Source organism: Corynebacterium sp. Marseille-P4321 (assembly GCF_903645305.1).
In the GTDB taxonomy this organism is placed as follows: Bacteria; Actinomycetota; Actinomycetes; order Mycobacteriales; family Mycobacteriaceae; genus Corynebacterium.
In genome coordinates, this window is sequence record NZ_CAHJXO010000002.1 from 173,014 (window position 1) to 230,539 (window position 57,526).

Genomic DNA, 57,526 nt, shown 5'->3' on the forward strand with positions numbered 1-57,526 from the left:
GGGCACCGTCATATACTTCTGGGGAGGCTGGCCGTTTTTGACGGGGGCGGTCTCCGAAATCCGCTCCCGCAAGCCCGGCATGATGTTGCTCATCGCATTAGCGATCACGGTAGCCTTCCTCGCCTCCTGGGGCGCGACGCTGCGCCTTCTGGACAGCGAGCTGAACTTCTGGTGGGAACTGGCGCTACTGGTTGTCATTATGTTGCTGGGGCACTGGATCGAGATGCGCTCCCTCGCGCAGACCACCTCCGCCTTGGATTCCCTCGCAGCGCTGTTGCCTGACGAGGCCGAAAAGGTCGACGGTAACGATGTTGTCAAGGTCACGCCGGACGAGCTAGAGGTTGGCGATGTAGTGATTGTCAGACCCGGGGCCTCGGTACCTGCGGACGGTAAAATCGTCGACGGCAGCGCGAGCATGGACGAGTCGATGATCACAGGCGAGTCGAAAACAGTGCGCCGAAGCGAAGGCGACCAAGTCGTGGCAGGGACCATTGCGACCGACTCCGGGTTGCGCGTTGAGGTCACCTCTACAGGCGGGGACACCACTTTGGCCGGTATCCAAAAACTGGTGTCGGACGCCCAGGGCTCCTCATCCCGCGCGCAGCGTCTTGCGGATAAGGCTGCTGCCTTGCTGTTCTGGTTCACTCTTGGCGCAGCCATCGTGACCGCCGTGGTGTGGACGCTGCTCGGCGTACCAGAAGATGCGGTCGTGCGAACGATCACGGTGCTCGTCATTGCTTGCCCGCACGCGCTCGGCCTCGCGATCCCGCTTGTCGTCTCCATCGCCACCGAGCGCGCCGCCCGCGGCGGGGTGCTCATCAAGGACAGGCTCGCACTGGAATCAATGCGCAACGTCGACGCTGTGCTTTTCGACAAGACCGGCACCCTCACCAAAGGCGAGCCCACCGTCACCGCGGTCGAGCCGGTTGGCGGGCGCGGCGCAGACGACGTGCTGGTCTTGGCTGCGGCCGCAGAGGCTGACAGCGAGCACCCCTTGGCCCGAGCCATCACCGGAGCTGCTCAGGCCCGTGACCTGTCCGTGCCGGAGGCCACCGATTTCTCCTCGTCCCCGGCGGTGGGTGTGAAGGCGACCGTCGACGGCGAGGTGATTGAGGTCGGTGGTCCGTACCTGCTCGACCAGCATTCCGCCGATGAGCTCCCGGTGGCCGACCAGTGGCGCGAGGAGGGCGCGATCATCCTGCACGTGCTTGCCGACGGCAACGTGATTGGCGCGCTGCGGCTTGCTGACGAGATCCGCCCGGAGTCCCGCGACGCTATCGACGCTTTGCACACTGCCGGCACCCAGGTTGTGATGATTACCGGCGACGCGCAGGCCGTCGCGGACACCGTGGCCAACGAACTGGGCATTGATCGTGTCTTCTCGGGAGTGCGGCCCGAGGACAAGGCCGAGAAGGTGAAGGAACTTCAGGGCGAGGGCCGCAAGGTCGCCATGGTCGGCGACGGCGTCAATGACGCCCCTGCGCTGGCCCAGGCCGATGTCGGCATCGCGATTGGTGCCGGCACCGACGTGGCGATCGGCTCGGCAGAGGTCATCCTGGCGAGTTCCGACCCGCGGTCAGTCCTCTCGGTCATCGAGCTTTCCCGGGCGAGCTACCGAAAGATGAAGCAAAACCTATGGTGGGCGGCCGGCTACAACCTGGTGGCTGTGCCACTGGCCGCTGGCGTCCTCGCTCCGATCGGGGTCGTCATGCCAATGAGCGTTGGCGCGATTTTGATGTCGGCCTCGACCGTCATCGTCGCACTCAATGCGCAGCTGCTCCGTCGTCTCGACCTGAGCCCGGAAAGCAGCACCAACCGGATGCTTGGCCGCTCTGAGTAACCCGGCAGAGCCTGCGGCAGCAGGCTGGGCGGGTGAACCCGGGTACCGTTACCTGCGTGCCTGACAAAAGCGACTTCTACGAAATCGACACCGGTATAGCCGAGGTGCTTCACGAGCCAGACGGCTCCATGGTGCTGCTGGTCAACGGCGTGCCCAGCTCCCACATCGTGCCGGGTGAGCCGGAGCGCCTCGATTTCGAGTACATGCGCTGGATGGCGGACTTCCTCGACGACGCGTACCCGGGCCAGGCGAAGCCGAAGTCTCGGCTGACGCACCTCGGGGGCGGTGCGTGTACGCTCGCGCGTTACTTTGCGCACGCGTGGCCGGGGTCGCGCAGCACGGTCGTGGAGATTGATTCGGAGTTGGCGGTATTGGCGCGCGAGCTTTTCGACGTCCCAAGGTCACCGACCGTAAAGATCCGAGTGGGCGATGCGCGCGAGGTGACCGACGGGTTCAAGCCGGCGACCCGCGACGTGATCATCCGTGACGTGTTTACGTCCGCCACTACCCCGCACAATCTGACGACGGTGGAGTTCTATGGGGCGGCGCGGTCGTCGTTAAGCGAGCGAGGCATTTACGTCGCGAACTGCGGCTCGCACGCCGACCTGAAGGAGGCGAAAGACGAGCTCGCGGGCATGTGTGAGGTGTGGCCGCACGTCGCCGCGATCGCGGACCCGCCGATGCTGAAAGGGCGGCGCTACGGCAACATCGTGCTCATCGGGGCGAACTTGCCGCTTGAGGCCACCCCGGAGCTGACCCGGGCGCTGCTCATGGGCGCGGTGCCGGCGCAGTTCAAGGGTGAGGATTGGTGTCGCAAGCTGGCGTCGCAGGGGCAAGCGCGACGGGATTAGCTACTTCGCGGCGTTGTCCAGCAGGATGAGCAGGTCGCCGATCTGGTAGTTGCCGATGAGCATGTTGCGCAGGTCGTCGACCGGCAGCTCGCCTTCGCCCGCGAGTGTCTTGACCAGGCCGGTGATGTTCTTGGCGTCGGTGGGGTCGAAGCCGGCGGCGCGGGAGGCGTCGATAAGCTGCTGCACCCCGAAGCCACCCGCGGCGAGCGCGAGGATCGCGGCGACCAGCTTCGTGCTGTCCTGCTCGAGGACGGCCAGGCCGTCGTCCTCCGCAACCTGGAAACGTTCGAGCATGCCGCCGCCGGCCTTGAGGTCGCCCGCGGCGAACTGGCCGAGCTGCGCGCCCGTGCCGTTGAACAGGTTCATGTCCACCGGCGTGTTGATGCCTGCGACGCGTCCGGAATCGCTGCGCTGCCAGAAAGAGAGCTTGTCCCAGCCGCCGACGGGGCGCGGGGGCTGGTTCTGGTACGCGGCGAGCCAGAGCGGGTAATCGGTGAACGCGTTGGTGTTGTTCATGTGCTCGTACCAGAAGTAGCGGTACGTGTAGACCATCGGCTTTTTGCCGGTTGCGCGCTGCACCTCGGTAAGGAATGCGGTGGTCCAAGCGGTGAGCGCAGTCGGGCTGAGGCCTTCGTCGACCTCGAGGTCGAGCACAGGCGGCAGATCGATCTCCGGGCCGTCGTTGATCACGGAGGCGAAATAGCGCGCCTGGGCAAGCGGGTCCTCGGCCGGGCGGGCGTAGTGGTAGGCGCCCACCTTCAAGCCGGCGTCGCGGGCAGCTTTGGCGTCCTCGTCGTAGAAGACGTTCTTCCAGCCTTTGCCCTCGGAGGCTTTCACGAACGCGAAGTCTTGGCCGCCGATGGTGCCCACCGATTTCCAGTTGATTGGCGCGCCGCCGGGGCGCTGGTGGCCTGCGACGTCCACGCCGGAGACCAGGCCCGGGATGGACTCGGACTCGGCGGACGGGGCGAAAAGCGCCAGGGACATCGTGAGTGCTGCGGCGATTACGGCCGCGACCATGCTGCGGGTGCGAGAAAGCTGCATGGCGGACACTCTAACGCACTCCAATCACATCTTTCACACATGACACGCGTGTCACATGAGGCTTCCCGCGACGCGGGCACGTTCCACCACCTCAGGGATCGCGGCGAGGAACGCCTCGACGTCCTCCACCGTGTTCGTCCGCCCCAGCGTGACGCGCAGCGCCCCGGCAGCCTCGCGCTCGCTGTAGCCCATCGCCTCAAGCACGTGGCTCACCCGCGTCACACCGGCCGCGCACGCGGAGCCAGCGGAGACCTCGATGCCTTTCGAATCGAGCAGCATGATCATCGCCTCGGCGTTCGCGCCCGGGAACATGAAGTGGGCATGGCCCGCCAAGGCGGGCTCGGAGGTGGTGACGATGGTGTTGGGCACGGTTGCGCGGACGCCGTCGATAAGCATTGTGCGCAGCTTATCGACGACTCCTTGCTCCTCCACCGCCTCCTCCAACGCCACAGCTGCCGCCGCGGCCGAAGCGACATCTACAGTGCCGGAACGGATACCGCGCTCCTGCCCGCCCCCGAAAATCACCGGCTTCGGCGCGGGCGAACGCTTCGCCAACATAAACCCGATGCCGCGCGGGCCGCCGAACTTGTGCGCGCTCGCCGCGAGCGTCGCCGCCCCCAGCACGTGGAAATCCACCGGAACATGCCCCACCGCCTGCACCGCATCGACATGCACCGGCGTGCCCGCGGCCTCAGCGCGGCGCACCACCTCCTCCACCGGCTGGATCGCGCCGGTTTCGTTGTTCGCCCACATCACCGCTGCCACAGCGGCAGGCGTGTCAAGCGCGGACAAATCGGTGACGTGGCCGTCGCGCCCCACCGGCAACCACGCCACGTCGGCGCCGAGGGATCGCACCGACTCGAGCACCGCCGGGTGCTCGATCGGGGTGGATACCACCCGCTCAAGCTCGGACGCGGCGAACAAACCGCGCACCCCGATGTTGTTCGCCTCGGTGCCGGAGCCGGTGAATACCACCTCCACCGGGTCCGCGCCCAACACCGCCGCGATGCGCTCGCGCGCCTCAGCCAACACCGCGTTCGCCCGGCGCCCCGAGGCGTACTGGCTGCCCGCGTTCAGGGCGTGCGCATGCTCCACCCACGTCTCAATGGCGCAGTCGCGCATGGGGGTAGTTGCTGCGTGATCGAGGTAGACCATGCGCCTTAGCGTATCCGGGCGCCACAAATGTGGGCCACAGCGCTATCCCCCACGCGCGCGATCACCACACCCATCTGCTTTGCGCCTTTCAGTTTCAGCTTGCCCCGCAGCTTGTCCGGGTCTACGTCCACCCCGCGCACGAGGATCTCCACGCTGCCCGCGCCGTGGGAAGAAAGCGCCTGCTTCAACCGGCGCAGCGGCACCGCCTCGATGAACTCGAACGCGCCGTAGCCCGGCGGGATCTCGTCGCCGGTGCAAAAGGCGATGTGCTCGTCCAACATGCTCAGCCCGTGCCGCGCCGCCCACTGCCGCACCAGCCCGGCGCGCACCACCGCGCCGTCCGGCTCCACGATGTAGGTGCGCGGGGGCGTAACTTCCACCTCGTCCGGATCGGCGTCGGTCACGCGCTCTTCCACCTCGCGCAGCACCACCGCTTCCCGGCGGGCATCGGAAAGCCCCGGCGAGTACAGGCAGGCCTCCTTTACCCCGCCGTCGAGGGAGACGACGCTGACCAGGCCGTCCCACTTCGAATAGTCGATGCCCGGCGCGCATTTTACCGCCACCTCGCGCCCGCGGGCGGCCTCGATGAGGTCCGGCAACGGCGGGATGAGCTTCGCCGGGTCCGTGATGCGCCTGCCGTCCGCGCGCCGCGCGGGGTCCGCCACGATCACACCGGCGGATGACACAGGTGCGAGCGCGTCCGCCTGCGCAAGCCAGGCACTCGGGCCCAGGTTGTGGCGGGCCATGGCGAGGCGGACCGGGTCGATGTCGCTTCCCAGCCACGCCACGCCCGCGTCTTCGAAGGCCGGGGCTTCGGAGCCGACGGAGCACGTCACGTCGTGCACGAAGGTCGCCCCGGCATCCGCAAGACGCCGCGCGCGCACCTGTGAGACCTGCGCCGGGGTTGCCTGCTGCGCGGCGTCGGCGTCGGTGAGCCAGTGTTGCGGGAACTTGGCGGCGGCAGCTCGTCGAGAAGCGATGAGCACGCTTACCGCCCGGGCGTAGTCGCCGAACTGTCGCTCCAAGATGGCGCGGTCGGCGAACACCGACTTCTTTGTCAGCGCGATCTCCGGCGCGACCTCCGCGATGCGGTCGGAGTGCGCTGCGAGGTAGCGCACCTCATCCAGTGTGTAGCTCATAGCCGGCGCCCAATGCGGTCTTTGGGTTGGAAGGTGAAGAACTCGCGGTAGCGCTCGTCGTCCACCGGGTCGCCGATCACCGGGGTCAGATCCGCGGTCCTGGCGGCGTCCAGCACGTCCTGCACCGAGTCGTACTGGGCCAGGTGCGTAAGCTGCGCCCAGGTCGAAGGGGCGAAGCGGACGAGGCCGTGGCGCCAGCCGTCGAGAAGCAATTGCGGCGGGAACCAGTTCGCGTCGTCCGCCTCCCCGGTCTGCGCGTCCGGCTCCTGGCCCTCCGGGTTCGCGGCGACAAACGTGAAGGTGTCGAACCAGTTGCCGGACTCGGAGCGGCCCACCCAACGTGCGGCGGGTTTGAGCAGGTCGCCGCACACACGAAGGTCGGTGCGGTCGAGCACCTCCGTGAGCGAGAGCTCGTGCGTTTCGAGGCGGAGGCGGTGTACGTGGAACGGGCGGGCGTCGGCAAGCAAATCGCCATGCACATCCACCGCGAGTAGCGTGCCCGTCTCCTCGAACAGCTCGCGAACGGCGGCGAACATCAGCGCGTGCGCCTTGTACTTCGTCACGCCAAGCTGGCGGGCCAGCGAGATGGCGGAACGGCCCGTCCACAGCTCACCGTCGTCCCAGGAGCGGCCCGGAAAATCGCGCGAATCCACCCCGCCGCCCGGAAACACTGTGATCCCGGGGTAGTTCGGCATGGAGAGCACGCGCTCCTGCATCCACACCTCAAGGCCGGTATCGCCGTTGCGCAGCAAGACAACGACGGCAGACAAGCGGGCACCACTGAGCCCACTCATCTCGGCGGCGTCGATGGAATCCGCCAAGTCCGCGGAGGGTGCGCCTGCGTAGCGCCGCTCGCCAGGGTCCTGCTGCGTCGACATGAGTCCTTATGCCCGGTGGGCACCCCCACGGCGCGAACGCGCCCGACGCGCGAAGTAGCGGCCCTCGTCGTTGGTTACCTCAATGGGCTGGTGGTATGCCTTGGAGACGTTCTCGGAGGTCAGGACATCGTCGATAAGCCCCTGCGCCACCACATCCCCCTCATCCAGAAGCATCGCGTGGGTGAAGCCTGGCGGAATCTCCTCGAGGTGGTGCGTGATCATCACAATCGCCGGTGCGTCCGGGTCCATCGCCAAGTCGCCCAGGTACGCCAGCAGGTCCTCCCGCCCCCCGAGGTCCATGCCGGCGGCCGGCTCGTCGAGGATGAGCAGCTCCGGGTTCGTCATCACCGCACGCGCCACGAGCACGCGCTTCTTCTCGCCGTCCGACAGCGTGCCCCACGTGCGGTCGATCAGGTGCATCGCGCCGATCTGCTCAAGCACCTCGAGCGCCTGGTGGTAATCCTGCTCCTCGTACTCCTCGCGCCAGCGGCCCAAGATGGCGTAGCCGGCGGAAACCACGAGGTCGCCCACCGTCTCGTCCTCCGGAACGCGCTGCGCCACCGCAGAGGATGTCACGCCGATCGCCGCGCGCAGGTCGCGCATGTCCGTCTTCCCCACGCGCTCGCCCAGGATGAAGGCGGTGCCGTTGGTGGGAAACTCCTGCGCCGAGGCCATGCGGATCAGCGTGGTTTTGCCCGCGCCGTTGGGGCCGATGACCACCCAGCGCTCGTCCAGCTCCACCTGCCAATCCACGGGGCCCACCAGGGTGTTTCCGCCGCGGATGAATTCCACCCCGCGCATGTCCACCAGCAGGTCGGGGTCGGTGGTCAGCGCTTCGTCCGGTTGTCCGTTTCCGTTATTCACGCCTTCCATATTGTCCTATTTGCGCGCCGGTGTGTGGAAGCGTCGCCGTTTTCGCGTTAGCCGGTGCACCCATCGCGCCTTCGCTACCCTTTATGAGTGTCACGCACCAGTGAAAGGGATGTATAGACGATGGTTGCACGCTTCGGTATCGACGATGTCCGCCCCCAGATCTCCGGACGCACACTTCCGTCGAAAGCGGTGGTGGGCGAGGTGGTGCCGGTCTCCGCGCTCGTGTGGCGCGAGGGCCACGACGCAATCGCCGCCACTCTGGTGCTGGTTGCCCCCTCCGGCGCGCAGTACGCGGTGCCGATGCAGCAGGAGGTCTACCGCCCCGACTACGTCCACGCCGTGTTCGTGCCGGATGAGCAGGGCACGTGGCGTTTCCGGGTGGACGCGTGGAGCGACGTGATGGCCACGTGGCGCAACGCGGTGAGCAAGAAGCTCGCGGCCGGCCAGGGCGAGGCGGAGCTGGCCAACGATATCGCGCACGGCGCCGACCTGTTCGCCGCCGCCATTGCGCAGACCCCGTCGCCGAAGGTGCTGCAGGAGGCAAGGGCAAAGCTTATCGACGAAACGCTGCCGCTGAGCGACCGCATCTCCCCTTGCTTGGCGCAGGAGGTTTCAGACGTGCTCGCGGAGTACCCGCTGCGCGAGCTGATCACCCGCGGGCCCGTGGCGGACATCCTCGTGGAGCGCCGCGAAGCGCTGGTGAACTCCTGGTACGAGCTGTTCCCCCGTTCCACCGGCGGTGTGGACGAAAACGGCGACCCGGTCCACGGCACCTGGGCCACAACTGAGGCGGCGCTGGACCGCGTGGCGGCGATGGGCTTTGACACGGTGTACTTCCCGCCCATCCACCCGGTGGGCGAGGTCAACCGCAAGGGCCGCAACAACACGCTCACCCCCGAAGACGGCGACGTGGGCTCCCCGTGGGCGATCGGCTCCAAGCACGGCGGCCACGACGCGATCGACCCGGCGCTGGGCACCGAGGACGAGTTCTTGGACATGATGGACCACGCCAACGAGCTGGGCCTGGAGATCGCGCTCGACTTCGCGCTGCAGGCCGCGCCCGACCACCCCTGGGCGAAGGCGCACCCGGAGTTTTTCACGGTGCTCGCCGACGGCACCATCGCGTATGCCGAGAACCCGCCGAAGAAGTACCAGGACATCTACCCCATCAACTTCGATAACGCGCCGGAGGCCCTGTACGCCGAGGTGTACCGGGTGGTCATGCACTGGGTGGATCTCGGCGTGACCACATTCCGCGTGGACAACCCGCACACGAAGCCGGTGAACTTCTGGCACTGGCTGATTTCGAAGGTGCACGAGACTGACCCGGACGTGATCTTCCTCGCCGAGGCGTTTACTCGCCCGCCGCGCATGTACGGCCTGTCCAAGGCGGGTTTTTCGCAGTCGTACACCCACTTCACCTGGAAAACCACGAAGGCGGAGCTGACCGATTTCGCGCAGCTGCTTGTCGACGTTGCCGATGTCAGCCGCCCCAACCTGTTTGTGAATACCCCGGACATCCTGCACGCCTCGCTGCAAACCGGCGGCCCGGCGGCGTTCGCGCTGCGCGCCACCCTGGCGGCGACGATGAGCCCGCTGTGGGGTGTGTACTCCGGCTACGAGCTCTACGAGAACCGCCCCGTGGAGGCAGGCAGTGAGGAGTACCACGACAGCGAGAAGTACCAGCTGCGCCCGCGCGACTTTGAAGCAGCGCTCGAGCGCGGCGAGTCGCTTCAGCCCTACATAGCCCTGCTCAACGGTATTCGGCGGGCGAACCCAGCGCTGCAGCAGCTGCGCCAGATCCGCTTCCACGAGATTGCCAACGAGCAGCTCATCGCCTACTCCAAGGTGGACGCCGTCACGGGTAACGCGGTGCTGGTGGTGGTGAACCTGGACCCGTGGAGCACCCAGGAGGGCATGCTGCGCGTGGATGCGGACTCGGTGGGACTGAACTCCGGCGAGTCTTTCGAGGTGCACGACCTGATTACCGGCGAGCGCTACACGTGGGCTACGGACAACTTCGTCTCGCTCACGCCGCAGAAGAATGTCGCGCACATCTTTAGGTTGCCGGATGTTCCGGAGGAACGTCGTGAAGCTCTTGCATACCGCCGCATCTCGGACCACGACTACCGGCCGTAAATCGCTTTAGAATGGACCACCATGAATGACCTGCTGATCCCCGACGCCGACCGCCAGCGCCTGATCGAGTGCAAACACCATGCGCCGCACGACTTCTACGGCTGGCACGCAGCCACCAACGGCTCCGTGGTGCGCACCAGGTTCCTGGGTGCTGAGCGCGTCGAGCTACTCATCCACAACGACACGGTGGAGATGGAAGACACCGGCGACGACATCTGGGCCGTCGCTTTGGAGGACGAGCACACGCCGGACTACCGCTTCCGCGTGACCTACCCGGGCGCGGAGCCGCAGATCGTCGCTGACGCGTACAACTTCCTGCCCACCCTCGGCTCGCTCGACCTGCACCTTATCGGCGAGGGGCGCCACGAGCGTCTCTGGGAAGTCCTCGGCGCGAACCCGCGGACGTACGAGACCACGCTCGGCGAGGTCTCCGGCACCGCGTTCGCCGTGTGGGCCCCGAACGCGCAGGGCGTGGCCGTGGTGGGCGACTTCTGCGGCTGGAACTCGAACCAGTACCCGATGCGCTCGCTCGGCTCCACCGGCGTGTGGGAGTTGTTCATTCCCGGCCTTGGCGCGGGCACGGAGTACAAGTACGCCATCCAGGCTGCTGACGGCTACCGCATCGACAAGGCGGACCCCTTGGCCAAACGCACGCTGTGCCCGCCGGAGACCGTCTCCGTCGTCGCGGGCGAGAGCGGATTCCAGTGGAGCGACGACGAATGGATGACCGCCCGCCAGGGCAAGGACGCCACCAACACCCCGATGAGTGTGTACGAGTGCCACATCGGGTCGTGGAAGCGGCAATCGTCGTATAGCACCCTGCGCGAAGAACTCGTGCCGTACCTGGTGGAAAACGGCTACACGCACGTGGAGTTCCTGCCTGTGGCTGAGCACCCCTTCGGCGGGTCCTGGGGCTACCAGGTCACGGGCTACTACGCGCCGACGGCCCGCTGGGGCACCCCGGACGAGTTCCGCGCGCTGGTCAACGCGCTGCACGCCGAGGGCATCGGCGTGATCGTGGATTGGGTGCCCGCCCACTTCCCCAAGGACGACTGGGCGCTCGCCCGCTTCGACGGCACCGCGCTCTACGAGCACCCGGACTGGCGTCGCGGCGAGCAGAAGGACTGGGGCACCTACGTCTTCGACTTCGGGCGCCGCGAGGTGCGCAACTTCCTGGTGGCCAACGCGCTGTACTGGTGCGAAGAGTTCCACCTTGACGGGCTGCGCGTGGACGCGGTGGCCTCGATGCTCTACCTCGACTACTCGCGCGAGCCCGGCGAGTGGCTGCCGAACCAGTTCGGTGGCCGCGAGCACTGGGAGGCCGTACAGTTCTTGCAGGAGATGAACGCCACGGTGCAGCGCACGCACCCGGGTGTGGTGACGATTGCGGAGGAATCCACCGCCTGGCCCGGCGTGACCGCCCCCACCGACGCGGACGGCCTCGGCTTCTCGCTGAAGTGGAACATGGGCTGGATGAACGACACGCTCGAGTACTTCTCCCTCGACCCCATCCACCGCTCCTACCACCACAACGAGATCACGTTCTCGCTGGTCTACGCGTTCTCCGAGCGTTACGTCCTGCCGTTTAGCCACGACGAGGTAGTGCACGGCAAGGGCTCGCTGTGGGACCGTATGCCGGGCGACGATTGGAATAAGGCCGCGGGACTGCGCGCGCTGTATGGCTACATGTTCTCCCACCCCGGCAAGCAGCTGATGTTCATGGGCTGCGAGTGGGGCCAGACCACCGAGTGGGATGAGGCGAACTCGGTGAACTGGGACGACTTCGAAGGCTGGGCCAGCGAGTACCACGCCGGCATCCAGCGCTTGGTGCGGGATCTGAACTTCGTCTACCGCGACACTCCCGCGCTGTACTCGCAGGACAACACCCCGATGGGCTTCCAGTGGATCAAGGGCGACGACGCGGAGCACAACATCCTCGCCTACGTGCGTTGGGGCTCCGACGGCACGCCGGTGCTCGCCGTGGTGAACCTTTCCGGCGCGTCGCAGCCCGCGTACCGCCTGGGGCTTCCGGAGGCCGGTGAGTGGGACATGATCATCAACACCGACGACGCCGTCTACGGCGGCGCCGACAACGACCTGCTCGCCACGGTGTCCTCCGAGCCCGTGGAGTGGGACCGCTTTGAGCAGTCCGTCCAACTGCACGTGCCCGCGATGAGCGTGCAGTGGTACAAGCTGCGCCGCTAAGCCGCTAGAACAGCGCGTTCGCGAGCTTCGTGCGCGCGGCGATCACGCGCGAGTCGGACGGCTCGAACATCTCGAAGAGTTCGAACAATCGCTCCTTGGCCCGCGGCTCGTCGCGCACGAGCGCGAGGAGGCGGTCGAAGGCTCGCTCGGGCGCGCCGGCAACAATCTCGGCGTCGGCGGCAAGCAATTGCTTATCGACGTCCTCCGGTTCCTCCTGCGCCTGCGAAATCGGATCCGTCTCCCTGGTATTCGGATCGAGGCGCTGGATCACCTTCACCGTCGCCTTCGCCTGCTTGATCTCCGCGTTGGCGGGGTCGTCGGCGAGGATCGCGTCGTAGATCGCGGTGGCGGCGTCGAAATCGCCCGCGTTGAGCGCAGCCGTGGCATCGGAAAGGCGGGGGTCTTCCTGCGGTTGCGCGGGCTCGTCGTCAAGCCCCTGCAACTGCGGGCCGATCTGCGTAACGAGCGCTGCGACCCACTGCTCCAGCGCGTCCTCGGGCTGGCCGCCCTCGAAGCTGGTCACTGGGCGCCCGGCGGCGAGCGCGACGACCGTGGGCAGGATCTTCACGCCGAACAGCTGCGCCACCTGCGGTGTCGCGTCCGCGTCCACGTAGGCGACCGCGAACTGCTTCTGCCCCGCCGCGACCCGCTCAAGCGCGTTTTTCAGCGCCACCGAGTCCGGCGCGCGGTCGCTGCCGATAAGCAACACCACCGGCACCTGCTGCGAGCGCTCGAGCGCAAACGCCTCCACCGTCTTCTCATCCACTGTGACAAACGGCTGGAAGTCGCTCTGGGCCGCCTGCGCTTGTGCTTCACGACGTTGGGCGAGCGCGCCCAGATCCACCGCGCCTGATGTGAACCCTGGTGTAAATTCCGCCATTAATCCTCCAAGTGCTTGTTTAGGGATGCGACCTTCTGGTGCAGCATGTCCGTATACCCGGGCCGGATGTCCGCCTTGACCACCAGCGAGACCCGCGGCGAAACCTCCGCGACCGCCTCAGTGGCACGCTTGATCACGTCCATCACCTCGTCCCACTCACCCTCAACGGTGGTGAACATCGCCGTCGTCTCGTTCGGCAGGCCGGACTCCCGCACGACCCTCACGGCGCGGGCGACCGCCTCCGACATCTCGGCGCGCGAGTTTTCCGTCACCGTGGGCGCCACAGAGAAAGCTGCAATCATGCGCTCCACCCTACCGGCGTTGCCAACAGTGCTTGTGCCAGTGCCTGCGGTCGTCTGTGCCGCGGCCAGTGTCGCGCGGCCACGCCACTACGTGCGCCACCCCGGGCGGGATGTTCTGGTTGCAGCCCGGGCAGATGTAGAACTTCGTCGCGGCCGCCGAGCCAATCTGGCGCACCTTGTACACCTCGCCGTGCGTCCAGCTCGGGCCCTCGACCTCCTGGGTGCCGATGAACGTCGAGCCGTCACGCGGAAGCACGTACGACGGTGTGCCTCGCTGACGTCGGTTCTTGCGCGGCATCAGAACAACCGAAGCTCGTCCGATTCGATGCCACGCAGCTCGTCGTAATCGAGCGTCAGGCAACGAAACCCCCTATCCGCGGCCAACGTGCGCGCCTGCGGCTTGATCTCCTGCGCTGCAAACACGCCACGCACAGGCTTGAGCAACTCGTCGCGGTTAAGCAGCTCGACGTAGCGGGTGAGCTGTTCAACGCCGTCGATGCCGCCGCGACGCTTCACCTCCACCGCCACAGTCTCCCCATCGGAATCGCGGGCCAGGATATCCACCGGGCCGATCGCCGTCGGGTACTCGCGGCGCACAAGCGTGTAGCCAGCGCCGAGGGTATCGATGTGCTCGGCCAACAACTCCTGCAAATGCGCCTCCACGCCGTCCTTGACCAGCCCAGGGTCTTGGCCCAGCTCGAAGGATTCGTCGAAAAGCAATTGCTCAATCGTGATGCGCAACTGCTCGCCCTTGGGGTTCTCTACGATCCACAGCTCCTCGCCCGTGTCCTCCCCGTCGACATCGACCACCTTCTCGCACTTCAGCGTGCACGGCGGGGTCATCCAGTTCAGAGGCTTGTAGGCGCGGTCGTCGGCGTGGACGGAGACAGAGCCGTCGGCCTTCAGCAAAATCAACCGCAAAGCGAGCGGCAGGTGCGCATCGAGGCGGCCAACATAATCCACAGAACAACGAGCGATGACAAGACGCATGCCTGCCAGGGTACAACCCGCACCCGCCCGGCTAACGCTGCGTGTCCCTGTTCGCGCGCTGCGCCAGCTGGCGGATATCAACCCGCTCCTGGCGCTCGTTCGGCGCGGACTCGATCCAAGAGATCAGGCCCATCTCCGTGTGGCGGTCCGCCGCCACCTCGAAATCCCCGCCCGGCCCAGAAAACTGAAGGACGTGGCCGATACCAGGCATGAACTCGCGTTCACCCTCGGCCACGTCCCGGAAACCCTCGAACTGCACACCCCGGCGGTCCAGCACCGAATCGTAGGTAAAAGACAGGGAGCGAAGCTTGAAAAACTGCAGCTCATCCCCGTCGTAGCGCATCACGCCATGGCGCCAGCCGTGCACCCCGTCAGCGGGCAGCTCACGCACCATCGCGCGGGCGCCGGAGTTGCGGACGTAGAGGAAACGCCACGTGGCGGCGGCGAGCAGGAACACAACCGCGATCACGACGACGGCGCCGAGAACCTTCATCTACTACCCCACTCTCGCGGTTGAATATTGTGCTCATTCTAACGCCCGCTCGGGCGCAACTGAACCGCCTCCAACCTTCGGACACCCCCCGGTTTAGCGCAAAAATGCGAAACCCCACCAGCAACAATGTTGCGGGTGGGGTTGGGCGGTCGGCGCTGCGCCTTCCGCGGGCTAGCGGCTCTGGCGGCGCACCGCAGCGAGCTCCGCCTCGGAGCGCGCCTTGGCGGTCTTGTCATCGTCGCTGAGGTGGGACTCCGCCTCGGCGGTGTCCACCTCGTCCGCGAAGATGGCGTAGTCCGCCAACACGGTGACCTTGTTGCCAACAACGGAGAGGAACCCACCCTGGACGGCTGCGACGATGCGCTCGCCGTCCACAGGGTTAATGGTCACAACACCGTTGTCTTTGAGCTGGCCCAAGAGCGGCTCGTGGCCCGGAAGGATGCCGATCTCACCCTCCGTGGTCTGGGCGGTGACAATGCGGGCAGGGCCCTGCCACAGCATGCGGTCCACCGCGACCAGCTGAGCGGTAAGTTCAGCCATGATTCCTCCTAGGCTTCCTGCAGCTTCTTGTAGGCAGCCTCGACGTCATCCAGACCGCCGAGGTTGTTGAAGGCCTGCTCCGGGTAGTGGTCGAACTCGCCGTTGCAGAGCTTGTCGAACGCGTCGATGGTCTCCTCCAGCGGCACGTAGGAACCCTCGTCGCCGGTGAACTTCTTCGCCACGAAGAAGTTCTGGCCCAGGAAGCGCTGGATCTTACGTGCGCGCTGCACGGTGATCTTGTCTTCCTCAGACAGCTCGTCCATACCGAGGATGGCGATGATGTCCTGCAGCTCCTTGTTTTTCTGCAGAACACCGATGACCTTCTGAGCAACGCCGTAGTGGCGCTCGCCCACGATGCCCGGCTCCAGGATGCGCGAGGTCGAGGTCAGCGGATCCACGGCCGGGTAGATACCCTTCGAGGCGATGGAACGCGAAAGCTCGGTGGTCGCATCCAGGTGGGCGAAGGTGGTCGCCGGGGCCGGGTCGGTGTAGTCGTCCGCCGGCACGTAGACGGCCTGCAGCGAGGTAATCGAACGGCCCTGGGTCGAGGTAATGCGCTCCTGGAGCACACCCATCTCGTCCGCCAGCGTCGGCTGGTAACCCACGGCGGAAGGCATGCGGCCCAGAAGGGTCGACACCTCGGAACCGGCCTGGGTGAAACGGAAGATGTTGTCGATGAACAGCAGCACGTCCTGGTTCTGCACATCGCGGAAGTACTCCGCCATGGTCAGGCCGGACAGGGCCACGCGCATACGAACCCCCGGCGGCTCGTCCATCTGGCCGAACACAAGGGCGGTATCGGGAAGCACGCCCATGTCATCCATCTCGAGGAACAGGTCGGTGCCCTCACGGGTGCGCTCGCCGACGCCGGCGAACACAGAGGTACCGGAGAACTCGCGGGCAATACGGGTAATCATCTCCTGGATGAGCACCGTCTTGCCCACACCTGCACCACCGAACAGGCCGATCTTGCCACCCTTCACGTACGGGGTGAGCAGGTCGATGACCTTAATACCGGTCTCCAGGATCTCGGTCTTACCCTCGAGGTCCTTGAACGCCGGCGGCTCGCGGTGGATGCCCCAGCGCTCGCCGTCCTGGCCCACCGACGGGTCGTCCAGGCACTGGCCGAGCGCGTTGAACACGTGGCCCTTGACCTGGTCGCCCACCGGCACGGAGATCGGGTTACCGGTGTCGGCAACCTTAGCGCCACGCACGAGACCGTCGGTCGGTGCCATGGCGATGGTGCGGATGAGGTTGTCGCCCAAGAACTGGGCAACCTCGAGGATGATGGTCCTCGACATTTCGCCGAGGTCGATGTCGACCTCGAGAGCGTTGTACAGAGCAGGCAGTTCGCCGCGCGGGAACTCCACGTCGACGACTGCACCGATGACGCGCACGACACGGCCGTTCTCGGAACCGCGCGGGTTCTGAGTGTTCTCGGCGCGAACCTGGGTGTCCGCGGCGCCAGTCTCGACCTGGCCCTCGCCCACCGGCTCGTCGTTGCGCTCATCAAAATTCTGAGCAGTAGTCATGATTTAGTCACTTTCTCCACTACCGGACAGCGCACCAGCGCCGCCGATAATCTCGGTGATTTCCTGGGTGATCTTTGCCTGACGGGCCTGGTTGGCTTCGCGGGACAGGTCGTTAGCCAGCTCGGTGGCGTTATCCGTCGCGTTCTTCATCGCGGTACGGCGCGAAGCGGACTCCGCGGCCGCAGCCTCGAGGAAGATCGAGAACAGCAGCCTCGACACGTAGACGGGCATGAGCTCGTCCATAAGCGTGTCCGGGTCCGGCTCGAACGCCATATCGGGGGCGATCTCACCATCGCTGGTGGACAGCATGTCGCGCTGCTCGTACTTGAACTCCTCCAGCACCGGCTCGATCGGCAGCAGCTGCTGCACGCGAGCTTCCTGGGAGAGCATGGAGACGAACTCCGTGTAAACAACGTGGACCACGTCGAAACCGCGGACCGGCTGCCCCTCGGCACCGTTGATGCCCTCGCGCCACTCGGTGGTGCCTTCGGAACTTGCCATGTAGCCGTCGATGATCTGGTGGCGCACGTCGTGCGTCGCCTCCCACGTCGGCTGCTGGGAAAAGCCGGTCCACGCGCCCTCGACATCCATGTCGCGGAACTTGAAGTGGGTCACGCCCTTGTTGCCGGTGACGTAGCGGACCACGTCGTAGCCGGCGTCGCGAAGCATGCGCTCGAGCTGCGCCGCCGTCTTCAGCACGTTGTGGTTGTAACCGCCAGCCATACCGCGGTCAGAGGTGACCACGAGGATCGCCGCGACCTTACCGTTCTCACGCTCCTGGAGCATGGGGTGGGTAAGAGAGCTCGCGGACGCGAGGCGTTCCATGACGTCCTTCAGCTCGTCGGCGTACGGCTTCGCCGCTTCGACGCGCTGCTGGGCCTTGGTGATCTGCGCGGTAGCGATGAGCTCCTGCGCCTTAGTGATCTTCTTCGTGGAGTTGACCGACCTGATGCGGTCGCGCAATTCGCGAAGAGTTGCCATGGCGTTTCCTCCCTTCCTTTATGTAGTAGGTCTAAGCCGCACGTAATCCGTGCTACTTAGAGCAGCTGACGTTAAGCTGGTTACGGCCGACTTCGTCGGAGTCGAGCGGCTCGTGCTCCGCCTCGCGGACGATGCGCTCGCCGGACGACGCCTCGAAGTTGCGTGCCAAGTTCTCGTTGACGCTGAGGATGGCCTGCTGGGACTGCTCGTCCAGCTGCTTGCCACCTGCGATCTGCTCGTAGACCTGCGGGGCGTTCGCGCGGATCGCCTCGTGCAGCTCGGCCTCGTAGCGGCGGACGTCCTCGACGGGAACGACGTCGAAAACGCCATTGTTCGCAGCCCAAATCGAGATGATCTGGTACTCAACGTCCTGCGGAGAGTTCTCCGACTGCTTCAGCAGCTCAACCAGGCGCTGGCCACGCTCGAGCTGCTTCTTCGAAGCTGCATCCAGGTCCGACGCGAAAGCAGCGAAGGCCTCGAGGTCGCGGTATGCGGCCAGGTCGAGACGCAGGTTACCGGCGACCTTCTTCATACCCTTGGTCTGTGCGGCGCCACCGACACGGGACACGGAGATGCCGACGTCGATAGCGGGGCGCACGCCCTGGTTGAACAGGTCGGACTGCAGGAAGACCTGGCCGTCGGTAATCGAGATAACGTTGGTCGGAATGAAGGCACCGACGTCGTTCGCCTTGGTCTCGATGATCGGCAGCGCGGTCAGGGAGCCAGCGCCCAGCTCGTCGTTAAGCTTGGCGGCGCGCTCCAGCAGGCGGGAGTGGAGGTAGAACACGTCACCCGGGTATGCCTCGCGGCCCGGCGGGCGGCGCAGCAGCAGCGAGATGGCACGGTATGCCTCAGCCTGCTTGGTCAGGTCATCGTACACAACCAGGACGTGCTTGCCCTGGTACATCCAGTGCTGGCCCAGAGCCGCACCGGAGAACGGCGCGAGCCACTTGAAGCCAGCAGAGTCGGACGCCGGAGCCGCCACGATGGTGGTGTACTCGAGCGCACCGTTGTCCTCCAGGGTCTGGCGCACACCGGCGATGGTGGAACCCTTCTGGCCCACCGCGACGTAAATGCAGCGCACCTGCTTGGACGGGTCGCCCGTCTCCCAGAAGGACTTCTGGTTCAAGATGGTGTCGATGCAGACCGCGGTCTTACCGGTCTTACGGTCGCCGATGACCAGCTGACGCTGGCCGCGGCCGATCGGGGTCATGGCGTCAATCGCCTTCAGGCCCGTCTGCATCGGCTCCTCGACCGGCTGGCGGTCGAGCACGCCTGCGGCCTGGAGCTCCAGGGCACGCTCTTCGTCGGACTCGATCGGGCCAAGGCCGTCAATCGGCTGACCCAGGGGGTTGATCACGCGGCCGAGGAAGTTCTCGCCGACCGGGATCGAGAGGACCTCGCCCGTTCGCTTGACTTCATCGCCCTCGGTCAGGGTCTCAAAGTTACCCAGCACCACAACACCGATCGAGTCGGTGTCAAGGTTCTGTGCGACGCCAATGACGCCGTTCGGGAACTCGAGCAGCTCGTTCGTCATGCAACCTGGCAGCCCGGAAACCTGGGCAATACCATCTGCAGCCGAAGTCACCACGCCGACCTCCTCACGGGAGGCCTCCGCGGAGTAGCTCGAGGTGTAGTTCGCTATCGCGCTACGGATCTCATCGGAGGAGATCGTCAGCTCCGCCATGTTCTTCCTGCTCTCGGTAGTTTCTTCCAGCATTATCTTGTGTTAGATGGTCGCCTGGGCAGCCATGTCGGTACGCAGACGGGAAAGCTTGCCCCGCGTCGAACCGTCGATGACTTCGTCGCCCACGCGGATCACCATTCCACCGAGGAGGCTGGGGTCAACCTCAGTGTGGATGGCCATCTCGCGACCGTAAATCTGCTCGAGCTTGCCTGCCAGGGCGCTGCGCTGAGCGTCGCTGAGTGCCTCAGCCGACGTCACGCGCGCGACCGTCTTACCGCGCATCTTCGCCGTCGCCGCCGCCAATTCGGCGAGGTCGTCGACGGGGTTGTGCTCGGGACGGCCAATGACCTGCAGAGCCAGAGCCTCGGTGAACATTGTCACCTTGCCGTAAATCACGCTAGCCAACAGTCCGCGCTTCTGCGCCGCGGTAGCCGTGCGGTCGGACAAAAGCTGCGTCAGCTCAGTCTCGCCGTTCAGAAGAACGGAGAGCTGGTACAGCTCATCTTCGACCTGCTCCAGCTGGCCCTGCTCCTGCGCACCCAGTGCCAGTGCTCGGCGGCCGAGGTTGATCAGGCCTGCGCGGAACTCGCGCGGGTTCGACCACTCCTGCTCGCCTGCAGCGGTGAGGATGTTCAAGGTGGGCTCCGCGACCTTGTCGCCGAAGACCTCCTTCAGAATGCCGGCGCGTTGGCCAGCTTCGAGGGAGGTGTCGGCGACGGCTACGCGCAGTGCTCGTTCGGAGTCGAGCTGGTCCACGGTGAGGAACAGCTCGGTGCCGATCTGCGCGGCGGCTGCGACGGAGTTGTCGGCGCCGCGGACCAGCTGCTCGAGCTGCTCCGTGACGTGCGCCTGTGCTTCGCGACTAGCTGCCTTCATCTCGCCTACTTCCTGGTCGCGACGTTGTCGAGCTCAGAGATGAAGTCGTCGATCGTGTTCGAGCGGCGGGTGGCATCCGACAGCTCGGTGCCCAGCAGACGCTCTGCAAGGGTGATCGAGTTCTGGCCCATCTCGTTGCGGAGCTCGGCGACGACCTGCTCGCGGGAGGCCATGAGCTGCTTCTCACCGGACTCGATGATGCGGCGGGCCTCCTCCTCAGCGCGGGCGCGAGACTCGGCTTCAATCTCCTTGCCACGTGCGCGCGCGGCTTCGCGGATCTCGGCGGCCTCGTGGCGCGCCTCGGCGAGTTCGGAGTTGTTCTTCTCCAGGGCAGCCTTGGCTTCCTTCTGGGCGACTTCAGCACGCTCGATGCCGCCCTTGATTCGGTCCTCGCGCTCAGCCAGCACTTCCTGGAACCGCGGAATCACGTACTTCCAGAACAGCAGGCCGACGATGATGAATACGACAAGAGACCAAACCACGTCGTACGTTGCCGGCAGGAGAATCGAGGGTTCAGATTCCCCCGGCAACGTCTCGGCGCCTTCTGCGGCGGCGAGGAATTCGATGACGTTAGTCATTGGTTGCTCCTGATCTAAAAAGGGTTTAACGGGTGAAATACGCGCGTGTTCTTTTTAGAACAGGAAGCCGGCGACGAGGCCGATCAGGGCGAGCGCCTCAACGAAGGCGATACCCAGGAACATGGTGGTGCGCAGCTGGCCAGCCATCTCCGGCTGGCGAGCCATGCCCTCGACGGTCTTGCCGACGAGCATGCCGATGCCGATGCCCGGGCCGATGGTGGCGATGCCGTAGCCGATGGTGCCGAGACCGTTGTAGCGGGTCACGGTCTCTGCTGCCTGAGCAAGAATGATGTCGTTCATGTGAAAGTCGTTCCCTTTCTAGGTGCCCTGCCGCGGGAAGCGACAAAGCGAGTGACAAGTGTTTGGGGTATTCAGTTGGCCGTGTGGTCGCGCTTTGTTAGTGCGCATCCGCGTGCAGCGACAGTTCGATGTACACCGCCGTCAGAAGGGCGAAGATGTACGCCTGCAGGAAGATGATGATCAACTCGTACAGGGTGAACAGAATCGCTGCGAGAAGGGTCAGGCCGCTCACTCCCGTCCATGCGTTCAGCTGCCAGAAGAAGAAGTTCGTGGCGGAGTACAGCAGGACAAGAATGATGTGGCCGGCCAGGAAGTTCGCCATGAGACGAAGTGCCAGGGTGACCGGACGCAGAATAAACGTCGAGAAGAACTCGATCGGCACCACCAGAAGGTGGAGCGCCGGCGGAAGGCCGGGGATGACGGTCGAGTGCTTGAAGTACGCCATGCCGTAGCGCTTGATACCGGCGTAGATCATCGCGATGTAGGCCACAATTGCCAGCACGATCGGCATACCGATACGCGCGTTCGGCGAAATGTTCAGGCCCGGGATGATCGTCGCGACATTCATGAACAAGATGGTGAAGAAGATCGTGCACAGAAGCGGCAGGAACCGCTTGCCTTCCTTCTTCCCCAGCGTGTCCTCGGCGATGTTGACACGGACGAAGTCGACGCCGATCTCGGCGACATTCTGCAGGCCCTTCGGAACCAGCTTCGGGTTCCTAAAGGCGATAACAAAGAGGAGCACCAGGACGGCCGCCATGAACAGGCGGACGATCATGATGCGGTCCAGTGCGAACCATCCGTTGGCGAAGTCTTCGCCTACGAACTGGCCGAACGTGTGCCCCGGGAAAAATTCTGGACCGAGAGAAGGTGCGTGGAACTCACCCTTCATGGCCAAAGTTGTAACGCTCAGCGTTCTCTCCCGTTCTCGGGCCGCACTCAGCTTGGTGGGTGCGGTGCGATGGACGTCTTCAACAGGCTGCCTCCGCGGCGGACTCCGTCGCACATCTGCTTCCGCGAAGACAGGGGACGATGCTCGAGGCCCAGTTTCTCCCCTGCTTAAACAGGAAACTCGGCATCCTCAAACAAACCCAGCGGTTATCCTAACAGGCCAAATGTCAACCGTTGGTTTCGGCCTTGGCCAGTCCCCCCGGTTCCCGCCGGCGCTGGCACATGGGCACGGAATCACCCAGCTTGGACGCATTTCGAGGCTGTTGTTATATCAGTCACAGGGTACGTGTAAACGTACCTTCGCTCCCACCAATTACCCCTTGACGTGGGAAAGCCCGCCCGGAAACAACCAGGCGGGCTTGCGGGGTGCGTGTGCCGCTAGTTCAGGTACGCGGAACGGGTGGTAATCACGCCCCAGGTTTCGGCGCCGAGCGCCACCACCAGCGCCGCAATCGTCGTCAAGCCAAATGCGGTCGAATCGTAGAAGTCAAAGCGGCGGATCCACAGCAAGAACACGACGAGCACGAGCATCTTCACCAGCCATCCGCCGAGCACCACCGCCATCGTGGAGGTGGGGCTGGAGTTCGAGGTGGCCAGCACCGTTGCGGCGGTAGCCAGTACGAAGCCGCCGCCGACGGCGACGCCCATCAGCACCGCCCAAATGCCGGGCAGTTCGCGCGCCGCGCCCCACCCCATGAGCGAGACGATGGTGAGCACCACCAGCGCCGCGCCCGCGATCTTCAGCGCGCGGATGAGCGGTTGGCGCGGGTCGTTCGCTTTGGAAATGTCGTTGACCTTGAGTTCTTCAGTCACGGTGCATCATCCTACTTCAGGGCAGTTGCTTATCGACGCCTACCGGCGCCCCTCGCGCCGGCCCAATCTTGCCCTGCCCCAGCGGGACGAGAGTGGCCACGAACGCCAGGCCTAAGGACAACAACGTGAATGCTGCCGCGTATCGGGCGGGCACTATGGAGAAACTCACCGCCCCGAACGCCACGGCGCTGACCCACATGTAGAGCACGAGCACCGTGCGGCGGTGCGTGTGCCCAAGCCGCAGCAGGCGGTGGTGGATGTGTCCGGCGTCCGCGGTGAACGGGCTTTGCCCCTTCGCGGTGCGGCGCACCACGGCCCACACGAGGTCGAGCACCGGCAGGGCAATCGCGGCGAGCACCACGATGATCGGGCTGATCAAGGCCACCAGGTCCGCTGCGCCGTAGAGGGACATGTTGATCTTGCCGGACGCGGAGATGGACGCCGCCGAGAGCAGCAGACCGATGAGCATCGCGCCGGAATCGCCCATGAAGATGCGCGCCGGCTCGAAGTTGTGCGGCAAAAAGCCCGCGCAGATGCCCACCAGGATCGCACCGATGATTGCCGGCGGGTACGCCGAGACGGCGCCACCTTGGTCGTGCAGCACCGCGAGCGAGTACACCAGGATCGCGCTGCCGGCGATCATGCCCAGTCCCGCGGCGAGTCCGTCGATGCCGTCGACGAAGTTCACCGCGTTGATAAGCAGCACGGTAAACACCGCGCTGAGCACCATCCCCTGGGCCTCGTCGAGGATGAGCGTGGTGCCCTCGCCGAAGGGGACGTAGAAGACGGTGAACACGATGCCGGTGACCGTCATGATGATCGCGGCGATGAACTGTCCGGCGAGTTTGGTGAGGGCGCCGAGCTCGTAGAGGTCGTCGATAAGCCCGACCACCACGATGGCGAAAGCGCCGGCGAGCACCGCAGGCATCTCCGGGGTAACAGGCGCGAACCCGCGCGTGAGCGCGGGCAGCTGGTTGGCCAAGAGATACGCGGCGACGAACCCGGTGAACATGGCCAGCCCGCCGAGCGAGGGCGTGGGCTGGGTGTGCACGTCGCGCTGCCGGATCTCGGCCACCCTGCCGGTGCGCACCAGCAGCGAGCGCACCGGGCCGGTGGCCAGGTACGTAATCGCAGCCGCGACGAGCAGCACAAGCCCAAGCTCGCGCAGCGGCACGCCGGCACCAGACATCTAACGCCTCCGCAGACTCTCCGGGTCAAGTTCCAAGACTTCACCGATGCGCTCTGCGGAGATCGCTCCCTCGCGCAGGATCACCGGCCGCGGGCCGGACAGGTCGATGATGGTCGACGGCGTGCCTACCGCCGCCTCTCCCCCGTCGAGGTAGACGTTCACGGTGTCGCCGAACTGTTCCTTCGCGGCGGCCGCGGTGGTCGCCGGCGGGTTGCCGGAGATGTTCGCGGAGCTCACGGCCATCGGGCCGGTTTCGCGCAGCAGCTCGATAGCAAGCGGCTGGTTCGGCATGCGCAAAAGTACGGTTCCGCGGGTGTCGCCCAGGTTCCAGGGCAGGCTGGGTGCCTCGGGCAGCACGAGCGACAGCCCACCGGGCCAGAACGCCTCGACGAGCGTCTTCGCGGTGGCGGTGAAGTCGCGCACCAGGCCCTGGATGGTCACCCACGAGCCGACGAGCACCGGCACCGGCATGTCCGGCCCGCGGTGCTTCGTGGCCAAGAGGGTGGCTACCGCGTCGTTGTTGAAGGCATCGCAGCCGATGCCGTAGACAGTGTCCGTGGGCAGCACCACGCAGTGGCCAGCGAGCACCTGCTCTTTCGCTGCGCGCAAGCCCGCCTCGCGGCCCGCGGGCTCGAGGCAGTTGTAGATCGCGTCAAACATGGTCTTCAACCCTACTCGCCGTGACAAACCGCGCTCGCCCGGTGAGGTCGGTGCGCGCCTCAATCCCGCCGAACCCGCCGGTTGCGCGCACGGCATTGTGCACGGCGTCTGAGGTGGTGTCGTCGTGCTCGACGCCCAGCGCCCCGCCGGGTTTGAGCAGGCGCCGCGCCACCGGCAGCAGCCCCCGTATGGCGTCCATGCCGTCCGCGCCGGAGAACACCGCCTCCGCCGGGTCGGCGTACACCTCAGCTTCGAGTTCCGGGGTTTCCGGCACGTACGGCGGGTTGGACACCACGAGGTCCACGCGCCCGTCGAGGTCGCTGAGCAGGTTCGGGTCGGTCATGTCGCCGGGCACAATGCTTATCGACGGCGCGAAGCGCGCCACGTTACGCTCCGCATACTCACGGGCTTGCGCGGAGCGCTCCACGGCGTAGACGTCTGCGTTCGGCACGTGGTGGGCGATGTAGATCGCGAGGGCCCCGCTGCCGGTGCCCAGGTCGACGACTGTCGGGTGGTGCGACGCGGAGCCGTCGATAAGCATGCGCACTGCCCAATCGGCGAGCAACTCCGTTTCGGGCCTGGGGATGAACACCCCTGGGCCGACTTCGAGCTCGAGCGGGCCGAACGGCGCGGAGCCCAGGATGTGCTGCAGCGGCTCGCGGGCGGCGCGGCGCGCAACCGCCTCGTCGAACGCTTGGGGAAAACCCTCCGGCACGGCGGCGAAAGTGACCTCCGTCGGCGCGACCTCTAGCAGATGCGCAGCGATGAGGCGCGCGTCGACCTCCGGGGCGGCAACGCCCGCCCGCTTGAGAATCTGCGCGGCGCGGGCGAGGTGCGTGCGCACGCTACTCCGCTTCCAGACGTTCCTGGCGCTCGTGCGTCTGCAGCGCCGAGATGAGCTCGTCCATGTTGCCGTCCAGCACCGAATCCAGGTTGTTCGCCTTGAAGTTGATGCGGTGATCCGAGATGCGGTTCTCCGGCCAGTTATAGGTGCGGATGCGCTCCGAGCGGTCCATGGTGCGCACCTGCGACGCGCGGCCCTCCGCCTCCTCGGCCTCGGCCTTTTCGCGCTCCAGCTGGTCCAGGCGCGCTTGGAGCACCTGCATGGCGCGGGCGCGGTTCTGAATCTGGGAGCGCTCGTTCTGGCAGGTCACCACGATATTCGTGGGCAGGTGGGTGATGCGCACCGCCGAGTCCGTGGTGTTCACGCCCTGGCCGCCCTTACCCGAGGAGCGGTACACGTCGACGCGAATGTCTTTCTCGTCAATGTTCACGCTTTCGAATTCCTCGGCCTCCGGGAAGACGTAGACGCCTGCTGCGGACGTCTGAATACGGCCCTGCGACTCGGTGACGGGGATGCGCTGCACGCGGTGCACGCCACCTTCGAACTTCAGCTTCGACCAGGCGCCGTCGCGCGAGGGGTTCTTCGAGCGCACCGAGACGGTCATGTCTTTAACGCCACCCAAGTCGGTGTCCGCGACGTCCAGGACCTCCCAGGTCAAGCCGTTTTTCTCGCAGAACTTCTGGTACATGCGCGCCAGATCGCCCGCGAACAGCGCGGCCTCCTCGCCGCCGGCGCCGGCCTTGAGCTCCATGATGATGTCGTCGCCGTCGTGCTCGTCGCGCGGCGCGAGCAGGTCGGCGAGCTGCTCCTCCAGGCGGACAATCTCGCCCTCCAGGCGCGACGCCTCCTCAGCGAACTCCTTATCCTCGTCGGCCATCTCGGCGGCCGCCTCGTGATCCTCGCGCGCCTGGTTCAGCTCGTTATTTGCGTTGATGATGGGCTGCAGCTCCGCGTAGCGCTTCGACAGCTTGCGGAACAGCGCCTGATCGCCCACGACTTCCGGGTCGCCCATCTGCGCCTGGATGCCTTCGTATTCGGCCACGTAGTCGTCGACAAGCGAGACCTGCGAATTTTCTGCCATTAGACGTAATCCTCCTCGCCCTTGTCGGCGACCATCGGCGCGGACTGTGCCACACCCATGAGGAACTCGCCGTTCGACTTCGTCTTCTTCAACTGCTTGATCAGCATGTCAATCGCCTGCTGCGGCTCCAGCGCGGAGAGGATGCGGCGCAGCTTGTGCATAATACGCGCCTCCTCCGGACTCATGAGCAGCTCGTCCTTGCGGGTGCCCGACGGGTTGACGTCCACAGCCGGGAACACGCGGCGCTCCGCGATCTTGCGGTCCAGCTTCAGCTCGGCGTTGCCCGTGCCCTTGAACTCCTCGAAGATCACCGTGTCGCCCGCAGAGCCCGTCTCCACCATGGCGGTCGCGATGATGGTCAGCGAACCGCCCTCCTCGATGTTGCGGGCAGCGCCCAAGAAGCGCTTCGGCGGGGAGAGCGCGTTCGAATCCACACCACCGGACAGGATGCGGCCCGACGCCGGTGAGGAGTTGTTGTAGGCGCGGCCCAGGCGGGTGATGGAGTCGAGCAGGACAACGACGTCCTGGCCCATCTCCACCAGGCGCTTCGCGCGCTCGATGGCCAGCTCCGCCACCGCGGTGTGCTCGCTAGGCGGGCGGTCGAACGTGGAGGCAATCACCTCGCCGTTGACGCTGCGCTGCATGTCGGTGACTTCCTCGGGGCGCTCGTCCACCAACACCACCATGAGGTAGCACTCCGGGTTGTTGGTGGCAATCGCGTTCGCGATGTTCTGCAAAATCGTCGTCTTACCGGCCTTCGGCGGGGAGACAATCAGCGCACGCTGGCCTTTACCAATCGGCATGACCAAGTCGATCACGCGGGTGGTGAGGATCTTCGGCTCCGTCTCCAAACGCAGGCGGCGGTTCGGGTAAAGCGGAGTGAGCTTGTGGAACTCCTTGCGGCGCTTCGCGTCCTCCACGCTGTGGCCGTTGACCGAGTCCACGCGCACCAACTGGTTGTAGTTCCGGCGGTTGCGGCCGTTGCCCTGGGAGTGAGTCTGGCCGTTGACCCGCACCTGGCCCACCACGGCGTCGCCGGAGCGCAGGCCGTTTTGGCGCACGAGGTTCTTGTTCACGTGCACATCGGCGGAGCTGGCGCGGTAGCCGGTGGTGCGGATAAAGGCCGCGCCGTTGTCCTGCACGTCTGCGATACCGGCGACTTCCTGCAGCTCTTCCGGGTCGAAGTTTTGGTTGTCGTTGCCGCCCTGGTTTCCGCCCTGGTTGTTGCCGTTCTGGTTATCCCGGTTGTTGCGGTTGCGGTTGCGACGCCCGCGGCGGCCGCGGCGACCCCCGCCCTGATTGTCGTCGCGGTTGTTGCCGTGATTGTTGTCCCGGTTGTCGCCGCCGCGGTTGTTGTCGCCGCGATTGTTGTCGCGGTTGTTGTTATCGCGGTTTTCGCGGTTGTTGTTATCCCGGTTTTCACGGTTGTTGTCGCCGCGGTTTTCGCGGTTGTTGTCGCCGCGGTTTTCGCGGTCACCCCGGTTGCCACCGTTGTTGTCGCCGCCGCGATTGTCGTTTTCCTCGGCGCGGTCATCGGAGTTGCCCTGAGACTGCTGGCCCTGCGGTTCGGCGTCCTGCTGGTTGCGCGAGCGGTTCCGGCGGGCGCGACGCGCGGCGGAGCGGGACTTGCCCTCGTCGTCCCCGTCGCGGTCTTGGGAGTCGTTGCTGCCGCTCTGCGCGTCGATAAGCGTCGGCTCCTGCTTCTGCTCCTGCTTCGTCTCGGCAGCTACTGCCGTCTTGCGTGGCACCTGCCCCGTGCTAATCGCCTGGATGAGCTCGCCCTTGCGCAGGCCGGAGATGCCCTTCAAACCCTGCTCGGCGGCGAGCTTGCGCAGCTCGGGCAGCTTCATCGCTGCGAGGTCGTTGCCTGCCGCGGTGCCGGTATCGGTCACGCGTGTGTCCTTTCGTCGATACGCCATATCCACGCTTATGGTGTGCGCCGCCCAAACATTGGGGCGGGTGGCGTAGCTGTGCAATTTGTCTCGAGGTAAAACTTGCGCACGAGCGCTAATAGAACATCAAGGCTGCCTTCGGCTGCTGCACCGCAGCCACTGCCTTGAGTCTTAATGATGCCGGGTGGGGCCGAAACGATCCGGCAGCGCCCAGCGGAAACCGAACAGGACGCGGCGGCGGGCGGCAAGCGCGCGCCCGAAACGACGCGGCACGTCCAATCCACGTGGAAGTGTAGCGCATGAACGCGCACACAATAATCAGGGCCCGCATCGATGGCCGCGCTACGATAGCCCTCATGCTTTCAACGATGCAGGAAGTGCCGTTTTCTGTCGCCCGCATCCTCGAGTACGGTCGTACGGCCCACGGCACGATGAAGTGCACCACGTGGCGCGCCTCTGAGGCGGAGGAGACCACGTTCGCGGAGATCGGGGCTCGGGCCTCGGCGTTTGCGCATGCGCTGCACGACGACCTTGGCATCGACGGCGACCAGCGCGTGTCCACGCTGTTGTACAACTGCGCCGAGCACGTTGAGGTGATGTTCGCCGTCGCCGCGAAAGGCGCGGTGTTCACGCCCCTGAACGTGCAGCTCATGGTGGATCAGATCACGTACGTGGTGAACCACTCCGAGTCGAAGCTGATCGTGGCGGACCCGCGCCTGGCGGAGAAGCTGGGCAAGATCGTGGCGAACTGCCCGTCTGTGCAGTCGGTAGCGTTTACCGGACCCGGGCCGATTGCGGAGGCGGCATCGCACTTACCGGAGGGCATCAAGGCGTACTCGTACGAGCAGCTTCTCGACGGCCGCGCCACCCGCTACGACTGGCCCGAGCTGCCCGAGAACACAGCTGCCGCGCTGGTGTACTCCACCGCCACCACCGGCGCACCGAAGGGCGTGGCGTACTCGCACCGCGCACTCTGGCTGGAGGCCACCGGGCTGCGCGCCACGGATTCGCTGGCGGTAACCCACGGCGAGACGTTTTTGTGCTGCATCCCCATCTACCACGTGCTGAGCTGGGGCGTGCCGTTCGCGGCGTTCCTCGCGGGGACCCCGCTGGTGCTGCCCGACTCGAACGTTTCGGCCGCTAACCTGGCAAAGCTTATCGCCACCACCCACCCGCGTGTGGCCCACGGCGTGCCCACGCTGTGGATCCAGCTCATGGTGCACTACTTGCACAACCCGCCGGAGCGCATGAGCCTGCAGGAGATCTTCGTCGGTGGCTCCCCCGCCCCGCCTGGATTGATCAAGGTGTGGGAGGAACGCTACGGCGTGGACATCGTGCACGTGTGGGGCATGACGGAGACCACCACGGTAGGCACGGTGGCCAGGCCGCCGTCGGGCGTGTCGGGCGAGGCCCGCTGGGCGTACCGCATCTCGCAGGGCCGTTTCACCCCGGCGCTGGAGTACCGCGTGGTCAACGATGGCAAGGTGATGGCGCCGAACGATCTCACCCAGGGCGAGATTCAGGTGCGCGGCAACATGGTCGCGGCGAGCTACTACCATTCGCCCACTCAGGAGCAGGGCGAGCTGGCCTCCACGTTCCGCGGCGAGGAGGTCGACGACGTGCGCAAGCACTTCACTGCCGACGGCTGGCTGCGCACCGGCGACGTGGGCACCGTGACCAACGCTGGCTTCATGACGCTCTACGACCGGGCGCGCGACGTAATCCGCTCCGGCGGCGAGTGGATCTACTCCGCGCAGGTGGAAAACCTGATCATGGAATCCGACAAGGTGGTCGAGTGCGCGGTGATCGGCATCCCGGACAAGAAGTGGGGTGAGCGCCCGCTCGCGGTGACGAAGCTACTGCCGGGCACCGCCCCGGATGCGCAGACCGCTCGCCAGCTCCGCGCGAGCCTGGCAGAGAACCTGCCCACCTGGATGGCGCCGGAGTACTGGACGTTCGTGGATTCCATCGACAAGACTTCCGTGGGCAAGTTCGACAAGAAAGACCTGCGCAAACACCTCGAGCGCTCCGAGTTCGACATCATCGCTCTCCCCGGCCCGGGCGCGCGTTCGGAGGGCAATCCCACCGCTGAGCAGGTTGAGGCGATGGACCAGTGACGTCGCACCCACTGAAGTAGGGTTGTGACCTGAAACACGACGCGGAAAGGCAAAAATCGCTACGGTGGGGCGCATGGCAAAGAACCCAAGCATTTTCTCCAGTCCATCCCGCTACGTCCAAGGTCAAAACGCGATCGAGCTACTTGGCACCTACCTCAAGCAGCTGGGCGAGAACCCGCTGCTCCTCGCAGACGAAACCGTCTGGGGCCTCGTCGAGGAAAACCTCACCGAAGGTTTCGAAAAAGAGGGCCTGCCGGTGAACCGCATCGAGTTCGATGGCTTTGCCACTGCAAAGCGCGTCGACGACCTTGTGAAGGAAATCAAGGACAACGACTACGACGTGATCGTCGGCATGGGCGGCGGCGCGGCCATCGACTCGTCGAAGGCCGCAGGCTACGAGGCTGACATCAAGTGGGTCTCCGTGCCCACCGCGGCTTCGTCCGACGCGCCGACGTCCACGCTTTCCGTCATCAACACCGAGGAAGGCTCCTTCGACGAGTACCGCTTCTTCCCCCGCAACCCCGACCTGGTGCTCATTGACACCCAGCTTGTGGCTGGCGCCCCGGAGAACTTCCTCATCGCAGGTATCGGTGACGCACTCGCCACCTGGGTTGAGGCGCGCGCCGCGGCGAAGGGCAACGGCACGACGATGAACGGCGGCACCCCCACGCGCGCAGGCGCGGCGCTGGCCGAGCTGTGCTGGAACATCCTGTGGGACAACGCCTTCGCGGCTCTCGACGCGGTGCGCGCCGGCCGCGTCACCCCAGCGCTCGACGCCGTGGTTGAGGCGAACACCCTGCTTTCGGGCTTGGGCTTCGAGTCCGGCGGCCTGGCTGCGGCGCACGCAATTCACGACGGGCTTTCCGCCGCAGAGCAGACCCACGGCCTGCAGCACGGCGAGAAGGTGAACATCGGCACCATCGCCCAGCTAATCATGGAGGGCGCGGACACCGAGGAGCTCGAGGACTTCATCGAGTTCACCACCCGCGTCGGCCTGCCCACCACCCTGACTGAGGTGGGCATCGACCCGGAGGACACCGAGACCCTCGAGGAAATCGCGAAGGCCGCCACCACCGAGGACGAAACGATCCACAACATGCCTTTCCCGGTCACGCCGGAGATGGTTGTCGAAGCCCTCGTGGTGCTAGAAACCACTGCCCGCCGCGTCCGCGAGGAGCGTGGCCTGCCGGCACCGAAGAAGTACGAAGGTAAGTAAGAAAAAACCGCGCGTCGGCGGCGGCGCTGCGTCGCTACTTCGTTGCGCCGCCCGTGCTGCCGCGCCCCTTCCCGCGCAGCCACCGCGCCGCTTCCCGCGCTGCCCCTCCCCGCCGCCAAGGGTGCGCTTTTGAGAGTCCAGAAAATAATTTCGGGAAGACCTCTTTTACCCCTTTACGCTGCGGAAATGTGAGAATCCGCTACGAAATTATTTTCGTCCACTTTTCTCACACACGGGTTAGGCATCAACACACCAGCCGAGCATCTACGCTTCAGTCGCGCATCAACACATCAGGCGAGCATCTACGTTTCAGTCGCGCATCAACACATCAGGCGAGCATCTACGCTTCAGCCGAGCATCAACACATCAGGCGAGCATCTACGCTTCAGCCGAGCATCTACGCTTCAGGTCTATTCACCACCTAACGTGTGTGCCTTACTATCCGCGATGCCCCAAAGGGTGCGGTCTCCCTTACGGCCTTTCTCTCTAAAAGACCTGCCCGCTCACGACGGTGGGGCTGCCGGAGTTGTACCCGGCTCGCCCCTTGTAGCCCTCCGCCCTGGCTCCACGGCATCAATACCCTGAGAAAGGCAGACGAAAATATTTTCGTGGCGGATTTTCGCGTTTTCGCAGCTTAAAGGATTAAATATTCGATTCTGAAACTATTCTCCGGTTTCTTAAATCGGCACATTGCCTCCAGCCGACTCCGCAGCGGCAGCGTTCGCCGCTGCGGAGTCGGCCCCGCTAAGCGCGGGAGATTTCGGCGGTGGCGGGTCCGGCGACCTCGAGTTCGATGACGCGGAGACCGGCGGCGCGGGCTTCGTCGAGAAGCGAAGGCTCTACCTCGCCCGTAGAGAGCACCATCGCGGTGGGGCCAGCGCCGGAAAGGTACGCGGCGTGTCCGCGGTTGCGCAGGCGGTTGACCCACTCGGCGGTCACCGGCAGCACGTCCGCGCGGTACGGCTGGTGCAGGCGGTCGCGCGTGCCCTCAAAGAGCAGCTCCGGGTGGTGCTGCAGCGCCGCCGTCATCACCGCAGTGCGCGAGACGTTGAACCGCGCGTCGGTGTGCGTGACGTGGCTCGGCAGCACCTTGCGCACGGCGTTCGTCGACGCGTGGAAGTCGGGCACGAGGGCGATTGCGCTAATCGACGAGTCCACGGGGATCCGCACCGCCCGATACGACGGCTTCGAACGCCCGTCGACCGGGATGTCGGTCCAGGACACCACTGCCCCGCCGAGCGCGGACGCGCCCGCGTTGTCGGGGTGGCCTTCGAATTCGGAGGAGAGTTGCACCACGGCATCGTCGTCAAGCGGCGAGCCCGCGAGCGCATTCGCCGCGACAACACCCGCCACCGCTGCGGCCGCCGATGAGCCGAGGCCACGGGACTGCGGGATCACGTTGTGGCACACCACTCGCAGGCCCGGAGCTGCGGCGTCCGCTGCCGCAAGACCCAGCTGAATTGCCTTGACCACCAGGTTCGAGCTGTCGCGCGGGAGGTCCTCGGCGCCCTCCCCGATGATCTCCACCTCGAGGCCGGAGGGGGTGACCTCCACCTCGACGGTGTCGTAGATGCTCAGCGCGATGCCGAGGGTGTCGAAGCCGGGGCCCAGGTTCGCCGACGAGCCGGGGACGGTGACGGTGGCTTTCAGGCCCACCTCAAGATCGATAGCCATTATTCTCCTCGCTCCAAAGCTCCTGTGTTAGTCGGCGCCGAGGCGGATCACGGAGTTCACGGCGGAGACCGCCTCGTGCTCCGTCAGTTCCTCCACCAGCTCGCGCAGGTCCCGCTCGAGCGCGGCGTGGGTGACCACGATCAGGTGCGCCTCGTCGCCCGATTCTTCCTGGCGGACGGTGGAGATGGAGACGTTCTTCTCCGCGAAGCGCGACGCCAGGTCCGCCAGCACGCCGGCGCGGTCCCGGATGGTCATGTTGATGTGGTAGCGCGTCGGCACGTCGTCGAACGGCACCACCTTGTAATCCGCGTACGGGTTGTCACCCGGGGCGCGGCCGCCGTGGACCTTGTTGCGGGCGGCGCCCACCAGGTCGCCGAGCACTGCGGAAGCGGTCGGTGCGCCGCCCGCGCCGTTGCCGTAGAACATCAGGCGGCCAGCAGCCTCCGCCTCGACGAAGATGGCGTTGTAGCTCTTATCCACCGTGGCCAACGGGTGCTCGTTCGGCACCAGGGTGGGGTGCACGCGCGCGTTGACGGCGGTGGTGTTGCCGTCCTCGTCCACGAGGCGTTCGCAAATGGCCAGCAGTTTGATGGTCTGGTTTGCCTGCTTCGCGGCCTCGATGTCGTCTGCGGTGACGTTGGTGATGCCCTCGCAGTACACGTCGTCGAAGGTGACGCGGGTGTGGAAGCCCATGGACGCAAGGATGGCGGCCTTGGAGGCGGCGTCGTGGCCCTCCACGTCGGCGGTCGGGTCCGCCTCGGCGTAGCCGAGGCGGGTCGCCTCGGCCAGCGCGTCCTCGTAGCTCGCGCCGGTGGTGGCCATGGCATCCAGGATGAAGTTCGTGGTGCCGTTGACGATGCCGGCGATGCGCTGCACCTGGTCGCCCGCGAGCGAGCGGCGCAGCATGCCCACGACCGGGATCGCGGCGGCGACGGCGGCCTCGTAGTACAGGTCCACGCCGGCGGCGTTGGCTGCGTCTGCGATCTCGGAACCGTGCGCCGCCACCAGCGCCTTGTTCGCGGTCACCACAGACTTACCGGCGTTAAGCGCCTCGAGCACGAGCTCGCGCGGGTAGTCGATGCCGCCGATCAGCTCGACGACGATGTCCACGTCGTCGCGGTGCACGAGGGACAACGCGTCGTCGGTAAGCTCAACGCCCTGGACCTCCGGGGCGTTCTTGTGCTTCTGCACGTCGGAGACCGCGACACCGCGAACCTCGATCGGCCCGCCGATGCGCTGCTCCAGGTTCGGGCCGAATTCCTTGAGCAGGCGCAGCACCTCGGTGCCCACCGTGCCTTTGCCCAGCACCGCAATACCGACGGGGGTGCCGATGCCTTTGCCCGGGTAGTTGCTGTTGACGGTGTCGGCGCTCGTGGGGGTCATGGTGTGTTCGCTCCTGTTGGTGAGTGATATCGCACTAATGCACTGTTCTCAAGCACTTTATAAAGGTGTGCTCAGTCTAACGGTTTAATATTCGCGGGCGAGTATGTCTTCGACGGTTTCACGCCGCACCATCGGCGTGACGCGCCCGCCGCGCACGGACACCACAGGCGGGCGCCCGAACGAGTTGTAATTCGACGCCATCGGGTAGCAGTACGCGCCGGTGGCGGCGAGCGCGATGAGGTCGCCCGGTGCGATGTCGTCAGGCCATCGAGCGTCTTCCACCAGGATGTCGCCGGATTCGCAGTGCGAGCCGACCAGGCGGGTGTCGGTGGCGTTGCCGTCTAGGAAGCGGTTCACCACGCGAGCGTCGTAAAGCGCACCATAAAGCGCGGGGCGCACGTTGTCGCTCATGCCGCCGTCGACCGCGATGTAGCGGCGCGAGGTGGTAAACGAGGTGTCCACGTCCTTGATCACGCCCACGGAGTACAGGGTCACTGCGGCGGGCCCGGCGATGGCGCGGCCCGGCTCCACCACCACGGTGGGTGCTGCGATGCCAAGCTCGTCCGCAACCTCTTGCACGGCGCTGAGCAGGTCTCCGGCCACGGCGGCGACGTCGAGAGGCGCCTCGCCCGGCATGTAGGCAATGCCGTAGCCGCCGCCCAAGTCCAAGTACCCCAGCGCCACGCCGCGCTCGGAGAAGATCCGGGCGTACAGGCCCAGCACGCGCTCGGCCGCCAGCTTGAAGCCCTCCGCGTCGAAGACCTGGGAGCCGACGTGGCAGTGCAGGCCGGTCAGTTCGAGCCACTCGGACTCAATCGCGGCGACCGAGGCGGTGTATGCGTCGCCGGAGGCCAGCGAGAGGCCGAACTTCTGGTCCTCGTGGCTCGTGGCGATGAACTCGTGCGTGTGCGCGTCCACCCCAGGCTTGACGCGCACGAACACGTCCTGGCGCACGCCCGCTTCGCGCGCGACGGTCTCGAGCTGCGCGAGCTCCTGATGGTTGTCGATCACCACGTGGCCCACGTGCGATTCGACGCACAGGCGCAGGAACTCGTCGGACTTGTTGTTGCCGTGCACCGTGATGCGCTCCGGCGGGAAATCCGCGGCGAGCGCGATGCGCAGCTCGTTCTCGCTGGCCACGTCAAGCGCTAGGCCTTCCTCGTCCACCCACTTCGCAATGCGCCGGGTGAGGAACGCCTTGGAGGCGTAGTGCACGTTGGCCGGCGCGCGGAAAGCCTGTGCCATGTCGCGGCAGCGGGAACGGAAATCGTCCTCGTCCACCACCATCACAGGCGTGCCGTATTCCTGCGCGATCTCGGTGAGCGGGACACCAGCGATGGTTACCTCGCCGTCTTCTTCGCGCTTCGCGTTCCTCGGCCACACGTGTGCCGGCAGGTCGTTGAAGTTGCCCTCGTCGGTGCCGTAGGGCGTGGAAATGAAAACAGTCATGCCTTATAACCCGCCTTACATCCGTTCCGGCGCGGAGACGCCGATAAGCCCCAGTGCGTTCGCGATGACCTTGCGGGCGGCCATTGCCAGTGCGAGGCGGCTGACGTGGATCGGCTCTACCTCCTCGCCCGCCTTAGGCAGCACCTGGCACGAGTCGTAGAACTTGTGGAAGGCACTGGCGAGCTCTTCGGTGTAGCGGGCGATGCGGTGCGGCTCGCGCAGCTCGGCGGCGGCCTTCACCACGGACGGGTACTCGCCGATGGTGCGGATCAAGTCGCCTTCCTTGTCGTGGGTGAGCAGCGACAGGTCAACCTGAGCTCCGTCAGCCGAACTCAGGTCGACCCCCGCGTCGGCGGCCTTGCGCTCCAGCGAGCATAGGCGCGCGTGCGCGTACTGGACGTAATAGACGGGGTTGTCGCTGGACTGCTTCGTCCACAGGTCCAGGTCGATGTCCAGGGAGGAATCCACCGACGAGCGCACGAGCGAGTAGCGGGCGCCGTCCACACCGATCGCGTCCACCAGGTCGTCGAGAGTGATCACGGTGCCGGCGCGCTTGGACATCTTCACGGCCTTGCCGTCGCGCACGAGGTTGACCATCTGGCCGATGAGCACCTCCACGGCTTCCGGGTCGTAGCCCAGCGCTTGGGCAGCGGCGCGCAGGCGGGCAATGTAGCCGTGGTGGTCCGCGCCCAGCATGTAGATGGCCAGGTTGTGGCCGCGGTCGAACTTGTCCGCCACGTAGGCGATGTCGCCGGCGATGTAAGCGGCGTCGCCGTCGGACTTGAGCACCACGCGGTCTTTGTCGTCGCCGAAGTCGGTGGAGCGCAGCCACCACGCGCCGTCCGCCTCGTAGAGGTTGCCGTTTTCCTTCAGCGTCTCAATCGCACGGTCCACACCACCTGACTCGAACAGAGAGTTTTCGTGGAAGTACACGTCGAAATCCACGCCGAACTCGTGCAGCGAGTCCTTGATCTGCGCGAACATCATCTCCACGCCCTCAGCGCGGAATGCTTCCTGCACCTGCTCCGGGGTGCCTTCGAGGGCATTGGGGCGCTTTGCGACGACAGCTTGCGCGATTTCGCGGATGTAATCCCCGCCATACCCGTCCTCCGGTGTGGGCTCGCCCTTCGCGGCGGCAACCAGGGAGCGTGCGAAGCGGTCGATCTGGCCGCCGTGGTCGTTGAAGTAGTACTCGCGGGTCACTTCAGCGCCGGAGGCCTCGAGCACGCGGCCCAGCGAATCACCGACGGCGGCCCAACGCGTGCCGCCGAGGTGGATCGGGCCGGTGGGGTTGGCGGAGACGAACTCGAGATTGACCTTTAGCCCGTCGTAAAGCTGCGAATGCCCGAACGCCTCGCCTTCCTCCAGCACCTTCGCCACAAGCTGCCCCTGCGCATCGGCGGCGAGGCGCAGGTTGATAAAGCCGGGGCCTGCGACCCCCGCGGATTCCACCGCGTCGTTTTCGGCCAAAGCATCAGCGAGCCAACCGGCGAGCTCGCGCGGGTTCGTCCCGGCCTTTTTCGCCACCTGCAGCGCGACGTTTGTGGCGTAATCGCCGTGCTCGGGGTTGCGGGGACGCTCGACGGTCACCGTGTCGGGCACCACGGAGGCGTCCAGGTCGTGCGCGGCGAGGACCTCGCGCGCGGTATCAGTCACAATCGTTGCGAGTTCAGCTGGGGTCATGGGCAGCCAGTCTAATTCACCCCTCCCCGCCCGCGTTGTCCCCTCACCCCCGCGAGGAGGATCACACCGAAAAAGATGTGTGATTGTTCGTGCAAGTTATCACGTATCTGGCATATTTAACCGGAGCCTGTTTCCCGGGCGTCTGACCACTCTCTTACGTGAAAGAGCGAGTACATGGAGCAATTCCAATATTTCACCGACGCTGTCGGAGGTAGCGTCGGTCTCTCAGCGCTGGTTTCCACCCTGCCGCTGTTGACCTTCTTCATCATGCTGCTGGGCTTCAAGGCCCGCGCGCACACCTCCGGTCTCGTCGCGCTGATCGTGGCGATCCTCGTGGCCATCTTCGGCTTCAACATGCCGACTGTGATGGCCCTGTCGTCCGCGGTGCGCGGCGGCCTCTACGGCCTCTTCCCCATCGTCTGGGTGATCATGACGGCCATCTGGTTCTACCAGATCACCGTGTCGTCCGGCCGCTTCGAGGACCTGCGCCTGGTCTTCGACAAGATGGGCAACGGCGACGTGCGCATCCAGGCCATGCTCATCGCCTTCTGCTTCGGTGGCCTGCTTGAGGCCCTGGCCGGCTTCGGCGCGCCGGTGGCTATTACCGCCACGATGATCCTCACCCTGGGCATCCCGCCGCTGCGCGCGGCCACCGTGGTGCTTATCGCAAACACCGCCCCGGTGGCGTTCGGTGCCGTGGCCATTCCGATTACCACCGCCGGCGACGTCGGCGGCCGTACCCTTGAGCAGACCGAGAACATCGCGGCGATTGTGGGCCACCAGACCCCGTTCCTCGCGTTCTTCGTGCCGTTCATCATCGCATTGCTTGTCGACGGCTGGCGCGGCGTGCGCGAAACCGCCCCGGCAGCCGCCGTCATCGGCGGCACCTTCGCGGTTGCGCAGTGGTGGACCTCCAACCACTTCGCCTACCAGCTCACCGATGTCGTGGCCTGCATCGTGGCGCTCGGCGCCGCGTTTATCCTGCTGCGTTTCTGGACGCCGAAGGGCGTGCCGGAGCTGCGCGAGCGCCTTGGCCTTGAGGTTGAGGGCCACACGGCTGACGAGATCCACCTGCCGGGCAACCGCGTGTGGATGGCCCTGATGCCCTACGCCGTGGTCGTGCTCATTTTCGGCCTGGCCAACCTGGGTACCGCGATTCCGGAGTGGCTGAAGAGCTTCAAGATCTCCTTCGCCTGGCCGGGCATCGAGACCGGCAAGATTCTCAACCAGCTCGGCGAAGAGGTCAAGACGGACTACTCGTTCGCTTACCTGGCCAACCCGGGCACCCTGCTGGTCATCTCCGGCCTGATCGTGGCGCTGTGCTACATCATTTGGGACGAGAACGGCCGCTACAAGCTCACCTGGGGCCAGGTGGGCAAGGACTTCTTGGACACGCTGTACAAGATGCGCTGGTCCGCCGCGACCATTGCGCTGGTGCTCGCGCTTGCGTACGTGATGAACTTCTCCGGCCAGACCGTGACCATCGGTGAGTTCTTCGCCAACCTCGGCCCGGCGTTCGCCTTCTTCGCCCCGATGCTGGGCTGGGTCGGCGTGGCCGTGACCGGCTCCGATACCTCGGCGAACGCGCTGTTCTCCAACCTGCAGGTCACCGCCGCGAACAACCTGAATCTCAACCCGGACCTCATGCTGGCTGCGAACACCACCGGTGGTGTCGTGGGCAAGATGATCTCCCCGCAGTCGCTCGCCATCGCCGCCACCGCGGTGGACATGGAGGGCCGCGAGTCCGAGATTTTCAAGAAGGTCGTCGGCTGGTCCTTCGGCTTCCTGCTGGTGGTTTGCTGCATCGTCTTCCTGCAGACGAACGTGTTGAGTTTCATGGCGCCGGTCGTGCCCTAAACCACCCGCGAACCACCCCACAAAGGTAGGCTCAAAGCTGTTGGCTTTGGGCCACCATTCATTTTTCCTGTGATTTCCACTCCAACCCATGTTTAGGAGCCCCGAAATATGCGAGTAGCGCTGTTTTCTACTTGTATCGGCGATGCCCTCTTCCCCGACGCGCACAAGGCTTCGGCCATCGTGCTGTCCCGTCTGGGCTACGAGGTTGTTTTCCCCGAGCAACAGACCTGCTGCGGCCAGATGCACATCAACACTGGCTACCAGGAGCAGGCCATGCCGATCATTGAGACGTACGTTGACGCCTTCGCCGACCCGTCCATCGATTACGTTGTCGCCCCGTCCGGCTCTTGCACGGGTGCAGTGCGCGAGCAGCACGTGCGCCTCGCTGAGCGGTTTGGGGACAAGGCGCTTGTCGACGGTGCCCAGATCGCGGCCAACAAGACCTACGACCTGTCGGAGTTCATCGTTGACGTGGCCGGTACCTACGACGTTGGCGCGTTCTTCCCGCACCGCGTGACCTACCACTCTTCGTGCCACTCCCGCCGCTTCATCAAGGTCGGCGACCGCCCGACCGAGCTGCTGCGCCACGTCGCCGGCCTAGAGCTGGTGGACCTGCCGAACGAGGAAGAGTGCTGCGGCTTCGGCGGTACCTTCGCGGTGAAGATGAAGGAAGTCTCCGCTGCGATGGTGTCCGACAAGGTGCGCCACATCAAGGAGACGGACGCGGAGTACGTCACCGCCGGTGACTCCTCCTGCCTGATGAACATCGCGGGCGCGATGCACCGCCAGCGCAACGGCATTCGCGCCGTGCACATGGCGGAGATTCTCGCCTCCACCAAGGAGAACCCGCTCACCCCGCGTTCCGCGGCGTACTCGAAGGAGAAGATGCTGTGAAGGTCGCACTTGGTACCCCCACCATGCCGCCGTTCGCGAACGGTCCGACCCACCTGCGCGGCGAGAAGAAATTCCAGAAGAAGGCGCACGAGGAGCTTGAGAACGTAACCAAGCGCCGCAACCTGCACTACGCCACCACGACGATTCGTGTGAAGCGCCAGAACGTCGTGGACGAGCTGGACGATTGGCAGGATCTGCGCGAGGCGGGCTCCGCCATCAAGCGCGATGTAGCCGCCCGCATGCCGGAGCTGCTGGAGCAGTTCGAGCGCAACGTCACCGCCCGCGGCGGCCACGTGCACTGGGCGCGCGACTCGAAGGAAGCCAACGAGATCATCCAGGAGTTGGTCAAGGCCACTGGCGAAGAGCAAGTGGTGAAGATCAAGTCGATGGCCACCCAGGAGATCGCGCTGAACGAGGAGCTGGACAAGGCCGGCATCTTCGCGCAGGAGACGGACCTGGCGGAGCTCATCGTGCAGCTCGGCGAGGACTTCCCCTCCCACATTCTTGTCCCGGCGATTCACCGCAACCGCGCGGAGATCCGCGACATTTTCGTGGACAAGATGCCGAACACGGACGATACGCTCACCCAGGAGCCGGCCGAGCTGGCCGAGGCTGCGCGCCAGTACCTGCGCGAGCAGTTCATGAAGGCCAAGGTGGCCATCTCCGGCGTGAACTTCGGTGTCGCCGAGACCGGCACCGTGTCCATCGTGGAGTCCGAGGGCAACGGCCGCATGTGCCTGACCCTGCCGGAGACCCTCATCACCGTCATGGGTATCGAGAAGCTTGTGCCGAAGTACGAGGACCTCGGCGTGATGTTCCAGCTTTTGCCGCGCTCCTCCACCGGCGAGCGCATGAACCCGTACACCTCGCTGTGGACGGGCGTGACCGAGGGCGACGGCCCGCAGAACTTCCACATCGTGCTCATCGACAACGGCCGTACCGCGGCGCTGAGCAGCGAGATCGGCCGTGAGGCGCTGAAGTGCATCCGCTGCTCCGCCTGCCTGAACGTCTGCCCGGTCTATGAGCGTGCCGGCGGCCACTCCTACGGCTCCACCTACCCGGGCCCGATCGGCGCGATCCTCACCCCGCAGCTGACCGGCATCGAGGATTCGGACGACCCGAACGGCTCCCTGCCGTACGCGTCCTCCCTGTGCGGCCGCTGCGACGAGGTCTGCCCGGTGAAGATCCCCATCACGGACATCCTGCTCGAGCTGCGCTACCAGAAGGCGAAGAACGAGCCGGCGCGCGCCGAGAAGGCCGCATTCGGCACGATCTCCACCATGTGGGGCAACCCGACGCTGTGGAACCGTGCAGTGCGCATGGTGGCGCTGGGCCGCGTGCTCGGCGGCTTCAACGGCGTCATCGAAAGCGCGCCGTTCCCGGTTTCCGGCTGGACCGAGTTCCGCGACGTAGCCGTGCCGCCGAAGAAGTCCTTCCGCCAGTGGTGGGACTCCGACGAGGCGCAGGAGCTGCTTGCCGACGCTCGCGCGAAGGGCGTTCCGAACCAGCCGCCGGTCACCGACGAGGCCAAGGACGGCGTGCAAAACCACGAGGATGAGCACCTGCACAACGGTGGCCACCACTACTCCCAGGATGCCGACGTCGACTCCACCAAGCTGAGCAACGAGACCGAGGAGGAGGGCAAGTAATGCCGACCCGCAACGAAGATGCCAAGCGCGAGATTCTCAAGCGCATCCGCGACGCGCAGCAGCTTTCCCACGCTCCGGAGTCCGTGGACGTGCCGCGCAACTACCGCACCACCTCCGACGCAACTCCGGAGCAGCTCCACGAGCTGCTGGTGGACCGCCTGATCGACTACAAGGCCCACGTGGTGGAGACCACCGAGGACACCCTCGCAGAGGACCTCGTTGGTGTGCTGAAGGAGCGCGAGTGCAAGGAGGTCGTCTACGCGCCGGGGTTGGACGCCTCGCTTTTCGACGGCTTCGCTGGCAACGCCCGCCCCGACTCCAACGACACCGACCCACGCGAGCTGGGTTCCGTCGACGCTGTGGTGACTGATTCCACCGTCACCTCCGCCCAGACCGGTTCCATCACGCTGGAGGCTGGCGATGTGTGCGGCCGCCGCGCGCTGTCGCTCGTGCCGGACCGCCACGTGTGCATTGTGCGTGCGGACTCCGTGGTGTACGGCGTGCCCGAGCTGATCGCCCGCCTGGACCCGCAGAAGCCGGCCACGATGATCTCCGGCCCGTCCGCCACCTCGGACATCGAGCTGGTTCGCGTGGAGGGCGTGCACGGCCCCCGCGACCTTATCGTGCTGGTTGTGAAGCCCTAAGGCTCACTACTCACCGCGCAACACGAAGCGGCCGGTCCCTTTCGGGGCCGGCCGCTTCGCTGTCATTGTTTCCCGTGTCACGCCTCTCCGTGGCGTGCAGTAGCCATTATGGGGTCCGAAGGTTCAAAATCCATGCGCCGAACCTGAAAGTTGCCCCACAGTCCCCTAAGAGGACACCCACTGCCCCGCTCTCCCTGCCACCCCGCCGAGAACGCGGTCCGATACTCGCCAATACTCGGTCTAATTTCGTGGCCGTATCGGCCGGGTGCTAGTGTGTACAACGTTGTTATTCGCGCAGGCTAGCACGCATGCAACACTGTCTCCGTAGCTCAGTGGATTAGAGCATCGGTTTCCGGTACCGAAGGTCGCAGGTTCGAATCCTGTCGGGGACACCATTTTTTTTGGGGGGGTTTCGGCTAACTTTTCCGTTCAATTCAGGAAACTCCTTCCAGGTTAAACCCGGTTTTCGAAATTGGGTAACTTTTGGAGAAACTATCCCCGGGAAGACGAAAACCGGCCGGTTTTAAGCCTGAAAAAGGCTCTGCCGGCCGGTTTTTTGTGTTGAAACTGGTGTTGCTGCACGACCTGTAGGCCACTCGGCATGAAGTCCTCGAAACTCAAGGTCTTAGCCGGTGGCCTAACGGTCTACGCGGCCTTTGGTGGCGCGTTGTCGCCCAATTTCCACTGCTCAATGTCGTCAGCGTCGGGCTTGCGTCCACCCCGCGGAGGTGGCGGAGTCGGTTTTTCGTCCGTGCTCGGGCGCGACCAGGTCGCAGCGTCGAGCATGGCAATGTTCACGCCGAGTGCGGCCATGGCCATGCACAGCATTTGTGCTGCCCAACCGCGCATGAGACGGGTCGTGACGTCACCGGCACCCTGGTAGGAGCCGTTTTTGAGCATGGCGTTGCGCGACTCAATGGTGTTGCGGCGGCCGTACCCTAATTGAAAGGGAACGTGAGCGAAGTGTGTTGGCCACAAGAGGTTGCGCTGGATAGAACGTGGCACCACCATCCCCATTCCTTTAACTTGGAACGGTGCCAGGGAGACTTTACAGGGGAGTCCAATTAAGGAGGCTCTAATGAAATTGTTAAAAACCCCACTCTGGAACCTAGAGGGTGGCGAACCGGTAGACGTTGACCATCATGTTGTTCGGATTAAGCTGTACAAAGATGAAGTCGTTGCGGAGTTTACGATTTCAGAGCTATGCAGCTTTTTTGGCCTTAAGGATCTGCATTGTTTGCGGCTACAATTTGAGGTCTGGCATGAATTGGCATCGTTCGAATGGGACTCTGAGGAATGCGTGCATCTTGAGCAAAAGCCGTTCACGGACTACTTTCACGCTTCAAAGATTTCCCATTGCTACGCTCCCCCCTCTCCTGATGCTGATCGTGAGGGATGGGAATGGGGGATGAAAAAGCTGTGAACATTAGGTTAAGTTCTCGGGGTGTGAACCAGAACGGGACATCATCCCACCATTAATTTTGTTAGCTTCTCGGCTGTCTTGCGAAGCATAAGTAAATGCTCCCGTGCTAGCGCACGGGGAACCGTATATTGCTTACAGCCTGTCCAGTTTCTTGGCCCGCCCGCGTGGCAGAATGATTCCCGCGCGAGGATCGGTAGGGGTTTCGCTTCGAGACTCGGGGAGGTTACCGGGACGGGGGTCGTTGCGGGGTGTGTAAGGAAGCGGTGGAAAACGTGTAAGCCGCCGCGGAAGCGGCGGCGAGTCTAGAGGTTGGGGAGTTTACTGAATGTCCCTTTCGGGGGTTTCACGAAACATCTTCAATCTTTTCACGAAACCCCCGGCCGGCCGAACGAAAACGGCCGCGAACACAAAAATGACCCACTCCGCTCGTTCGGAGGGGTCATTTTTCTGTTCTGAAACGCCGTTCCCGCTCGGGTTATCGCGCCGGATTGTTTATGAGCGCGGACCCAGCCTCGGAAGAGTTCCCGTACTCATTCCGAGCTCGCCGGCGATGCAGGATATCGCACCGCGCGACGTGTGAGGGTCAGCTTGCCCGTGCAGCACCAGGTCGATGGCGCGCTGCTTCAACTCAGGGGTGTACTTCGAGGGCATATGTAGGGTTTCTTTTCCAAATTCCCACCCTCCGCTCAACCCGTGGCGAACCAGTATCGGCGCTTGCACTCAGAGGCCGTGGCTTCGTTCAACCGGTGGCGCGGTTTTTGCAGCGCTCCTTGGCGGTCTTGTTGCCGCGATCACGCAGGACTGGCTGCGGGTAGTTGTTGGGGTCTGAACCGTGAGGGGTGCGCCCGGTCGGGGCCGTTTGGAACACTGCCACTACGTCAGAGCCCGAAGGCTCCGCCGCTGACGAGGATCACGATGCCGAGGCCGATGAGAACGACGGGAAAGAGGATGTCCTCAAAGCGTTCGAGCACTTCCGCGATCGGGGGGCGGGTGGCGACGAACTTTGCCAGGGCCACCAAGACCGCAACGAGCGCGAGGAAGATAACGCAGTAGGCGACTACTGTGAGAGGTTCCACGCTGAGGAAGACAGGGGTGTAGACACCGATGTTGTCGCCACCATTGGCAAAAGTGACGCCTGCGACTGTCCAAACGCCGACCTTCTTGCCGGAAACCTTGGCCTCGTCGTCATCGTCGTCATCGTCTCCGCGCCAGGCCTCCCATGCGGCCCAGAGGCCGATGCCCAGAGGGATGAGACCAAAGTATGGAATAGCTGCCGGGGGCAGAAATGCTCCGGCACCGATGGTCACAAGGATCGCGGCGACGAGGATGCCGGCAAATCCGAGGTACTGGCCGGCCAAAATGCGGGCGGTGGTGCCACTCTGGCCTGCCCCTCGCGCGAAGAAGAGGGAGAGCACGATGATGTCGTCGATGTTGGTAGCTGCGAACAGGCCTATCGCCTGCAAGACCGTGGTGAGCATTACGCGTCCTCCCCAGCTACGTCGCATCCGGGAAGCGAGCAGGCGGGATCGATGCACGGGGCGTCTTCGTCCACTGCCAGGGTGGCATCGACCAATGTAGTCAGCGCCTGCGCCAGGTGCGGATCGGCAATCTCGTATCGTGTCCGACGACCCTCGGGCTCGGAGACGACGATACCGCAATCGCGCAGGCATGCCAGGTGGTTGGACACGTTCGAGCGTGTCAGGTCCAGATCTCGGGACAGTTCCGCCGGGTAAGCGGGATGGTCGAGCAGGGTCAAGATAATCCGGGATCGAGTGGGGTCGGCCAGCGCACGACCCAGTCGGTTCATCACGTCGAGACGCGGAGCAATAGTCAGCATGCGCTGAACTATACAGCGAGTACTGAACATGTCAAGTTCCGGGTAGCGGTGCAGCTGTGTGTGCTGCTCAAGAGACAGTCGAAGTAGCAGAGATGGCAGAGATTCCGGCAAAGTTGCGAAATCAGCGTCGCCAGCTCGAGATTCAAGTTACGCACGAGCCTGGCGTAGTTCGCGAGATCCGTTTTCCGGCCCCAAGCAATGACCCGAACGGGCCAAAACTCGATGGCCTCATCATCTTGAACCGGGAAGGCTCGAACACACTCATCTACCTCATCCGCAGCCTAGACTCGATTCCCGCTGGCAGCGGGGACACCTCGGGGTTCGACGACGGTTCAAGGGCTCGGGAAATCAAGGAAACCGCTAGCGGCTCGCGGCAAGGCGGGACTGGATGTCCTCCACCACTTCTCCCGGGCGCTCGGCGGAGGCTAAGTAGCCCGCAGTGTTCGTCTCAATCTTCACTGTGGGGCCGGAGACTACGTAAGCGTCGGAGTTGTCCACTGCACGCACGCCTGCGCCCTCCTTCAGGCCGGTCACCGGGCCGACAGATACCGAGCGGATGGAACTCAGCGGCACCTCGATGCTTAAGCCCATGACGCTCAGCGCGACGCGCTCGTCGCTGACACGGATGGTTGCCTTCATGCGCGCAAGCGCCACCGTAAGTGCGAGGGTGGCGATGATGAAGATAAGGGCGGGCACGGAAGCGTCGATAAGCAATGGCCCCAATGCCGCAAACATCGATATCAAGAGCGCAACCGTAAGCCAAAGCATGGCGCCGTTGAGGCGGCGGACGTAGACGCTTTCTCGCATACGTGCGAGTCTAGCGGGTTAAAATGCCCGGCATGCTGGAAAAACCGCGGCCCAACGACCACCCAAAGCAGACACAGGCGGGGTGGAGAGACCGCGCGTCGTCGTCACTGTCGCAAGCAACACCTGTATTCAAGGTGGCGGGCTGGGTGGTGGCCGGCGTCGCGCTGGTGGTGCTCGGTCGAGTGGCGTATCTAGCCACCGAGGACGGCACGTATAAGCGCGAACTGGTGCTGGTGGGTCTGGGGTCTGTGATCACCGCGTTCGCCGCCGCCGGTGTTGCCTTCCTCGCGCTGTTCAGCGAGTTTCAGCGCATGCGGGAACAAGACACGTTGAAGCGCTTCGCCGGCGATTCCTGGCAGCGCCAGTCCGTGCGCGTCGGGCGCATGGAGATCCCCGACGTGGCCGTGGTGCGCGCGAGCAACGCCGGCGTGCAGTGGACCGAGCTCGCCGACCTCGTCTTCGAGCCGTTCGCCGAACCACGCGAGCTAGCGCCCGAAATCAAAGCGCACCGCGACGCGGTGGTCGCCGAAGTATCCGAGGAAGCGCGGCGCAAGGGCCTGCCCATGTTCGACGGGGATGCCGTGGACATCGTCGACGCGAAGGTGGACCTCATCCGCGGCGCGGACGGACGCAAGCGGCCCCAGTACACGCTCACCCCTGCCCCGGCGAAGTACTTCGACTTCCTCGGTACCACCGCAAACCTGGACGCTCGCGTGGACGGCGGGCCGACGCTTCGCGAGCTCTCCCGCGAGATGGTGGGCTTCGACCCCCAAGGCATAGACAAGCTCGATCAACTGCCGGCGATGGCGAAACTTGGGTCGGGAACTGCGGTGGTGACCTCCGATGAGCGCATCGTGCTCGGCGTGCGCGGCAAGCTCATGATTGCAGGGGCATTAGATGCTGACGACGCGCGCAGCGTCATCCACGTTGTCGCCGAGGGCGTCGACCCCGCCGACGTGGACCGCAACGCCCTGCTTAACCCACGGGAGACCGCGCTGCGTGGCCTCGAGGAAGAGCTGAACATCGGCAACGAGATCCGCCACTCCGCGCGCGTGACCTCACTGGAAGACACCGGGTTCTTCTTCGACCAGCTCCGCTGGCAGCCGTGCTTCGCGTTCCTCGCGCGCATCGACCGAAGCTGGGAAGAATTCCACCCGGCGGCCGTCGCCGCGCAGGACGCGTGGGAGGTGGAGCGGCTAATCAGCCTGCCGTTCGACATCCACCACGAAGGTGTGCGGCGCCTGCTTCTGGGCACGCACCCAGATCTCGTGCTCGCATCCAACCACGCCGCGATGTACTTATGGACCGCGCTGCTACACAAGCACGGCTTCACCACGGTTCGCGACCAGCTCTCGCGGCGGTAGCTGGGCTGGGCCGAGTGGGTGGTGTTAGAACTCAGCCGGGACAACAACCCAGGCAACCAGGTAGGCCAGTACCGCCGGGAAAATGCCAACGAACAGGAACATGATCGCAATGATGCGGATCAGGGTCGGGTCGACGTTGAGGTAGTTGCCGATACCGCCACAGACGCCGGCGATGAACTTGTCCGACATGGAGCGCTCAAGTCGCTTCGGCTCCTGCGGGCCTGCTGCGTCGGGGTTATACGGAGTGGACATGGGGACCTCCCTGGCCGGTTGGGGGCTTGGTGGCATCTCGCGGGGTGCGAGGACCTACCCGCCATCCAACCGATTTCCTCGGGCGGCCGCAACGCGTGTTAGCCGACCGCCTCACCCGCCACCCGGGTGGCGCCGATGTTGCCCAGAAGCTCCTCCAGCTCATCCGAATTCTTGGTGTCCACGTGGTCGAACACCATCCGGCGCACGGTCTCTACGTAGTCCGAAGCCGCTGCGTCGAGGCGGCTGCGCCCGTCGTCGGTGAGGGTGATCAGCACGCCGCGGGCGTCGCCGGGACTTTTCTGCTTCTCCACCAGCCCGCGCTTGTGCATGCGCGTGACCTGGTGGGAGGTACGCGAGCGATCCCACGCCAGCTCCGCGCACAGGTCGCGCAGCCTCATCTGCTGTTCCTCCGCGTCTACAAGAACCGCGAGTACCGAAAACTCCGGGGAAGATAGCCCGGAGCACGCCCGCAAGGTGTCGTCGATGTTGCGGGACACGTTGCGCGAAGCTGCCAGCATCAGCCGCCAAAGGTGCTGCTCATCGGCGTTGAGCCAGCGGGAGTGCGAAGTCATGCATGAATGATATCCAAAGAATTGCATATAGCAGTTATAAATTTCATCGTGCGCTCATGATCTCGCTCACAGGGTTCTGTCAGACAAGCGCTCCTGCAGGCTCGACTGCTTGAGCTCGTCGATGTCCACAGTCTTCGCCGCTGCTACGCGATCAAACCGTTGCGGGAAGCACGTGAGCACGAGCACCTGCGCCTGCTGCCCCACCTGGTTGAACAGGGAGTTCATCAGCGCAAGTCGGTCCGGGTCGGTGGCTCCGAGTGCGTCGTCCACTACCACGGGCACCGGCGAGGTGTCGCCCGATTCAGTCACCAGGTCCGCGATAGCGAAACGGGTAAGCAACGCGAGCTGCTCCTTAGTGCCGCCGGAGAGTTCCGTAAGTGGCACGGTCACACCGTCTACGGTGCGGTCGCTAATGGTGAGGTCGTCCGACAGGTTGAAATCCACGCTGGGCCCGAAGAGCACGCGGGCGCGGTTGCGGATCGCCTCATTAAACGGGGCACTGTAACGGGCACGAGCTGCGTCGCGGTGTGCCCGCATCGTGTCGTAGAGCAGCCGGGCGGCCTCTGCGCGCCGAGTCGTGCGCTCGAGCTCCGACTCGGCGGCCTGGAGATCAGCTGCGGCGCGGTCGGCGCGTTCGGCAGCGCCGGAGGCGAGGTCGATGTGCCCGCTGAGTTCACGCACGCGGTCCTCGGCTTTTCGCTTGCGCTCTTCGACGTTGTGCAGACGCGCCTTAGCACCGGAGAGCAGCTGCTGGGCAAGCGCCGGGTCGGTCTCCTCCACCTTCGCCTGCAAATCGTTGAGCCGCTCCCCTGCCTCAGCCTCTTCGGTACGTGCTGTCTCCACGGCCGCGGCGAGCGAGGTCGTCGGGGTAGTTTCTTCCGCTTGTGCGAGCTTCGCGGCGGCCGCGTCTGTCTCTGCGCGCTTGCTTTCAGCTTGAACCCGCAGCACCTCAAGCTTTCGCTCGGCGCTCTTCTCGGCGTAGGGCTTCAAATCCGCGTCGGCTGCATCCACCGCGCGTTCAGCCGCCTCGAGTTCCTCCTGTGCGGCGCGTAGTGCGGCGTCGGCAGCCTGCTCGTCGAGCTCGCCCTCCTCCGCCTCGGTGAACTCGGCTGCGCTGCGAAGCTCGTCCAGGCCCGAGCTGAGACGCTCGTGCTCCGCGCGCAGCGCTTCCGCGTCCGCTCCGGCCAACGCGTCGTCGCGGCGCTGCTTTGCCGCCTTCACCTCCGCGGCGTGGGTGGCGTAGGCGTCGCGAGCTGCGCGGGCGGCCTCCACGGTGTCGCACCCAGTGCGATCCAACAGCTCCGCGAGCGCATCCTCAGCGCGCTCTACCGCGGCACGGGGATCCTCCGCGCCAGTCGCGGCCCGGAACACCAGCTCAAACTCGCCCAGGCGAAGCTGCGTGCCCTCGAAAACCGGAACGGTTTCGGCGCCGTTGATCTCAACATCCTCGCCGTCGACGGTGATGCGGGCAGATTCCGCTGTGATGTGCAGCTTCGCCGATGCTGCGTCGCGCAAGCGCCGCTGCAACGCCACCTCGCTTTCCGCCTGTTCGAGGGCCCTGACATCCTTGTCGCTCACTTCGCGCGGGATGTCTTTGAGCAGGTCGGCGTAGCGCTGCTCCGCTACGGCGATGCGGTCGAGCTGATCGCCTAACGCTTTCAACCGAGCAGCCGCGCGAATGTAGTCGCTTGCAGCCTGGGACTGTTTCACCCGGGCACGCGCCGCGGCGACCTTCTTCTTCGCTTCGGCGACGGCCTGGGAAAGTTCGTTGTATCTCAACGCCTCGGCGTCCCGTGCCTCTTCGGCCGGTTCCAGCTGCTGCGTGAGCGTCTCTTCCTCGGCACGCAGTGTCGCAACGCGCTCCGCCTGTTCCTCACGGGCAGCCGCGTCCTGCTCTGCGCGTTTCAGCGTCTCCGCCGTGCGGGCGTGTTGTTCTGCGGCGCGTTCGGCTTGCTCTTTAAGCTGGGCGGCTTCCGTAAACGCCGTCTCGCGGGCGGCGAGCTCCTCCTTGGCCTGCGGTAGATCCGCTTCGGCGCGGAAGATTTCCTCCTTCCTGCGCTCTACTTCATCGACGTAGTTAGCGAGCTGGGCCACGGTGCGCTCGGCTTCGTCCAGTTTCGCCTGCGCCGTCTGCACCGCGGTGAACTTCGCCTCGAAGCTGGCCTTCCTCTTGGGAGGCTGGGCGGCGGTGAAGTACTTCGCGTACTCCGTCTCGACAGCCTGCATGAGTGCGGTGTCTTCTTCCCCCGCCGTCTCGCCGCCGGACTGCGCCTCGAGCGCACGCGAGATCGACGGGATGCCGGCAGCGGCGATGCCCGGCTCGAGCTCCCCTTGGCGCAGAAACAGCATCTGGGCTAAGTCGGTGTCCATGTGCTCCGCCAGGATCCGCTCCAGCACATCGTCTGCTTCGCGCCCGGTGTAGTTCGCCCGCGTGGGCGCGCTGACCGTCAGCTCGGCGAGCTTGCCCTTCAGCCAGCGCTTGCGAATGGTGAAGGTGTACTCGCCCACCGTGGCGTGCAGCGTCACCTCCGGCGAAGCGTCACGGCCCGCGGGCGCGAACACCTTGATCTTCTTTCCGCCAGCGGAGTGGCGCTCGCGCAGCACGAGGTCGAGGGCGTCCAGGATGGTGGACTTTCCGGCCTCGTTGCAGCCGTGGATGATCACCACGCCGCGCTCCGGTAGGTCGCTGATTTCCAGGTGCTCGATAGCACGGAAGTTGTCGATGACAAGGGAGTGGATGCGCATGCTCCTACACCTCCTGAGAGAGACGGAACAACAGGTTCACCGCGTCGCGCGCCGTAGCGCGTTCCGCATCAGCTGCCTGGCCGGCGGGTTGACCGTTAGCGGCGGCGCGCCCGACGAGCTCGCGCATGGCATCGCGGGCGTAGCCGGATAGTGGCAGGCGCTCCAGCTCTTCATCATCCGGCTCGAGGTGCAGATTCATCAGCCGTTCGCGTTCGTACAGGGCCGCGAAGACGGGCTCGAGCTCCCCCAGCTTTCCCTCAAGTTCACGGGTGGCTTCCAACCCCAAGGTGCCCTCCAACACGTACTTCACCACGGTGCGATCTTTGTGCGGGTACGCCTGCAAGTCTTCGATCACGCGCGTGACATCTTCCGCGTCCGCGACCTCCCAGAACCTCGCCTCGAACGTCCAGCTGCCAACGGGGGCCTTCTCCACCTCCACTGTGGATGCGCCGCCGTCTTTTTCCACCGTAACCACCAGCGCGTTGCCGGAATCCGTCTCACCGCCCTTCACGCCCGGAGTGAGGTCGTGGAAATCTGTCGTCTCCGGCGCGCCGGAGTACCACACGCGCCCGCTCGAGCTGAGCTGGACGGTGGAGTGGGTATCCCCCAGGGCCACGTAGTCCACCACGCCGCGGGCGGCCGCGTCGTCGAGTCCGGCAACGTCGATAATCGCCTGCGCCTCCTGGTCGCCGAAGCCCTCAACCGCGCCGTGGCCCACCAGCACGCGCACCGCCTCCGTCGGCTCAAGTCCGCGCAGCGCCGCGGCGCACAGGTCCTCCGAGGCGTGGCGCGTGCGCAGCGGGGCACCCACCAGCTCCACCCCGGGGCGCACTTCCACCGGATCGGTGTCGGCGAGTACGTGCACGTTGGCGAGCTCCGCCACTCCCCCGGCGCGGGTGAGGATGGAGCCCGCCACCAACGAGTCGTGGTTGCCCGGCAACAGGTACACCGGCACCGGCAACGTGCGCAGCACCTCGAGGGCGCGTCCGTGGGTCTGCGACTCGAGCGCGTTGTGCTCGAAGGTGTCGCCGGCGACCACGATGAACTCCGCGTCGTGCTCGCGCGCCAGCTCGCCGATGCGCTCCACTGCGCGCAGACGCGCGTCGTCGAAGCGCGACTGCGCATCTGCGTCTAAGAACTTGCGCCGCATGCCGAGCTGCCAGTCTGAGGTGTGGATAAAGGTTGTGCGGGTCATGGGTGTATGGATAGCAGATGGGGTGGACACGGAAGCACGATCAAGCAAACGCGTGTTCTACTCGCGGGTGAGCATGTCATAGACATCCTCGATGTCGGAGACCGCGCGCAGCTGGTCGATGTTGGTAAACGAGATGGTCTGCATCGCGCGGTGCAACAGGTCTAAATCGGAATCCTCGATCATCGGCGCGAGCTTCGGCCGGGGCAGCCCGGGCAGGTCGCGGCCGGACCAGAAGTACTGCGAGCCGGGCTGAGCGTTCTCACGGATCTGCGCCTCCGACTCGTAGCGTTTGCGCTGCTCGAGTGCGGTGAGTGAGACTTGGCGCATGGTGAGGATGAGCACCGGGTCTGCGTCGATAAGCCGCGCCGCGCGATCCGCCAACGCCACCGCATGCTTGCACACCTGGGCGCCATCGGGGCAGTCGCAGAAGAACCGGATCTCCTCCGGACTGTCCGCGATAAGCACATCGAGCACCTCGTCCGGGTACTCGCCGCGGTTGGCCTTCTCCGCCGCGCCCGGCTGGCGCGCCAAGATACCCACCGCGGCGTCGATGTCGCCCTGGCTGCGCTTCGGCAGCCGCATCTCCACCTCAAACGGGTCGTTCTGGCTGCCCACCACCGCCGCGCGCATGCCGCCGTGGAATGCGGTGAGGTCCAGCACGTGGCCGCGCTGCGCGTACTCGCGCCCGCGCTTGACCCGGCCCACATCCGTCTGCCGCACTGCGGCGTTGTTCACGCGCATCGCGGGTGCGGAGTAGGAAAGCTGCGTGCTCTCGCGCACCGGCGGGGCGACCTTGTCTGCGCTGTCGACGCGGCTGCCCGACCTAAAGTTCGCGTAGATGACGTTGTCTTCGCTCGGTCTCTTACTCATCGCGCCCCCTATAACTGATCAGCTGCGCAAGCTCGTCGGTGTCCAGCTCCGTGATCCAGCCCTCGCCCTGGCCCACCACAGCGCCGGCGAGCTGCGTCTTGCCGTCCAGGATGTCCTGGATGGATTCCTCCATGGTGCCCTTGGTTATCAGCTTGTACACCGTGACGTCCTTGTCCTGGCCGATGCGGAACGCGCGGTCGGTGGCCTGGTTTTCCACCGCCGGGTTCCACCACCGATCCAGGTGGATCACCATGGACGCCGCAGTGAGGTTGAGCCCCGTGCCGCCCGCCTTCAGGCTAAGCAGCATCGCCTGCGGCCCGTCCGGCGATTGGAAGCGCTCCACCATCCGGTCGCGGGCGTTTTTTCCCACCCCGCCGTGCAGGAACGGCACGTCCTCGCCGAGGCGGTCCGACAGGTACGGCTGGAGAATGTCGCCGAACGCCTTGTACTGGGTGAAGATGAGCACGCGCTGGCCCGTCTCAGCGGCGGTGGCAAGAAGTTCCATGAGCTTCTCCACCTTGCCCGAGCGGGGTTTGCCTTTCACGGTGACCGGGGAACCGTCGCCAAGAAAATGCGCCGGGTGGTTGCAGATCTGCTTGATGCGCGTAATCGTGGCCAGCACCAACCCTTTGCGCGCGATGCCCTGGCGATTTTCCAGCTCGCGCTTCATCTCGTCCACCAGCGCCTTGTATAGCGCGGCCTGCTCGGAGGTCATGTCCACTGCCACGACGTGCTCGTCCTTGTCCGGCAGGTCCTCGATGATCGTGGTGTCCGTCTTCAAACGCCGCAAGATGAACGACGCGGTGAGCCGTTGCAGACGCTGCCCCATCTCCTCGGCCAGCACCGGGTCGCGCTGCGACTCGATCGCCTTGGCGAAGTGGTTGCGGAAGAACGTCTGCGAACCCAGCATGCCGGGGTTTACGAAATCCAGGATGGAGCGCAGCTCCGAGAGCTTATTTTCAATCGGCGTGCCGGTCAACGCGATGCGGTGGCGCGAGGGCAAGGCACGCACGCTTTTCGACGCCTGCGTGCCCGCGTTCTTAATCGCCTGCGCCTCATCTAACACCACATGGTCCCAGCGCACCCGGGAAAAGTCCTGCACGTCGCGGGAGATGGTGCCGTAGGAAGTAATCACTAGATCGGCCGCCTCGATGTCCGCAAAAAGCTCGTCGCCTTTCGCACGCGCTGGCCCGTGGTGCACCATCACCTTCATCCCGGGGACGAATCGCGCCGCCTCGCGCGCCCAGTTGCCCACCACGGATGTCGGGGCGACCACAAGGGTGGGTCCAGTCTTTTTCCCCTCGGCCTCCTCCACGGCGAGCAAGGTGAGCAGCTGCAGCGTCTTGCCCAACCCCATGTCGTCGGCAAGCACCGCGCCTACGTTGTTGCGCGACATAAAGTACAGCCAGTCCACGCCGCGACGCTGGTAGTCGCGCAACTCGGCCTGCACGGTCTCCGGCAGCTCGACGCGCTCCGGGGCAGGCCGGTCGGCGCCTCCCATTAGCGAGGTGAACCAGGGCGAGCCGGTGAACTCCACCGGCTGCTCCGGGCCCGCCTCCAGCGCGAGCTGACGCAGCGCGCTCGCCGGCACCTCACCCGTTCCCTCAGCTTCTTTGAGCTGCTCGTAGTGTTCCCTCGCCGCCCGGGCTGCCGCGGCAAGTTCCTCGGCGTCGTCTGATCCCGCGGCCTCCGCAAGCCGGGCGCGCGTTTCGGCTGCCTCCGCCTCGCGCTTCGCCTCTTCGACAGAGGTGTTCTTTAGCGATTCGAGGTACTTCTTCGTCTTCTCAATCTCGCGGGTGTTCGCCAGCACCCATTCGCCGCGCAGCTTCACCAGCCCGGACTTGGAGCGCACCAGCTCGGCCATCTCCTCGTCGCTGAGCTCCACCCCGCCGACGCTGAGCCGCCAGTCGTAGCGCATGAGGGTATCCAGCCCCATCATGGACACCGTGGAGGAATCGTGCGGGTCGCTCGCGCGCGTGACGTGCAACTTCGACGTGGTCTCCGCCGTGGACCACGCGCGCGGAAGCATCACCGCGAAACCGTTCACGCGCAGCGCTGTCGCGGCCCGGGTGACAAAGTCGACGATCTCGTCCGAGGTAAGCAGCACGTCCCAGTCACCGGCGCCTGCGTCCGGCACCGTGCCGGGGCTGCGCCGCGACCAGCCGCGCACCCACGGATCGACCAGCGGGGTGACTTCAACAGCGGTGGAGAGCTCGTCGCGCAGCGCCTCCGCCGTCACCGAGTCGTAGTCTGACAACCGCACTGGGCGCGGCGCGTCTGTGCCCGAGCGCACCTGCACCCGCACCGGCCACAGCACCTCGCGCGTGACAAGCGCGCCCTCTTCCGCGTCAGTGCTACCGTCCACCGGGTCTTCCGGCGGCTCCGTCACGAACACCAGCTGCAGGTTCACCGCGGTGATCGTGCCGTTCCAATCGCTCACTTGTTTCGCCAGCTGCGCGCCGCCGCGCCGCAGCGGCGTCCCGAACACCAGGGAGAATACGAAATCGTGCCACGGGTACGGGCGGCGCTGGCTCGCCTCCTGGAACGGCTCGTACAACAGCGCCGAGGTGATCCAGTGGGTAAACGTCTGCGCGCAGTCCTCGCTCAAGTTCGGGTTGTTTACCGTCAGCACGCCCGGCGCGGCGGCGAGCATCTCGGCGAGCCAACCGCGCTCCTCCACACCCGTGCCCAGTTGCCACTGCGCGAACCACTGCCCGTGGCGGTACGGCACGTGGATGGACACGCGTCCCGCCTGAGCGAACTGCACTAGGCCGTTGTACATGCGCAAAAGCCAGTACATGTCGGGCGCCACGGACTCGCGCTGCGCCGGGGTGGCGGCGGGCGACGGCCCGTCCAAAAACGCCAGGCTGGCCAAGAAGCGCACCGCCTCCTCGGGCGCGAACACGGCCACGGGTGCGCGCAGGGTGACCTGGCGGCCCCTCGGGGTCTGCAGCACGATGTCTTGGCGGTGGCGGAACCGAGAATCGTCGAGAAGCGAATGCACCACCGGCGGGAACGTGCCCTCCGGCACTTGCGAGATGGTGACAATCCGGTGCCCTTCGACCCGCTCAGCCCACACCGCAAGCCCGGTTTCGCTCAACCAGAGCCCGTGCAGCAGGAATTTAGGCATAAAGACCCTTATACCATCCGCCCCCGACACGCTGCTTCCCCCAGAGTGCTTG

The 57,526-nt window shown here is 65.2% G+C and carries 50 protein-coding genes and 1 tRNA gene (1 of these 51 cut by a window edge); 13 read left to right on the plus strand and 38 right to left on the minus strand.

Annotated elements, in window-relative coordinates; genetic code table 11:
* Positions 1–1,840 carry the 3' portion of a heavy metal translocating P-type ATPase gene (locus HWX32_RS06120; RefSeq protein ID WP_175935178.1) on the plus strand. Its footprint begins 335 nt before the window's first position, so the window shows 1,840 of its 2,175 coding nt (coding positions 336–2,175); the start codon falls outside the window, past its left edge; its stop codon occupies positions 1,838–1,840.
* A gap of 56 nt (positions 1,841–1,896) precedes the next feature.
* A complete protein-coding gene (locus tag HWX32_RS06125) occupies positions 1,897–2,691 on the plus strand; it encodes a spermidine synthase (RefSeq protein WP_254868308.1) in 795 nt (264 codons plus the stop codon).
* On the opposite strand, the gene HWX32_RS06130 is transcribed toward HWX32_RS06125, so the two are convergent.
* From HWX32_RS06130 to HWX32_RS06150, 5 genes are all read right to left on the minus strand, one after another.
* Entirely contained in the window at positions 2,692–3,735 is a 1,044-nt protein-coding gene (locus HWX32_RS06130; protein WP_175935179.1) for a glycoside hydrolase family 25 protein, read from the minus strand.
* A gap of 51 nt (positions 3,736–3,786) precedes the next feature.
* A complete protein-coding gene (locus HWX32_RS06135; RefSeq protein WP_175935180.1) occupies positions 3,787–4,890 on the minus strand; it encodes a cysteine desulfurase family protein in 1,104 nt (367 codons plus the stop codon).
* 5 nt (positions 4,891–4,895) lie between these two features.
* Positions 4,896–6,029 carry an SAM-dependent methyltransferase gene (locus HWX32_RS06140; protein ID WP_175935181.1) on the minus strand — a complete coding sequence of 378 codons (1,134 nt, stop codon included), beginning with the start codon at positions 6,027–6,029 and terminating at the stop codon, positions 4,896–4,898.
* Positions 6,026–6,823: an NUDIX hydrolase gene (locus tag HWX32_RS06145; protein ID WP_075467617.1), complete on the minus strand. Its 798-nt coding sequence runs from the start codon at positions 6,821–6,823 to the stop codon at positions 6,026–6,028. Before HWX32_RS06145 ends, HWX32_RS06140 begins: the two co-directional genes overlap by 4 nt.
* Positions 6,824–6,913: 90 nt before the next feature.
* Complete coding sequence (locus tag HWX32_RS06150; protein ID WP_254868353.1) at positions 6,914–7,708, minus strand: ABC transporter ATP-binding protein; 795 nt, start codon at positions 7,706–7,708, stop codon at positions 6,914–6,916.
* Positions 7,709–7,900: 192 nt separating this feature from the next.
* Here HWX32_RS06150 and HWX32_RS06155 point away from each other — a divergent pair, with 192 nt between their 5' ends.
* Both HWX32_RS06155 and glgB read left to right on the plus strand, forming a co-directional pair.
* Positions 7,901–9,919, plus strand: coding sequence for a maltotransferase domain-containing protein (locus HWX32_RS06155; protein ID WP_175935183.1), 2,019 nt, complete (start codon positions 7,901–7,903; stop codon positions 9,917–9,919).
* 21 nt (positions 9,920–9,940) lie between these two features.
* Positions 9,941–12,124 (plus strand): 1,4-alpha-glucan branching protein GlgB, encoded by a 2,184-nt coding sequence (gene glgB / locus HWX32_RS06160; protein ID WP_175935184.1) that lies wholly within the window; start codon positions 9,941–9,943, stop codon positions 12,122–12,124.
* A 4-nt stretch (positions 12,125–12,128) separates the two neighbouring features.
* Here the strand turns inward: glgB and HWX32_RS06165 are convergent, their stop codons facing one another.
* The 19 genes from HWX32_RS06165 to rho form a co-directional block, all read right to left on the minus strand.
* A complete protein-coding gene (locus tag HWX32_RS06165; RefSeq protein WP_175935185.1) occupies positions 12,129–13,004 on the minus strand; it encodes a tetratricopeptide repeat protein in 876 nt (291 codons plus the stop codon).
* Positions 13,004–13,306 carry a thiamine-binding protein gene (locus HWX32_RS06170; protein ID WP_075467611.1) on the minus strand — a complete coding sequence of 101 codons (303 nt, stop codon included), beginning with the start codon at positions 13,304–13,306 and terminating at the stop codon, positions 13,004–13,006. Before HWX32_RS06170 ends, HWX32_RS06165 begins: the two co-directional genes overlap by 1 nt.
* 10 nt (positions 13,307–13,316) lie before the next feature.
* Positions 13,317–13,604, minus strand: a complete 288-nt coding sequence (locus HWX32_RS06175; RefSeq protein ID WP_075467477.1) for a hypothetical protein — start codon at positions 13,602–13,604, stop codon at positions 13,317–13,319.
* Positions 13,604–14,296, minus strand: a complete 693-nt coding sequence (gene nucS, locus HWX32_RS06180; RefSeq protein WP_075467474.1) for an endonuclease NucS — start codon at positions 14,294–14,296, stop codon at positions 13,604–13,606. The genes HWX32_RS06175 and nucS overlap by 1 nt, the downstream gene beginning before the upstream one ends.
* Before the next feature lie 31 nt (positions 14,297–14,327).
* Positions 14,328–14,789 carry a DUF2550 domain-containing protein gene (locus tag HWX32_RS06185; protein WP_075467471.1) on the minus strand — a complete coding sequence of 154 codons (462 nt, stop codon included), beginning with the start codon at positions 14,787–14,789 and terminating at the stop codon, positions 14,328–14,330.
* A 171-nt stretch (positions 14,790–14,960) separates the two neighbouring features.
* Positions 14,961–15,329 carry a F0F1 ATP synthase subunit epsilon gene (locus HWX32_RS06190; protein WP_075467468.1) on the minus strand — a complete coding sequence of 123 codons (369 nt, stop codon included), beginning with the start codon at positions 15,327–15,329 and terminating at the stop codon, positions 14,961–14,963.
* A gap of 8 nt (positions 15,330–15,337) precedes the next feature.
* Complete coding sequence (gene atpD / locus HWX32_RS06195) at positions 15,338–16,861, minus strand: F0F1 ATP synthase subunit beta (RefSeq protein ID WP_254868309.1); 1,524 nt, start codon at positions 16,859–16,861, stop codon at positions 15,338–15,340.
* Positions 16,862–16,864: 3 nt separating this feature from the next.
* Positions 16,865–17,842 carry a F0F1 ATP synthase subunit gamma gene (locus tag HWX32_RS06200; RefSeq protein WP_175935186.1) on the minus strand — a complete coding sequence of 326 codons (978 nt, stop codon included), beginning with the start codon at positions 17,840–17,842 and terminating at the stop codon, positions 16,865–16,867.
* A 52-nt stretch (positions 17,843–17,894) separates the two neighbouring features.
* Positions 17,895–19,562, minus strand: coding sequence for a F0F1 ATP synthase subunit alpha (gene atpA / locus HWX32_RS06205; RefSeq protein ID WP_175935187.1), 1,668 nt, complete (start codon positions 19,560–19,562; stop codon positions 17,895–17,897).
* A 9-nt stretch (positions 19,563–19,571) separates the two neighbouring features.
* Positions 19,572–20,405, minus strand: coding sequence for a F0F1 ATP synthase subunit delta (locus HWX32_RS06210; RefSeq protein WP_175935188.1), 834 nt, complete (start codon positions 20,403–20,405; stop codon positions 19,572–19,574).
* A 5-nt stretch (positions 20,406–20,410) separates the two neighbouring features.
* Complete coding sequence (locus HWX32_RS06215) at positions 20,411–20,983, minus strand: F0F1 ATP synthase subunit B (RefSeq protein WP_175935189.1); 573 nt, start codon at positions 20,981–20,983, stop codon at positions 20,411–20,413.
* 54 nt (positions 20,984–21,037) lie between these two features.
* Positions 21,038–21,283, minus strand: coding sequence for an ATP synthase F0 subunit C (locus HWX32_RS06220; RefSeq protein ID WP_075467453.1), 246 nt, complete (start codon positions 21,281–21,283; stop codon positions 21,038–21,040).
* Between the two features lie 97 nt (positions 21,284–21,380).
* Positions 21,381–22,175, minus strand: a complete 795-nt coding sequence (atpB, locus tag HWX32_RS06225; RefSeq protein ID WP_175935190.1) for a F0F1 ATP synthase subunit A — start codon at positions 22,173–22,175, stop codon at positions 21,381–21,383.
* A 437-nt stretch (positions 22,176–22,612) separates the two neighbouring features.
* A complete protein-coding gene (locus HWX32_RS06230; protein ID WP_075467447.1) occupies positions 22,613–23,047 on the minus strand; it encodes a hypothetical protein in 435 nt (144 codons plus the stop codon).
* A gap of 16 nt (positions 23,048–23,063) precedes the next feature.
* Positions 23,064–24,236 carry an MraY family glycosyltransferase gene (locus HWX32_RS06235; RefSeq protein ID WP_175935191.1) on the minus strand — a complete coding sequence of 391 codons (1,173 nt, stop codon included), beginning with the start codon at positions 24,234–24,236 and terminating at the stop codon, positions 23,064–23,066.
* Positions 24,237–24,896: an L-threonylcarbamoyladenylate synthase gene (locus HWX32_RS06240; RefSeq protein ID WP_075467442.1), complete on the minus strand. Its 660-nt coding sequence runs from the start codon at positions 24,894–24,896 to the stop codon at positions 24,237–24,239.
* A complete protein-coding gene (gene prmC, locus HWX32_RS06245) occupies positions 24,889–25,740 on the minus strand; it encodes a peptide chain release factor N(5)-glutamine methyltransferase (protein WP_175935192.1) in 852 nt (283 codons plus the stop codon). Before prmC ends, HWX32_RS06240 begins: the two co-directional genes overlap by 8 nt.
* A 1-nt stretch (position 25,741) precedes the next feature.
* Positions 25,742–26,821 carry a peptide chain release factor 1 gene (gene prfA, locus HWX32_RS06250; protein ID WP_175935193.1) on the minus strand — a complete coding sequence of 360 codons (1,080 nt, stop codon included), beginning with the start codon at positions 26,819–26,821 and terminating at the stop codon, positions 25,742–25,744.
* Positions 26,821–28,713 carry a transcription termination factor Rho gene (rho, locus tag HWX32_RS06255; protein ID WP_175935194.1) on the minus strand — a complete coding sequence of 631 codons (1,893 nt, stop codon included), beginning with the start codon at positions 28,711–28,713 and terminating at the stop codon, positions 26,821–26,823. The genes prfA and rho overlap by 1 nt, the downstream gene beginning before the upstream one ends.
* Before the next feature lie 356 nt (positions 28,714–29,069).
* On the opposite strand from rho, the gene HWX32_RS06260 reads away from it, so the two are divergent.
* Positions 29,070–30,830 (plus strand): long-chain fatty-acid--CoA ligase, encoded by a 1,761-nt coding sequence (locus HWX32_RS06260; protein ID WP_175935195.1) that lies wholly within the window; start codon positions 29,070–29,072, stop codon positions 30,828–30,830.
* A 73-nt stretch (positions 30,831–30,903) separates the two neighbouring features.
* Positions 30,904–32,046, plus strand: coding sequence for a glycerol dehydrogenase (locus tag HWX32_RS06265; RefSeq protein WP_175935196.1), 1,143 nt, complete (start codon positions 30,904–30,906; stop codon positions 32,044–32,046).
* 744 nt (positions 32,047–32,790) lie between these two features.
* On the opposite strand, the gene thrB is transcribed toward HWX32_RS06265, so the two are convergent.
* The 4 genes from thrB to argS form a co-directional block, all read right to left on the minus strand.
* Positions 32,791–33,720 (minus strand): homoserine kinase, encoded by a 930-nt coding sequence (thrB, locus tag HWX32_RS06270; protein WP_175935197.1) that lies wholly within the window; start codon positions 33,718–33,720, stop codon positions 32,791–32,793.
* A gap of 27 nt (positions 33,721–33,747) precedes the next feature.
* On the minus strand, positions 33,748–35,103 hold the full coding sequence (locus tag HWX32_RS06275) for a homoserine dehydrogenase (RefSeq protein ID WP_175935198.1): 1,356 nt from the start codon (positions 35,101–35,103) through the stop codon (positions 33,748–33,750).
* Between the two features lie 84 nt (positions 35,104–35,187).
* A complete protein-coding gene (gene lysA / locus HWX32_RS06280) occupies positions 35,188–36,552 on the minus strand; it encodes a diaminopimelate decarboxylase (protein ID WP_175935199.1) in 1,365 nt (454 codons plus the stop codon).
* 15 nt (positions 36,553–36,567) lie between these two features.
* Positions 36,568–38,235: an arginine--tRNA ligase gene (gene argS, locus HWX32_RS06285; RefSeq protein WP_175935200.1), complete on the minus strand. Its 1,668-nt coding sequence runs from the start codon at positions 38,233–38,235 to the stop codon at positions 36,568–36,570.
* Between the two features lie 174 nt (positions 38,236–38,409).
* Between argS and HWX32_RS06290 the strand changes: the two genes are divergently transcribed.
* The 5 genes from HWX32_RS06290 (at position 38,410) to HWX32_RS06310 (ending at position 43,674) form a co-directional block, all read left to right on the plus strand.
* A complete protein-coding gene (locus HWX32_RS06290) occupies positions 38,410–40,092 on the plus strand; it encodes an L-lactate permease (RefSeq protein WP_175935201.1) in 1,683 nt (560 codons plus the stop codon).
* A 108-nt stretch (positions 40,093–40,200) separates the two neighbouring features.
* Positions 40,201–40,986, plus strand: coding sequence for a (Fe-S)-binding protein (locus HWX32_RS06295; protein WP_075467409.1), 786 nt, complete (start codon positions 40,201–40,203; stop codon positions 40,984–40,986).
* Positions 40,983–42,635, plus strand: coding sequence for a LutB/LldF family L-lactate oxidation iron-sulfur protein (locus HWX32_RS06300; RefSeq protein ID WP_175935202.1), 1,653 nt, complete (start codon positions 40,983–40,985; stop codon positions 42,633–42,635). Before HWX32_RS06295 ends, HWX32_RS06300 begins: the two co-directional genes overlap by 4 nt.
* Complete coding sequence (locus HWX32_RS06305; protein WP_075467406.1) at positions 42,635–43,279, plus strand: LUD domain-containing protein; 645 nt, start codon at positions 42,635–42,637, stop codon at positions 43,277–43,279. Before HWX32_RS06300 ends, HWX32_RS06305 begins: the two co-directional genes overlap by 1 nt.
* A gap of 318 nt (positions 43,280–43,597) precedes the next feature.
* Positions 43,598–43,674: transfer RNA gene (locus HWX32_RS06310), tRNA-Arg, on the plus strand.
* Between the two features lie 250 nt (positions 43,675–43,924).
* Here the strand turns inward: HWX32_RS06310 and HWX32_RS06315 are convergent.
* Complete coding sequence (locus tag HWX32_RS06315) at positions 43,925–44,284, minus strand: hypothetical protein (RefSeq protein WP_217702891.1); 360 nt, start codon at positions 44,282–44,284, stop codon at positions 43,925–43,927.
* A 73-nt stretch (positions 44,285–44,357) separates the two neighbouring features.
* On the opposite strand from HWX32_RS06315, the gene HWX32_RS06320 reads away from it, so the two are divergent.
* On the plus strand, positions 44,358–44,702 hold the full coding sequence (locus HWX32_RS06320) for a hypothetical protein (protein ID WP_175935204.1): 345 nt from the start codon (positions 44,358–44,360) through the stop codon (positions 44,700–44,702).
* Between the two features lie 878 nt (positions 44,703–45,580).
* Here the strand turns inward: HWX32_RS06320 and HWX32_RS06325 are convergent.
* The 3 genes from HWX32_RS06325 to HWX32_RS06335 all read right to left on the minus strand — a co-directional run bounded on the left by HWX32_RS06325 (position 45,581) and on the right by HWX32_RS06335 (position 47,346).
* Complete coding sequence (locus HWX32_RS06325) at positions 45,581–46,180, minus strand: cadmium resistance transporter (RefSeq protein WP_217702892.1); 600 nt, start codon at positions 46,178–46,180, stop codon at positions 45,581–45,583.
* The gene (locus HWX32_RS06330; protein WP_175935206.1) at positions 46,180–46,539 is read right to left on the minus strand and encodes a helix-turn-helix transcriptional regulator; all 360 of its coding nucleotides are present in this window, start codon (positions 46,537–46,539) and stop codon (positions 46,180–46,182) included. The genes HWX32_RS06325 and HWX32_RS06330 overlap by 1 nt, the downstream gene beginning before the upstream one ends.
* A 360-nt stretch (positions 46,540–46,899) precedes the next feature.
* Positions 46,900–47,346: a hypothetical protein gene (locus HWX32_RS06335; RefSeq protein WP_175935207.1), complete on the minus strand. Its 447-nt coding sequence runs from the start codon at positions 47,344–47,346 to the stop codon at positions 46,900–46,902.
* A 32-nt stretch (positions 47,347–47,378) separates the two neighbouring features.
* Here HWX32_RS06335 and HWX32_RS06340 point away from each other — a divergent pair, with 32 nt between their 5' ends.
* Positions 47,379–48,710, plus strand: a complete 1,332-nt coding sequence (locus tag HWX32_RS06340) for a hypothetical protein (protein ID WP_175935208.1) — start codon at positions 47,379–47,381, stop codon at positions 48,708–48,710.
* A 24-nt stretch (positions 48,711–48,734) separates the two neighbouring features.
* On the opposite strand, the gene HWX32_RS06345 is transcribed toward HWX32_RS06340, so the two are convergent.
* From HWX32_RS06345 to HWX32_RS06370, 6 genes are all read right to left on the minus strand, one after another.
* On the minus strand, positions 48,735–48,962 hold the full coding sequence (locus HWX32_RS06345) for a PspC domain-containing protein (protein ID WP_175935209.1): 228 nt from the start codon (positions 48,960–48,962) through the stop codon (positions 48,735–48,737).
* A gap of 98 nt (positions 48,963–49,060) precedes the next feature.
* Positions 49,061–49,534: a MarR family winged helix-turn-helix transcriptional regulator gene (locus HWX32_RS06350; RefSeq protein WP_175935210.1), complete on the minus strand. Its 474-nt coding sequence runs from the start codon at positions 49,532–49,534 to the stop codon at positions 49,061–49,063.
* Positions 49,535–49,600: 66 nt separating this feature from the next.
* The gene (locus tag HWX32_RS06355; RefSeq protein WP_175935211.1) at positions 49,601–52,279 is read right to left on the minus strand and encodes an AAA family ATPase; all 2,679 of its coding nucleotides are present in this window, start codon (positions 52,277–52,279) and stop codon (positions 49,601–49,603) included.
* A gap of 4 nt (positions 52,280–52,283) precedes the next feature.
* Positions 52,284–53,474 (minus strand): exonuclease SbcCD subunit D, encoded by a 1,191-nt coding sequence (locus tag HWX32_RS06360; RefSeq protein WP_175935212.1) that lies wholly within the window; start codon positions 53,472–53,474, stop codon positions 52,284–52,286.
* A gap of 57 nt (positions 53,475–53,531) precedes the next feature.
* Positions 53,532–54,344, minus strand: coding sequence for a hypothetical protein (locus HWX32_RS06365; RefSeq protein ID WP_075467343.1), 813 nt, complete (start codon positions 54,342–54,344; stop codon positions 53,532–53,534).
* Complete coding sequence (locus tag HWX32_RS06370) at positions 54,337–57,474, minus strand: DEAD/DEAH box helicase (RefSeq protein ID WP_175935213.1); 3,138 nt, start codon at positions 57,472–57,474, stop codon at positions 54,337–54,339. The genes HWX32_RS06365 and HWX32_RS06370 overlap by 8 nt, the downstream gene beginning before the upstream one ends.
* Positions 57,475–57,526: the final 52 nt, after the last annotated feature.

Coding starts and splice junctions, on each gene's coding strand:
- HWX32_RS06260 (WP_175935195.1), top strand. CDS start 29,070: ATGCTTTCAACGATGCAGGAAGTGCCGTTTTCTGTCGCCCGCATCCTC.
- HWX32_RS06200 (WP_175935186.1), bottom strand. CDS start 17,842: ATGGCAACTCTTCGCGAATTGCGCGACCGCATCAGGTCGGTCAACTCC.
- HWX32_RS06365 (WP_075467343.1), bottom strand. CDS start 54,344: ATGAGTAAGAGACCGAGCGAAGACAACGTCATCTACGCGAACTTTAGG.
- HWX32_RS06145 (WP_075467617.1), bottom strand. CDS start 6,823: ATGAGTGGGCTCAGTGGTGCCCGCTTGTCTGCCGTCGTTGTCTTGCTG.
- atpD (WP_254868309.1), bottom strand. CDS start 16,861: ATGACTACTGCTCAGAATTTTGATGAGCGCAACGACGAGCCGGTGGGC.
- atpB (WP_175935190.1), bottom strand. CDS start 22,175: ATGAAGGGTGAGTTCCACGCACCTTCTCTCGGTCCAGAATTTTTCCCG.
- HWX32_RS06265 (WP_175935196.1), top strand. CDS start 30,904: ATGGCAAAGAACCCAAGCATTTTCTCCAGTCCATCCCGCTACGTCCAA.
- HWX32_RS06130 (WP_175935179.1), bottom strand. CDS start 3,735: ATGCAGCTTTCTCGCACCCGCAGCATGGTCGCGGCCGTAATCGCCGCA.
- HWX32_RS06335 (WP_175935207.1), bottom strand. CDS start 47,346: ATGCGAGAAAGCGTCTACGTCCGCCGCCTCAACGGCGCCATGCTTTGG.
- HWX32_RS06170 (WP_075467611.1), bottom strand. CDS start 13,306: ATGATTGCAGCTTTCTCTGTGGCGCCCACGGTGACGGAAAACTCGCGC.
- HWX32_RS06290 (WP_175935201.1), top strand. CDS start 38,410: ATGGAGCAATTCCAATATTTCACCGACGCTGTCGGAGGTAGCGTCGGT.
- HWX32_RS06350 (WP_175935210.1), bottom strand. CDS start 49,534: ATGACTTCGCACTCCCGCTGGCTCAACGCCGATGAGCAGCACCTTTGG.
- HWX32_RS06165 (WP_175935185.1), bottom strand. CDS start 13,004: ATGGCGGAATTTACACCAGGGTTCACATCAGGCGCGGTGGATCTGGGC.
- HWX32_RS06305 (WP_075467406.1), top strand. CDS start 42,635: ATGCCGACCCGCAACGAAGATGCCAAGCGCGAGATTCTCAAGCGCATC.
- HWX32_RS06140 (WP_175935181.1), bottom strand. CDS start 6,029: ATGAGCTACACACTGGATGAGGTGCGCTACCTCGCAGCGCACTCCGAC.
- HWX32_RS06340 (WP_175935208.1), top strand. CDS start 47,379: ATGCTGGAAAAACCGCGGCCCAACGACCACCCAAAGCAGACACAGGCG.
- HWX32_RS06355 (WP_175935211.1), bottom strand. CDS start 52,279: ATGCGCATCCACTCCCTTGTCATCGACAACTTCCGTGCTATCGAGCAC.
- HWX32_RS06175 (WP_075467477.1), bottom strand. CDS start 13,604: ATGCCGCGCAAGAACCGACGTCAGCGAGGCACACCGTCGTACGTGCTT.
- HWX32_RS06345 (WP_175935209.1), bottom strand. CDS start 48,962: ATGTCCACTCCGTATAACCCCGACGCAGCAGGCCCGCAGGAGCCGAAG.
- HWX32_RS06240 (WP_075467442.1), bottom strand. CDS start 24,896: ATGTTTGACGCGATCTACAACTGCCTCGAGCCCGCGGGCCGCGAGGCG.
- atpA (WP_175935187.1), bottom strand. CDS start 19,562: ATGCTGGAAGAAACTACCGAGAGCAGGAAGAACATGGCGGAGCTGACG.
- HWX32_RS06155 (WP_175935183.1), top strand. CDS start 7,901: ATGGTTGCACGCTTCGGTATCGACGATGTCCGCCCCCAGATCTCCGGA.
- glgB (WP_175935184.1), top strand. CDS start 9,941: ATGAATGACCTGCTGATCCCCGACGCCGACCGCCAGCGCCTGATCGAG.
- HWX32_RS06190 (WP_075467468.1), bottom strand. CDS start 15,329: ATGGCTGAACTTACCGCTCAGCTGGTCGCGGTGGACCGCATGCTGTGG.
- argS (WP_175935200.1), bottom strand. CDS start 38,235: ATGACCCCAGCTGAACTCGCAACGATTGTGACTGATACCGCGCGCGAG.
- thrB (WP_175935197.1), bottom strand. CDS start 33,720: ATGGCTATCGATCTTGAGGTGGGCCTGAAAGCCACCGTCACCGTCCCC.
- HWX32_RS06330 (WP_175935206.1), bottom strand. CDS start 46,539: ATGCTGACTATTGCTCCGCGTCTCGACGTGATGAACCGACTGGGTCGT.
- HWX32_RS06275 (WP_175935198.1), bottom strand. CDS start 35,103: ATGACCCCCACGAGCGCCGACACCGTCAACAGCAACTACCCGGGCAAA.
- HWX32_RS06185 (WP_075467471.1), bottom strand. CDS start 14,789: ATGAAGGTTCTCGGCGCCGTCGTCGTGATCGCGGTTGTGTTCCTGCTC.
- prfA (WP_175935193.1), bottom strand. CDS start 26,821: ATGGCAGAAAATTCGCAGGTCTCGCTTGTCGACGACTACGTGGCCGAA.
- HWX32_RS06215 (WP_175935189.1), bottom strand. CDS start 20,983: ATGACTAACGTCATCGAATTCCTCGCCGCCGCAGAAGGCGCCGAGACG.
- HWX32_RS06220 (WP_075467453.1), bottom strand. CDS start 21,283: ATGAACGACATCATTCTTGCTCAGGCAGCAGAGACCGTGACCCGCTAC.
- HWX32_RS06235 (WP_175935191.1), bottom strand. CDS start 24,236: ATGTCTGGTGCCGGCGTGCCGCTGCGCGAGCTTGGGCTTGTGCTGCTC.
- HWX32_RS06325 (WP_217702892.1), bottom strand. CDS start 46,180: ATGCTCACCACGGTCTTGCAGGCGATAGGCCTGTTCGCAGCTACCAAC.
- HWX32_RS06320 (WP_175935204.1), top strand. CDS start 44,358: ATGAAATTGTTAAAAACCCCACTCTGGAACCTAGAGGGTGGCGAACCG.
- HWX32_RS06210 (WP_175935188.1), bottom strand. CDS start 20,405: ATGAAGGCAGCTAGTCGCGAAGCACAGGCGCACGTCACGGAGCAGCTC.
- HWX32_RS06150 (WP_254868353.1), bottom strand. CDS start 7,708: ATGCGCGGGGTGGAATTCATCCGCGGCGGAAACACCCTGGTGGGCCCC.
- HWX32_RS06370 (WP_175935213.1), bottom strand. CDS start 57,474: ATGCCTAAATTCCTGCTGCACGGGCTCTGGTTGAGCGAAACCGGGCTT.
- HWX32_RS06360 (WP_175935212.1), bottom strand. CDS start 53,474: ATGACCCGCACAACCTTTATCCACACCTCAGACTGGCAGCTCGGCATG.
- lysA (WP_175935199.1), bottom strand. CDS start 36,552: ATGACTGTTTTCATTTCCACGCCCTACGGCACCGACGAGGGCAACTTC.
- HWX32_RS06295 (WP_075467409.1), top strand. CDS start 40,201: ATGCGAGTAGCGCTGTTTTCTACTTGTATCGGCGATGCCCTCTTCCCC.
- nucS (WP_075467474.1), bottom strand. CDS start 14,296: ATGCGTCTTGTCATCGCTCGTTGTTCTGTGGATTATGTTGGCCGCCTC.
- HWX32_RS06135 (WP_175935180.1), bottom strand. CDS start 4,890: ATGGTCTACCTCGATCACGCAGCAACTACCCCCATGCGCGACTGCGCC.